47 protein-coding genes and 1 tRNA gene are annotated in these 50,645 nt (G+C 41.1%); 22 read left to right on the top strand and 26 right to left on the bottom strand.

Going from position 1 to position 50,645, the window contains the following annotated elements:
* On the top strand, window positions 1-184 hold a 184-nt coding region (locus tag VB693_RS23565), incomplete at its 5' end, for a tetratricopeptide repeat protein (protein WP_323268376.1).
* 44 nt (window positions 185-228) lie between these two features.
* Here VB693_RS23565 and VB693_RS23560 read toward each other — a convergent pair.
* Window positions 229-420, bottom strand: a complete 192-nt coding sequence (locus tag VB693_RS23560; protein ID WP_323268375.1) for a hypothetical protein — start codon at window positions 418-420, stop codon at window positions 229-231.
* A gap of 260 nt (window positions 421-680) precedes the next feature.
* Window positions 681-1,520, bottom strand: a complete 840-nt coding sequence (gene dapF / locus VB693_RS23555) for a diaminopimelate epimerase (RefSeq protein WP_323268374.1) — start codon at window positions 1,518-1,520, stop codon at window positions 681-683.
* Window positions 1,521-1,642: 122 nt separating this feature from the next.
* Here dapF and VB693_RS23550 point away from each other — a divergent pair, with 122 nt between their 5' ends.
* Window positions 1,643-1,864 (top strand): Hfq-related RNA-binding protein, encoded by a 222-nt coding sequence (locus VB693_RS23550; RefSeq protein ID WP_190705833.1) that lies wholly within the window; start codon window positions 1,643-1,645, stop codon window positions 1,862-1,864.
* 73 nt (window positions 1,865-1,937) lie between these two features.
* On the opposite strand, the gene VB693_RS23545 is transcribed toward VB693_RS23550, so the two are convergent.
* On the bottom strand, window positions 1,938-4,202 hold the full coding sequence (locus VB693_RS23545) for a cation:proton antiporter (RefSeq protein ID WP_323268373.1): 2,265 nt from the start codon (window positions 4,200-4,202) through the stop codon (window positions 1,938-1,940).
* A gap of 612 nt (window positions 4,203-4,814) precedes the next feature.
* Between VB693_RS23545 and VB693_RS23540 the strand changes: the two genes are divergently transcribed.
* The 3 genes from VB693_RS23540 to namA all read left to right on the top strand — a co-directional run bounded on the left by VB693_RS23540 (window position 4,815) and on the right by namA (window position 6,682).
* A complete protein-coding gene (locus VB693_RS23540; protein ID WP_323268377.1) occupies window positions 4,815-5,099 on the top strand; it encodes a DUF2808 domain-containing protein in 285 nt (94 codons plus the stop codon).
* A gap of 244 nt (window positions 5,100-5,343) precedes the next feature.
* Entirely contained in the window at window positions 5,344-5,541 is a 198-nt protein-coding gene (locus VB693_RS23535; RefSeq protein WP_323268372.1) for a hypothetical protein, read from the top strand.
* Between the two features lie 76 nt (window positions 5,542-5,617).
* Window positions 5,618-6,682 (top strand): NADPH dehydrogenase NamA, encoded by a 1,065-nt coding sequence (namA, locus tag VB693_RS23530; protein WP_323268371.1) that lies wholly within the window; start codon window positions 5,618-5,620, stop codon window positions 6,680-6,682.
* 60 nt (window positions 6,683-6,742) lie between these two features.
* Here the strand turns inward: namA and VB693_RS23525 are convergent, their stop codons facing one another.
* Complete coding sequence (locus VB693_RS23525; RefSeq protein WP_323268370.1) at window positions 6,743-7,672, bottom strand: calcium-binding protein; 930 nt, start codon at window positions 7,670-7,672, stop codon at window positions 6,743-6,745.
* Window positions 7,673-7,951: 279 nt separating this feature from the next.
* The gene (locus VB693_RS23520; protein ID WP_323268369.1) at window positions 7,952-10,054 is read right to left on the bottom strand and encodes a TonB-dependent receptor; all 2,103 of its coding nucleotides are present in this window, start codon (window positions 10,052-10,054) and stop codon (window positions 7,952-7,954) included.
* Between the two features lie 741 nt (window positions 10,055-10,795).
* Between VB693_RS23520 and psb35 the strand changes: the two genes are divergently transcribed.
* Window positions 10,796-11,023: a photosystem II assembly protein Psb35 gene (gene psb35 / locus VB693_RS23515; RefSeq protein WP_323268368.1), complete on the top strand. Its 228-nt coding sequence runs from the start codon at window positions 10,796-10,798 to the stop codon at window positions 11,021-11,023.
* Between the two features lie 60 nt (window positions 11,024-11,083).
* On the opposite strand, the gene VB693_RS23510 is transcribed toward psb35, so the two are convergent.
* The 3 genes from VB693_RS23510 to VB693_RS23500 form a co-directional block, all read right to left on the bottom strand.
* Window positions 11,084-11,506, bottom strand: a complete 423-nt coding sequence (locus tag VB693_RS23510) for a TerB family tellurite resistance protein (protein ID WP_190705791.1) — start codon at window positions 11,504-11,506, stop codon at window positions 11,084-11,086.
* A 57-nt stretch (window positions 11,507-11,563) separates the two neighbouring features.
* Entirely contained in the window at window positions 11,564-12,913 is a 1,350-nt protein-coding gene (locus VB693_RS23505) for a 16S rRNA (cytosine(967)-C(5))-methyltransferase (RefSeq protein WP_323268367.1), read from the bottom strand.
* Window positions 12,914-13,486: 573 nt separating this feature from the next.
* Complete coding sequence (locus tag VB693_RS23500; RefSeq protein ID WP_323268366.1) at window positions 13,487-14,932, bottom strand: glycoside hydrolase 100 family protein; 1,446 nt, start codon at window positions 14,930-14,932, stop codon at window positions 13,487-13,489.
* An 875-nt stretch (window positions 14,933-15,807) separates the two neighbouring features.
* Between VB693_RS23500 and VB693_RS23495 the strand changes: the two genes are divergently transcribed.
* A complete protein-coding gene (locus VB693_RS23495) occupies window positions 15,808-17,007 on the top strand; it encodes a Coenzyme F420 hydrogenase/dehydrogenase, beta subunit C-terminal domain (RefSeq protein ID WP_323268365.1) in 1,200 nt (399 codons plus the stop codon).
* A gap of 31 nt (window positions 17,008-17,038) precedes the next feature.
* Here VB693_RS23495 and VB693_RS23490 read toward each other — a convergent pair whose 3' ends face one another.
* Window positions 17,039-17,416, bottom strand: a complete 378-nt coding sequence (locus VB693_RS23490; RefSeq protein WP_323268364.1) for a GxxExxY protein — start codon at window positions 17,414-17,416, stop codon at window positions 17,039-17,041.
* A gap of 78 nt (window positions 17,417-17,494) precedes the next feature.
* Entirely contained in the window at window positions 17,495-18,724 is a 1,230-nt protein-coding gene (locus VB693_RS23485; protein ID WP_323268363.1) for a methionine gamma-lyase family protein, read from the bottom strand.
* Between the two features lie 86 nt (window positions 18,725-18,810).
* Here VB693_RS23485 and VB693_RS23480 point away from each other — a divergent pair, with 86 nt between their 5' ends.
* From VB693_RS23480 to VB693_RS23465, 4 genes are all read left to right on the top strand, one after another.
* Window positions 18,811-19,629, top strand: coding sequence for an acyl-CoA desaturase (locus tag VB693_RS23480; RefSeq protein ID WP_190705777.1), 819 nt, complete (start codon window positions 18,811-18,813; stop codon window positions 19,627-19,629).
* 221 nt (window positions 19,630-19,850) lie between these two features.
* Window positions 19,851-20,921, top strand: coding sequence for a fatty acid desaturase (locus VB693_RS23475; protein ID WP_190705775.1), 1,071 nt, complete (start codon window positions 19,851-19,853; stop codon window positions 20,919-20,921).
* Between the two features lie 184 nt (window positions 20,922-21,105).
* The gene (locus VB693_RS23470; protein WP_323268362.1) at window positions 21,106-22,173 is read left to right on the top strand and encodes a fatty acid desaturase; all 1,068 of its coding nucleotides are present in this window, start codon (window positions 21,106-21,108) and stop codon (window positions 22,171-22,173) included.
* A gap of 177 nt (window positions 22,174-22,350) precedes the next feature.
* Entirely contained in the window at window positions 22,351-22,905 is a 555-nt protein-coding gene (locus VB693_RS23465) for a Uma2 family endonuclease (RefSeq protein WP_323268361.1), read from the top strand.
* Window positions 22,906-22,981: 76 nt separating this feature from the next.
* On the opposite strand, the gene VB693_RS23460 is transcribed toward VB693_RS23465, so the two are convergent.
* The 8 genes from VB693_RS23460 to psbZ form a co-directional block, all read right to left on the bottom strand.
* Entirely contained in the window at window positions 22,982-23,536 is a 555-nt protein-coding gene (locus tag VB693_RS23460; RefSeq protein ID WP_323268360.1) for a hypothetical protein, read from the bottom strand.
* Window positions 23,526-24,113 carry a hypothetical protein gene (locus VB693_RS23455; RefSeq protein ID WP_323268359.1) on the bottom strand — a complete coding sequence of 196 codons (588 nt, stop codon included), beginning with the start codon at window positions 24,111-24,113 and terminating at the stop codon, window positions 23,526-23,528. The genes VB693_RS23460 and VB693_RS23455 overlap by 11 nt, the downstream gene beginning before the upstream one ends.
* 17 nt (window positions 24,114-24,130) lie before the next feature.
* Entirely contained in the window at window positions 24,131-25,300 is a 1,170-nt protein-coding gene (locus VB693_RS23450; RefSeq protein ID WP_323268358.1) for a hypothetical protein, read from the bottom strand.
* 144 nt (window positions 25,301-25,444) lie between these two features.
* Complete coding sequence (locus VB693_RS23445) at window positions 25,445-26,710, bottom strand: glutamate-5-semialdehyde dehydrogenase (protein ID WP_323268357.1); 1,266 nt, start codon at window positions 26,708-26,710, stop codon at window positions 25,445-25,447.
* Between the two features lie 4 nt (window positions 26,711-26,714).
* Window positions 26,715-27,122, bottom strand: a complete 408-nt coding sequence (locus VB693_RS23440) for a hypothetical protein (RefSeq protein ID WP_190710362.1) — start codon at window positions 27,120-27,122, stop codon at window positions 26,715-26,717.
* Window positions 27,123-27,840: 718 nt separating this feature from the next.
* A tRNA-Gly gene (locus VB693_RS23435) sits at window positions 27,841-27,912 on the bottom strand.
* 267 nt (window positions 27,913-28,179) lie between these two features.
* Entirely contained in the window at window positions 28,180-28,758 is a 579-nt protein-coding gene (gene ribH, locus VB693_RS23430) for a 6,7-dimethyl-8-ribityllumazine synthase (protein ID WP_323268356.1), read from the bottom strand.
* A gap of 180 nt (window positions 28,759-28,938) precedes the next feature.
* Complete coding sequence (gene psbZ, locus VB693_RS23425; RefSeq protein ID WP_190710358.1) at window positions 28,939-29,127, bottom strand: photosystem II reaction center protein PsbZ; 189 nt, start codon at window positions 29,125-29,127, stop codon at window positions 28,939-28,941.
* A gap of 177 nt (window positions 29,128-29,304) precedes the next feature.
* Between psbZ and VB693_RS23420 the strand changes: the two genes are divergently transcribed.
* On the top strand, window positions 29,305-32,034 hold the full coding sequence (locus VB693_RS23420) for a CBS domain-containing protein (protein ID WP_323268355.1): 2,730 nt from the start codon (window positions 29,305-29,307) through the stop codon (window positions 32,032-32,034).
* 23 nt (window positions 32,035-32,057) lie between these two features.
* Window positions 32,058-32,645, top strand: a complete 588-nt coding sequence (locus VB693_RS23415; RefSeq protein ID WP_323268354.1) for a Uma2 family endonuclease — start codon at window positions 32,058-32,060, stop codon at window positions 32,643-32,645.
* A gap of 78 nt (window positions 32,646-32,723) precedes the next feature.
* Here VB693_RS23415 and VB693_RS23410 read toward each other — a convergent pair whose 3' ends face one another.
* The 3 genes from VB693_RS23410 to VB693_RS23405 form a co-directional block, all read right to left on the bottom strand.
* Window positions 32,724-33,446, bottom strand: a complete 723-nt coding sequence (locus tag VB693_RS23410; RefSeq protein WP_323268353.1) for a Uma2 family endonuclease — start codon at window positions 33,444-33,446, stop codon at window positions 32,724-32,726.
* A gap of 147 nt (window positions 33,447-33,593) precedes the next feature.
* Window positions 33,594-33,704, bottom strand: a complete 111-nt coding sequence (locus VB693_RS29085; RefSeq protein WP_414578018.1) for a hypothetical protein — start codon at window positions 33,702-33,704, stop codon at window positions 33,594-33,596.
* A gap of 216 nt (window positions 33,705-33,920) precedes the next feature.
* Entirely contained in the window at window positions 33,921-34,457 is a 537-nt protein-coding gene (locus VB693_RS23405) for a hypothetical protein (protein ID WP_323268352.1), read from the bottom strand.
* A gap of 247 nt (window positions 34,458-34,704) precedes the next feature.
* Here VB693_RS23405 and VB693_RS23400 point away from each other — a divergent pair, with 247 nt between their 5' ends.
* The 4 genes from VB693_RS23400 (at window position 34,705) to VB693_RS23385 (ending at window position 38,584) form a co-directional block, all read left to right on the top strand.
* Window positions 34,705-35,031: a DUF6825 family protein gene (locus tag VB693_RS23400; protein WP_323268351.1), complete on the top strand. Its 327-nt coding sequence runs from the start codon at window positions 34,705-34,707 to the stop codon at window positions 35,029-35,031.
* A gap of 122 nt (window positions 35,032-35,153) precedes the next feature.
* Window positions 35,154-36,839 (top strand): AarF/ABC1/UbiB kinase family protein, encoded by a 1,686-nt coding sequence (locus VB693_RS23395; protein WP_323268350.1) that lies wholly within the window; start codon window positions 35,154-35,156, stop codon window positions 36,837-36,839.
* Between the two features lie 18 nt (window positions 36,840-36,857).
* Complete coding sequence (locus VB693_RS23390) at window positions 36,858-37,577, top strand: Stp1/IreP family PP2C-type Ser/Thr phosphatase (protein ID WP_323268349.1); 720 nt, start codon at window positions 36,858-36,860, stop codon at window positions 37,575-37,577.
* An 809-nt stretch (window positions 37,578-38,386) separates the two neighbouring features.
* The gene (locus tag VB693_RS23385) at window positions 38,387-38,584 is read left to right on the top strand and encodes an NblA/ycf18 family protein (RefSeq protein WP_190706559.1); all 198 of its coding nucleotides are present in this window, start codon (window positions 38,387-38,389) and stop codon (window positions 38,582-38,584) included.
* A 451-nt stretch (window positions 38,585-39,035) separates the two neighbouring features.
* Here VB693_RS23385 and VB693_RS23380 read toward each other — a convergent pair whose 3' ends face one another.
* From VB693_RS23380 to mnmG, 4 genes are all read right to left on the bottom strand, one after another.
* Window positions 39,036-40,595, bottom strand: coding sequence for a serine/threonine-protein kinase (locus VB693_RS23380; RefSeq protein WP_323268348.1), 1,560 nt, complete (start codon window positions 40,593-40,595; stop codon window positions 39,036-39,038).
* 360 nt (window positions 40,596-40,955) lie between these two features.
* The gene (locus tag VB693_RS23375) at window positions 40,956-41,408 is read right to left on the bottom strand and encodes a hypothetical protein (RefSeq protein WP_190706554.1); all 453 of its coding nucleotides are present in this window, start codon (window positions 41,406-41,408) and stop codon (window positions 40,956-40,958) included.
* Window positions 41,409-41,614: 206 nt separating this feature from the next.
* Window positions 41,615-42,937: a hypothetical protein gene (locus VB693_RS23370; RefSeq protein WP_323268347.1), complete on the bottom strand. Its 1,323-nt coding sequence runs from the start codon at window positions 42,935-42,937 to the stop codon at window positions 41,615-41,617.
* A gap of 227 nt (window positions 42,938-43,164) precedes the next feature.
* Entirely contained in the window at window positions 43,165-45,099 is a 1,935-nt protein-coding gene (gene mnmG, locus VB693_RS23365) for a tRNA uridine-5-carboxymethylaminomethyl(34) synthesis enzyme MnmG (RefSeq protein WP_323268346.1), read from the bottom strand.
* Window positions 45,100-45,405: 306 nt separating this feature from the next.
* Here mnmG and VB693_RS23360 point away from each other — a divergent pair, with 306 nt between their 5' ends.
* The 4 genes from VB693_RS23360 to VB693_RS23345 all read left to right on the top strand — a co-directional run bounded on the left by VB693_RS23360 (window position 45,406) and on the right by VB693_RS23345 (window position 48,890).
* On the top strand, window positions 45,406-46,248 hold the full coding sequence (locus VB693_RS23360) for a D-alanyl-D-alanine carboxypeptidase family protein (RefSeq protein ID WP_323268345.1): 843 nt from the start codon (window positions 45,406-45,408) through the stop codon (window positions 46,246-46,248).
* 155 nt (window positions 46,249-46,403) lie between these two features.
* Window positions 46,404-46,979 (top strand): TIGR04376 family protein, encoded by a 576-nt coding sequence (locus tag VB693_RS23355; protein WP_190706540.1) that lies wholly within the window; start codon window positions 46,404-46,406, stop codon window positions 46,977-46,979.
* Between the two features lie 96 nt (window positions 46,980-47,075).
* Window positions 47,076-47,906, top strand: coding sequence for a dienelactone hydrolase family protein (locus VB693_RS23350; protein ID WP_323268344.1), 831 nt, complete (start codon window positions 47,076-47,078; stop codon window positions 47,904-47,906).
* Between the two features lie 411 nt (window positions 47,907-48,317).
* Complete coding sequence (locus tag VB693_RS23345; protein WP_323268343.1) at window positions 48,318-48,890, top strand: nitrate transporter; 573 nt, start codon at window positions 48,318-48,320, stop codon at window positions 48,888-48,890.
* Between the two features lie 21 nt (window positions 48,891-48,911).
* Here VB693_RS23345 and VB693_RS23340 read toward each other — a convergent pair whose 3' ends face one another.
* Window positions 48,912-50,003: a saccharopine dehydrogenase family protein gene (locus VB693_RS23340; protein ID WP_323268342.1), complete on the bottom strand. Its 1,092-nt coding sequence runs from the start codon at window positions 50,001-50,003 to the stop codon at window positions 48,912-48,914.
* 457 nt (window positions 50,004-50,460) lie between these two features.
* On the opposite strand from VB693_RS23340, the gene VB693_RS23335 reads away from it, so the two are divergent.
* A partial coding sequence (locus VB693_RS23335) for a hypothetical protein (protein WP_323268341.1) occupies window positions 50,461-50,645 on the top strand: 185 nt, incomplete at its 3' end.

The raw sequence follows: 50,645 nt of genomic DNA, 5'->3' as shown, positions 1-50,645 counted from the left end.
CCATCCCCATGTCGCCACCAGCCTTATCTACTTGGCATTACTCTACGATTCCCAAGGACTCTACCAGCGAGCCGAATTTCTGTATTCCCAAGCTTTGAATATTTTTGAGCGAAGTTTAGGATCAAATCATCCTAATACTGTGAGAGTGCGTGAGAATTTAGCAAATTTACGCGATTCTCTCTAATGAGAAAACGAAAATTTACCTTCCCAACCTCATCACTCTAGCTTTTATCTCCAAGTTTCGTGCTTTGAACACAAAGTTTCATGTTCAGAACCCGAACTTTCGTGTTGCAAACGAGAATGTTCCTGTTTGCAACTAAAGTATTCTTGTTTCCAGTGAGAACGTTCTTGTTCTAAACGAGAATGTTTCTGTTTCAAACGAGAACCTTCCTGTTTCCAGTGAGAATGTTCTTGCTGCAAAGGAGAATCTTCTATTTCTGAGGTTGAATGATGGGGTTTTGAATATAGAACTTCTCGTTTGTATGCAATACACTCTAACCTCTCTCCTACAAGGCTACGGTGTACACACAAGTCTGATCACCTTGTCCCACATCGTTTTGATCCCCCCTAACCCCCCTTTTTAAGGGGGGAACAAGAATCAAAGTCCCCCTTTTTAAGGGGGATTTAGGGGGATAAAACCACATAACGTGAAAAGTCAGGTCTGAGTCCCCCAATAAGAGTTAAACTTTGCCAGTAAACACCCTCTCAGCCGGGCCTGTCATGTAAATCCGTTGGTCTAGTTCTGACCATTCAATTTGCAGAGAACCACCAGGTAATTCTACAATAGCGACGCGATCGCACTTTTCGGTCAAGACACCAGCCACCAAGGAAGCACACGCCCCAGTCCCACAAGCCAGGGTAATTCCTGCACCCCTTTCCCAGACGCGCATTTTTAAGTAATCACGACTGACAACTTCGATAAATTCAGTATTGGTGCGTTGGGGAAAAGCTGGGTGATGTTCAAATTTAGGGCCGATGGTTTCCAAGGGAATCGTAGCCACATCTTCCACAAAGGTAATGCAGTGAGGATTACCCATACTCACACAGGTGACATCCCAAGTTTGCCCCTCTACTTCTAGGGGTTGGTTAATGACTTTAGCTTCAGCCGCACCCAAGGTAGTAGGTATTTCACTCGCTAGTAATCGTGGTACACCCATATCTACCCTGACTTCACCATCGGGCATGAGTTGGGGTGTAATCACACCAGCTAAGGTTTGAATGCGATAGGTGTCTTGATTGCGGGATATGCCTTCTAAGTCTGCCAGAAACCCTGCTAAACAGCGAATCCCGTTACCACACATTTCCGGTTCTGAGCCATCGGAGTTAAAAATCCGCATAGTGTAATCAGTGCCGGTTTTCCCCGGTAGGGCAAAAATCACACCATCAGCACCGATACCAAAATGGCGATCGCATAATTTAATAGCTTGCTCAGGAGTCAGCACCGGCGAGCTTGACGCGCGATTATCAATCAGAATAAAGTCGTTGCCTAAACCGTGATACTTAGTAAATTCGATTGCCATTTTCCTGATGATGAATTATCAATGATTAAGTATTGGGGATTGGGTACTGGGTATTGGGAAAACTCTTCCCCAGTCCCTAGTCCCTAATCCCCAGTCCCTCAATTATTCCATCATTACCAAAAATGACTATCACTGATTTTGACACTTCACTGCCTAGCATTCGCCAAGTCCAAACCCTGATTAAACAAACCGGAACAGTTGAATTTAAGCTGGTTACAGGCGATTTACTCACGGGTAGAATCTTATGGCAAGACCCCAACTGTATTTGCATTATGGATGAAAATGGTCAGCAAATTACTATTTGGAAATTAGCGATCGCCTACCTGAAATCAGGTGACAGGTGATAGGAAACAGGGGACAGGTGATAGGTGACAGGTGACAGAGAAAGTTATTCAAAACCTCTACACCCCTACACCTCTACACCCCTACACCTGTAGCGTAAATAAATAGTTGTTGGATTTGATTTAAACTGTTCAAACTACCGCACAGCAGCACTTGGTCGCTAGTTCGTAAATCCATACTGCTATCAGGAGAACGGATAAATTTGCCATCCCGTCGTATGGCTTGGATTTGCACTCCAGATTCGGAATGTAAAGTTAACTCTGCGATGGTTTTACCTAAAATTGGGGCATGATCATCGACTTGAATCCATTGACAGGCACTGTTTTCTCCAGGAACAGCTACCTTACCTTGCGCTAATTCAGATAAAGCTGCTAGTTCTTCTGATGCTCCCACAACTAACAGGCGATCGCCTGTCTCTAATTTGGTTTGTTGATTGGGATAATCAATTTCTTCACCGTTGGCGCGACGAATTGCCACTAAACTCACACCCGTTAAGTAGCGCACATCTGCTTCTTCCAAACTCATACCTATTAGGGGTGAATCTGATGGGAGAGCATACCAACGCCGATTTAAATCTTGAGTTATTTGTTTTAAATGGCGGGAAACTTCATCGGCAGTTCTTTCTGGACGAAAATCTAAATAATGATCGCTGCGGATTTGCTGCATTTCTTGCTGTAATACACCAGGGGTCAAGCCTAAACCTGTTAATAGATAAGTTGCCATTTCGATACTAGCTTCAAATTCTGGCTGAACTACTTCCCTCGCCCCCAATTGATACAGCAACTCAATATTTTTATCTTGGGTAGCCCGGACAACTAAATCTAATTCGGGACACAATTCCAAAGCCCGTTTCAAGGACAGACGGATACTCATGGGGTCAGGAAGTGCGATCGCCATTCCTTTGGCATGATTTACCCCAGCCGTTTCTAAAACGTGTAAACTCACACAATTACCGTAGACGTAAGGTATTTTCGCTTCTCGTAACTGCTGAATTCTGCTTTCAGATTGGTCAATGACCACTACAGGTAGGTGATGTTGCTGTAACAGCTTGACTAAATTCCTCCCCACTCGCCCATAGCCACACACTACTATATGGTCTTTAAAAGGTAGTTCTTCTGAGACATCTTTGGCTTGACTTTCATCTAAATAAGGTTTTAGCCAAGGCATTGATTCCATTAAGTTAAATAAGAATGGCACTAACCGCAGCACAAAGGGAGTGAGCATCAGTGTAACGGCGGTAGTTCCTAAAATGAGTGAATATATCGGCCGAGACACCAACCCCAATGCTTGTCCTTCACTGGCTAACACAAAGGAAAATTCTCCAATTTGCGCCAGTCCCAACCCCACAATTAAGGCTGTTTTTAACGGGTAGCGGAACAGTTTAACTAAGGGGGTGATAATCAAGAACTTCCCGACAAACACTAAGGCTACTAACCCTAAAATTAATTCTAAGTTGTTCCACAAAAACACCGGATCGATTAACATCCCAATGGCGGCGAAGAACAAACTCGCAAAAATATCTCGCAGTGGTTCTACATAGGTTAGGGTTTGGTCGGCGTACTCCACTTCAGAAATCATTAACCCAGCGACAAACGCCCCCATCTCAATGGAGAGTCCTAAATATTCTGTCAGCAGGGCAATTCCCAAACACAACGCCACTACCCCTAATAAAAATAGTTCTCGGCTTTCGGTACGGGCTAACAGTCTCAGCAACGGTGGAATGAGCCAAATTCCCGCCACCACCGCCCCAGCCGCAAATAAACCAATCCGCACCAAGGCTGTGATGACAGCAATACCAAGGACTTCCCCCGGTTCATTCAGTGCAGGTAACACCGCCAGCATCAACCCTAGGGCTAAGTCCTGGACTACCAAAATCCCCAGCATTACCTGACCGTGGGGTGTTTCGGTTTCGTTGCGCTCCATTAAGCATTTAAGCACAACAGCCGTAGAAGATAAGGAGAGAATTGAACCTAGGAATACACCCTTAGCGGGTAAAGTTCCCCATGCTCCCGTGACTCCACACACCAACACCGTAACCAGAATTGTCAAAGCGATTTGTAGCCCACCACCACCAAGGGCGATCGCTTTCACTTTTTTGAGTTCCGCAAAGGAAAACTCTACACCCAAGGCAAATAATAGGAAGGCGACCCCAAACTGCGCCAGCGTTTCTACTTGCACAACTTCTTTAATCAGCCCCAACCCAGCAGGCCCCACAACCATCCCGCCGATGAGATACCCCAGCAGCACAGGTTGTCTTAGCATAGATGCTAATAATCCGCCACAGGCCGCAACGGCCAAAACAGATACTAAATCAACAATTAATCTAAAATCTTCTTGCACCAGTTTCTCTAAGAACTATTAAGACCTATTAACTTTAGAATACAAATTTTTATCTATCTGAGGGGAGGGTAACTTAAACCAATTCGCAATTCGCAATGGACTAACGTCCCGCTCCGCTAACGCAATTCGCAATTACGTGTTGTAACGGGGATTTAGAAAGAGCCACAACACTTGCGGCTTGATAGAAGCTGGGGATTTAAACCCCTACATTTTGTTAAATTCAAAATCCCAACTTTAAGAGAGTCAATAAGTAGGGTGCGTTGCTACGCTTTGACACACCGTTGATCTAGTTTGCTGTGTGTACAACGTAATTGATAAGTTTTGCTTAATCTTTTGTTCACACAACATAAGCATTTACTACAGATGCAACTTGCTTAATTGGTCACGAATGCGATCGCTAATCATAAACAACCAGGACTTACACAAGTGTCACAATTGGTGGTTGGTGCGTGACGCTATAAGTCTCATGACTATGTTCAAATATTCTCGCTGTGTCACGCAACGGCAATAAAGCGGGAGGAAAATCCACACCGCTTTTTGCCTCCCCTACAGAAAAAATATGCTGGTTGCGTAAGTCCTAAGAACCAAAAATGACATTAATCTAAGTGGAATATTCGCAATTATGACTATCATGGGGTATATTTATTTGATGTGACAGCTTTTCCTTCTGGAGAGCAAACTGCCGATGAATTCATCGGTATTGGTCGTTGCTCATTTTATGCCAGCACGACCACGCAATTTTTATATCATCAGGCGCATTTTACTGTATTCGACACACCATTTGCTATTTTGATCATCAAGGACAAGAGTATAATTCTTGTCCTTTATTTTTTGGTTAAAGTTTTGGCTCTTACGCCTACGCTATCACTCAAGCGAATTTACGGTTTTCTCAACTAAACTGTATTGCTTTATGAATAAATGTTGAAAATTGTGATTCTTCTTAATGCTATCAAACCTAGAATAAGGTTGTAATATAAAGGATAAATCATCAAAATTTTGGTTTTTATGTTTAGATTGTAATGCTGTTTAAATAACATTATTTAACTCAATTATATATTAATTGAATATTAAAAAAGTGTTGTAATTTCTAGCAAAATCTTCAGAAAAAATTAAGCATCGTTTAGTAAGGGAGATTGTATGTATGTTTTTTGGACAAATTGAAAGGGAGATGTTGTCAGCAGAAATATATTCAATTGGTCAAAATACTCAATTGCCAGAAAATCTACACTTACTAATCAATAGAGAACAAGGAAACCATGATATTTGGGAATCTCACAGCAAGACTACCGTGCTTCCAGTACAAGAAATAGGGAAACAGGGGACAAAAACTAATCACTAATTAAATCCGATCGCCTGTGGTGTAACACCAATTCCATTCCTAATTTTTCACCGAACCAGAGAAGAAATTAGTATCAATGGCACACCTATTTGAACCACTCAAGCTTCGTGAAGTCACCTTCCGCAACCGCATTGCTATGTCGCCCATGTGTCAATATTCCAGCACCAATGGATTTGCTAACGACTGGCATTTGGTTCATTTAGCATCTCGTGCAGTAGGTGGTGCAGGTTTAATTATTACAGAAGCGGCGGCTGTAGAACCTCGCGGCCGGATTAGTCCCCAAGACTTGGGAATTTGGTCAGATGATCACATAGAATATTTAGCTAAGATTGCGGGATTGATCCATAACTTTGGGGCTGTAGCTGGTATTCAATTAGCCCACGCAGGGAGAAAAGCCAGCACAGCTAAACCCAGTCGCGGGGGAAAAGTGTTAGATGAATCCCAAGAAGGTTGGCGGCCATTAGTTTCGAGTAGTGCGATCGCTTTTAGTAAAGATAGTCCAGTCCCCGAAGCCCTCAGTTTAGAAGGAATCCAGCAAGTTACTCAAGCCTTTGTCCAAGCTACCCAACGTTCTCTACAAGCTGGTTTTAAAGTCATAGAAATCCATGCAGCCCACGGCTACTTATTACATCAGTTTCTTTCACCTTTAGTCAACCAACGCCAAGATAATTACGGTGGTAGCTTTGAAAACCGTACCCGCCTACTGCGAGAAGTCGTTACAGCCGTCCGAGAGATATGGCCGCAAACATACCCTCTGTTTGTCCGCATTTCGGCGACAGATTGGGTAGATAAAGGTTGGGACATTGAACAAAGTATTACCTTAAGTAAAGAACTTAAATCTCTTGGTGTAGACCTCATCGATTGTTCTTCAGGGGCAATCATACCCGGTATCAACATTCCAGTAAAACCCGGATATCAAACCCAATTTGCTCAACGCATCCGTCAAGAAACTAATATCGCCACAGGTGCAGTTGGCTTAATCACTTCCCCCGAACAAGCAGACCAAATTATTCGCGATGGCGTAGCCGACATGGTACTTTTAGGGCGGGAATTACTCCGCAATCCCTACTGGCCTCACTTAGCTGCTAAAGAACTAGGATATGAGAAACATTGGCCGGTTCAATATGATCGAGCCTGGTGATAGTTTTCTACCTACTTGTAGAGACACAATTCATCGTCTCTCCCAAAGAATTACTACAAATTAAAAGATACTGTCGAAAGCCAAAGAAAAATTAGTCGTATCAGATAAAACAGCTATCAAATCACCTTGATAATAAATAGCCGTATCTAAAGCTGAACTGCCATGATAATTTCTAGTGCGGTCTAAAGTATAGTTACCAATACTTCCACCAAAACGGATTTTATCACCGTCCGACCAACTAAAGTCGGTAATTATTGCATATCCTGCATTACCATCAGCGTAGTAAGCAATTTCAACTACACCAAAAGAAGAATTATTATAACCGAGAGCAAAGGTATCAGCACCAGCACCACCAGTTAGGGTATCTCGTTCACCATAGCTATAACCTAGATCATTATCTAGATAACCTTTCAGAAAATCGTTACCAGTCCCACCATCAAGTAAATCATTACCACTTTCGCCAAAAAGGAAATCGTGATCATTTCCACCATAGAGAGAATCATCACCATCCCCACCAAAGAGGTAATCATTTCCATCCCCACCAAAAAGGAAGTCTTTCCCACCCCGACCATCAAGAACATCACTTCCTCCCCAACCGGCTAGGGAGTTGTCGCTGTTATTTCCGTCAATTCTATTATCTAGCTCGTTTCCCCAACCAATACGGACAGATCCTTGTAGAGTTAAATTTTCTACATTTGCAGGTAAAGTGGTGAGATTTACTGAGGTGTAAATCCTATCAGTTCCTTCTCCGCTATATTCTACGACCGTATCATAAATAGAATTCACATAGTATTTATCATCACCAGTTCCGCCAACCATTCTGTCTCTACCGATTCCACCATTCAGAATGTCATCACCACTTCCGCCGTATAAATTGTCATCACCATCGTAACCATAAATTATGTCATTATCCCCATAGCCAAATATAGAATCAGCAGCATAAGTACCGTAGAGATTGTTTTTTCCAGAATTACCATAAATAAATGCCATATTGATTTCTCCTCGTTGTCAAAAATTTTCTGTCAACAGGCTCGGATGAACCTCTAACTAGAGATATGTTTGACTTGAGAGAATTATGCAGCTACTCAACCCGGATTGACGTAAGGAAACCCAACACAGAGATATAGTTTAAGCTTTCAAAATCCATGTTGGGTTGTGCTGCGCTTAACCCAACCTTGTATCTACTGCTTGTGAGAAATGCGCGTCAGGACATCTGTGCATAGATAGAAGCCTAAGCCTAAGCCAAGGAGTCATCCCCCTGTCTTGGTATTAAATACTTGAACTTAAACCAACCCGGAAAGTAAACCCAGGACTATAAATTCTGTTCACTCGTTCGTATTGTTCGCCAAGTAAATTTTCTAAATAAAACGTCAGCCCCAAACCTTTACTTAAAGGGATGCGCCCACTCAAGTCAAAATTTACGTAAGATGGCGCAAAGTCTGTATTTTTATCATTAGGATTATTAAACAAAGCCCTTCTAGCACCACTATTATATGTAGCGTATAGATTGGCTTGCCATCCATTTTGTTGATAGCCAATTCCAGCTTGCAAATTAGAGTAAGGAATCAAACCTAATTGCAAACCTCGCTCTGTTCCTGTTTTAATTTGAGCATCGGTGTAAGTGTAGTTAACAAACGTTGACCAATTCCTAGTAAATCGCCAACGCAATGCAGCTTCTAAGCCATTGGTGTCAACTAGCCCAATATTTTGCCATTGCCCTTGAATAATTCCCAGACGATTATCTAAACTACTACCAAAGTAGGTAAATTGTCCTGTTAAATCCTGCGAAAATTTAACATCTAGCCCCGCAGTCCATGATGAACCCGTTTCTGGTTTTAAATCAGGATTAGACAACCAACCATGCACCGTATCATAAAGATATAACTGGTCTAATCCTGGGTTACGTTGTCCGCCAGCCCAGCTTCCTCGCACAGCCAGATTTGGAGACATCGCATAACGCAAACCCACACTGGGATTGAGATAATTGCCAAATTGAGAATCAAAGCTTTGTCTTAAACCTAAATCTACCTGAAAAGTGTCGCTCAAATCCCAAGTATTAACCGCAAACAATGCTGTATTCAATACACTGCGATTTTCTTCCTCATTCAAAGCGATTCGATTGGGGCTGGTACTGTTAGTAATCCCATCTAAATTGGTATTTTTTAAATCTAAACCCCAACGTAGACGATTATTGTTGGTGAGTCGCCATTCATGGTCTACTCTGGCTGTTAAGTTTTGTGTGTCTAATGTACCAGTGCGGTAAAATGTGTTGCCTTGAAAAACCGTAGGGCCGTAAGTATTAAAGTAGTCTTGGTTATAACCTAGTGTAGTGGTAAGGTTAGAGTCTTTCGCAAGTTGCGATCGCCAAGATAAACCAATATTTAATCCATCATGGTCTAACCTATCTCTTTGCAAAGGGAAGCCAAAATAAATCAAACCCCGACGACTACTGAGTTTTTTCACATCAAAACTCAAGGTATTTTTGGGGTTCAAATCAACAGCAAAGTTGCCAAAATAGGTACTAGTCGCTGTATCTGCATTGAATAAATTACCGCTAGCATCACGGTTAGCTGCACCTTGAGGTACTTTATAACGATTATCAATAAAAAATCGTTCAAAGCTCAAATTATATCTAAAGTTTTTACCGCCACTACTAAAACTAGTTTGCTGATTATTTAAATTCAACGAACCAAATTCTACTGTAGCGTTAAACTTTGGCGTGCTGCTCCCTTGTTTAGTAATAATATTAATTACTCCGCCAAAAGCCGAAGAACCATACAAAGCTGTGGATGCACCGCTAGATACTTCTATTCTCTCAATCGCTTCTACAGGAATACTATTTAAATCCGTAGCACCATGATAGGTGTTCACATCATTATTAATCGGTCTACCATTAATTAAAAAGACAGACTGGTTAATTGAATGTCCGCGATAATATGTACCTGTGTGAATGTCTGCACCGTGTCCAACATCATTAATAGCAAACCCCGGCATTCTTTTTAAAACATCAGCAACGCTTGTTGCTCCTTGTTTTTGAATTTCCTCTTTTTCAATAATGTAAGTTGGTGTAGATTGAGGTAGTGAATCTTGTTCGCCTATGGCTTCTAAACTGATATCTGCATCATCTTCTAACGGGACTTCAGCTTGTGCTAATTTCTCAGATTTAACTACTTGTAACTCCGATGGCTGCATCAATAATATTGCATCGGTAGAGTGTTGGATTACTTCACTCACTTGCAAAATATCTGGATTAAAATTTTGATATTTTTGATTAATATCTGATTCTTCAACCGCAATCTCTGATGCTAATGATGGTGAACCAACGAATGCACCTAATAAACTTAATGGCAGCATCCATAACTTTTGCCTCATTGAGTTCTCCAAAATTAAAATGATTATTGTATTTATTAACTAAACAAAACACTATCGATAAATACGAATATCTGTCAAGCACTTTTATTGGATTATTTTACTTTGACAGCCTGTCTTATTTGCTAGGCTCACTTATTTTTTAAGTTTGACAGCGTGTCATATATAAATATCTTGACAATTTATGATAAGTTGCTGTTTTTGTTATGATGCAAGCTGTCTTTTAATGTGAGTTCGATGAACCTCTCTGCAATCCCTCTCGGACGGGGAAAGGGGCTTAAATTTATTTGCTTTTCAACAGACAATAAATATTTTGAAGACTCTTAAATTACAGGGGAGAGCTTTGGAGAGGTGGTTTTCAATCCTTTAAACAGACGTTATTTTAAGTCTGTAAACAGTATTTTTTCTATGACTAAAAAATAGAATTTTTATCACTAATTTTGAATAAAAAGGAAAAAATAACTTGTTGTAATAAGTGCTTTTTAAGGAAATCTCTAAGGGCAAAAAACACACTTAGTCAAAAAATATACTATCAAGGATGCAAGGTTTTGCATCCCTACAGATGATTAATATGTTGCAAATATTCTGAAAACTGGTATTAGATACAACCACGACTGATCTCATACTTGGGAAATATCTGATCTCTCTCATGTAATATCAGATATTTCCCACTGATAGTAGATGTAAATGATACTCTGTTTCTATACTGTATTAAGAAGTGTTGCGTAACTTAGGAGCATATATATGCCATTATTGATGCAAACAGTAGATTCTGTCGCCACAAGTGGCTCTCATTTTCCTCTAGCTTTTACATTAGTGTATGTAGTAGGCTTTATTGCTGCTGTCAGCATTGGTTCTATTGCTTGGTACAATTCTAAACGTCCTGCTGGTTGGGAAAGCAAGGAGCGTCCTGATTTTGTGCCTAAAATCGAAAAAGAAGAAACTCCGGGTCTGGGTGAACCGAAGTCATAATTAGTCATTAGTCATTAGTCATTAGTCAATCAAGTCTAAGCTAAAGACTTTTGACTATAGTTAGTTCTGAACTTCAACCCAACGACGGTAAAGCTTTTGAATTTTTTTGAGCAGTGCAGTATGCGCTGACTGATTGGATTCATTCATTTGGGTTAACTCTTGCAATTTTGTCAAGAGTCTTGCTTCTTCGATCGCTACCTCACCATCACTGTAAATTAAACCACTGATGGCCTCAATCAGATTTTCGCAGTCTTCACTGCTGGGGCGATCGCCTAAGTATTCTTTTACCCATGCGTAACATTCATTGGGTTGTACCGGAACTAATTCATACAGCCACGGTTTAATCTCTGGATCTGTAGCCAAACCTTTGGCCTGAGCTATTTCACGTAGATATTGCCGTTCTTCTGGTTGAATTCTGCCGTCGATCCATGCAGCTCCAATCAGAATTTTAACTAAATTTTTGACATTGGCATCAGTTATCATTGCTGCCTCCTCTGGGAGATTCAGGCTTTCATCAAATCGTACAATCCTTGATCGTATTCACCCCGAATCATTGGTTTTTCTTAAGCGCACCATGAAAAACCCATCCATGTCCTGACGATGAGGCCAAAGTTTTAACCAACCTTGGGGTGTGCCATAGGTAGAATAAGGCGAATCAACGCTCAAAGGTTCAATTTGCCAATCGGAATGCTCTCTTAAAAATTCTGTAATCACACCTTCATTTTCGGCTGGGTGTAGGGTACAAGTAGCGTAAACTAGCACCCCACCGGGTTTGACAAATTTTGATGTTTGTGATGTTAGTTCCTTTTGCAGTGTCGAAAGTTCTACCACAGAGGCGGGTGTTTGTCGCCAACGCGCATCAGCATGACGGTGGAGAGTACCTAAACCAGAACAAGGCGCATCTAATAAAACTCGGTCGGCGGTATGATCAAACTGTGGTGAATTTCGGCTGTCGCCAGTGTAAATTTCAATTGAGTGTAAACCCAGGCGTTGGGCATTGTCTTTAAGTTTACGCAACCGGGAGGCAGTGCGATCGCAAGCAAAGATTTTTCCCTCATCCTGCATTAACTCAGCCATGTGGGTTGTCTTCCCCCCTGGCGCAGCACAAGCATCAATTATCACTTCCCCAGATTGGGGGTCAAGTATATGGCTCACCAACTGTGCGCTAGCATCCTGGACAACCCACCAACCTTCATTAAATCCAGGGAGATTTTGAATCGCTCCACTATTCCCAATCAATCGTAAAGCTTGGGGTAAATGAGGTATTCGTCTAGCTAAAATCCCCACCGATGTTAACGCTGTTTCTACTTCCTCAATCGAAGTCCGCAGAGGATTAATTCTTAAGTCAATGGTGGGTGTTTGATTCATCCACTCACAGAGTTTTTCCGTCTCCTCTACACCCAATTGTTCTAACCAAACTTGGATGATCCAATCAGGAAAACTGTGTAAAATTCCTAACCGTTCTACTGGATTTTCTGGTAACTCTAAAGGGTCTGGTAATTTTTCTGCTAAACGAACGTACTGACGTAACAAACCGTTCACAAAACCTGTAAGTCCAGCCAGACCATTATCTTTAGCCAGTTGGACTGTAGTATTGACAGCCGCAGATACAGGGATACGTTCTTGATAACGCAGTTGATAAAAGCCTAAGTGTAAAATACTGCGGAGTTCGCTCGGCTGTTGATGAGATTTCTTTTTGGCGAGTTGGTCAATTAGAGAGTCAAGAGTACGTTGTCTTCTAACGCTGCCATATACTAATTCTGTCACCAAACGGCGGTCAATATCAGATAGGTTAACTTTTCGTAGCACCCTATCTAATGCAACATCAGCGTAAGCCCCTTTATGAACATCTCGTAGGGTTAAAAAAGCTATTTGACGGGGATTTGTCACATCGCTGCACTCCGAATTCAAAATTAACAATCCCTATATAGCGTTTCCTAATTATATGAGGTAAATCATAGTCCTCTCTTCGCGGCGGTTTCCGCCGAACAGAACTTCGGCGGAGTAGGGTGGTTTCATACAAGCAGAGAAAAACTAAACTTGGGTTTCAAAGCCTCTCCCCCAGTGGGGGAGAGGTTTGGAGAGGGGTAAAAGCCACACCACAAAACAAGAAATCAAGACTTATATATTTTCCTTTTTTCGTATGAAACCACCCTCCAAACAGAACTTCGGCGGAGGGGTTTGAGGGCGGAGTGCTATCTCACTCGACCAAGAAACGCTATAAATTTAGGAGCTTGTTAATCATAGGACTTACGCAAAATATCACAAAATTAGTAGTCTACGGCTACATGAATTACCACTAAGCAAAAATTAGGTTTTCGTTCACATCTGCCGTAAATACTGAATTATTCTTTTTTTTGCTGATTTATAAATAAGAATACAAAACCCCAGTTTCTTAAAGAAAACGGGGTTATTGGCTTTCAGGAATGATTTAGTCTAATAGACCAAAATACACTATTACTATTATCGATATGGTTCTACGCTACTGATTTCAAATTCACAGGCGCGCGAAACTAATTCTGATGGCAATTTATCAAAACTGACTAACGATAAATAAGAGGGGTCTTTAATTAATTCTTTTGCTAATAAGAAACCAGCAATCGTCCAGGTTTGATATTTTCTAGATTGCTTCCCAATCAATCGTCCTTTTTTGCCATCATAATATTCTGGCCATTCATCTTCAAACAGTCGTGTTTGGGCAATTTCAATCGCCTTAGTTGCCAAATAAGGTTTATTAGTTTTTATAGATGCTGCTGTTAACATCCACATCAAAACAGGCCAACTACCTGCATTATGATATGACCAAGGTATATTCTTAGGGTCGCATCCTGTAACAGTTCTGTACTCTTCATTTTCTAAAGCTGGATAGCAGATTTTCATGGGCATATCTCCCACTAAATCTTCCCATCTTTCTTCCACAAGATTCATAATTGCTTGAGCTTGTTCTTCTGTCGCCAAGTCTGAAATAATTGCCATCAAGTTACCCAGTGCAAAGAACCGAGTATCTAACTGTGATGGACCAACATTACCTGCTAAATAACCACCTTTTTTTGGTAGCCATTTATCTAATTCATAATAGGGAATAGAGTCTACATAGATGTTAAAAAGATTGACTGCTGTTTTACCGTATTCTTCACTTTTGAAGCGATAAATAGCATTGAGACGATTCAGATCAATCCAATAATGCTCACGAATATGGGCGCACAAAAGCGGTAAACGATTATCAATTGCTTCTACAACATCTTGATTACCTTTACAAATTAGCATCTCCCGTGCCGCACGCAACGCCGAATAAAATAGGACTTGCAGTTCTAGAGGGTGTCCATAGATACCCATGCGGCGGTCAATCATGCAAGCACCATCGGGAACTAACAGCGTGGGATACATATCAAAGCGATTAGCCAGACAGATTTCCATGATTAACCTAATACCTGTTTGGAATTCAGGTTTATAGGCTAAAGAAAAATCTTTTGTTGCTACTACATAAGAGTGCAATAAAATGATCCACCATAAACAAGAATCTACTGGTGTGACTCTAGCGATCGCGTGTTCACCAAAATCTGCTTCTAAATACTCTTCACCATGATCTAATACTACTTTAAAACTCGCTGGTATCAAACCCCTACCCGGCTTATACGCATCTAACTGTCTTTCTTTAGGTTGTAACTTTAAAGTTTCTTCTAAAAAGTTGCGGACAATCTCTGTTCTACCTTTGATCAGAAAAAGCAAAGCTGACGAAACAAAATCCCGAATAAAACATTGGTCGTAATTCAAAGCCTCTACAGAAACATCATAGGCTGCTACTGTCCCCACAGGGCGACCTTTATAATATAAAATTGATTTTTCTAGTGCTTCCCAAGCAGATGCTTCTATATTTTCATCTGTTAGTAATTCGTTGATTTTCTGCATCGCCAGACTAACTCCATTGTGGGTATAAATTTTTGGTAGATGCGCTTTCTTCGCGATAATTTGTACTCTTGTTCAGCATAACAGAGAGAATTTTTGCTAGGGCAAAAATTCTCCAACATCAACAGCCCAAACTGATTATCTCAAGCTGTTACTATTTTGTATAATGCGTAATGAACAATTAATTCACTTTATAATCAGTTATTCTTGTGGTAATCTACAGCTAGCTGTGATTTCATACCCAAGTAATAAAAAGATTAATAAAGACAGTCAGATAAGATATATTTTTAGCTTATCCATAGCTCTTTTGTGTGAGCAGAGCTTGCCTTTACCAAACAAAAACATATCTCTCAAACTGTTTAAGGTTTAGATGAAGTGAAGTCTCAATGACTTCTAGTTATCTTTACTTAATTAGGATCTAGTGATCAAGATTATTTTTCCCCTACAAATTAATAATTTATAACTTTTTTTAAAAATTTGCAATACGAATAATTACAAAGTTGAAGTTTGTCAATACCTTTAAAGGATTATATATCTTACACTACAGAAATATAAACTAGTGTGATTACTGGACTGATATCACAAATAAATCATCAACCATCAAGCAATCATGGGGTTATAGAACAGGAGAGAGTTGTTTGCGATCGCGTCTGTAACATCACCATATTTCAGCTTATCTGCTAGCACACACCAAGCTCAAACTTTAACTCTGATTTATAAATTATTCTCTACTCTCTCCATAAGTCAGCACACCGGGAAAATTAATGATTTCAGATATCAAAGTCTTCCTAGCATTGCTTTTTCAATCTCCACCGTCCAGTTCATAACGTCTGAAGGTATTGTAATAAAAGCGATGCCTTGATAAAACAAACATTTATATGACTTCTGTTGAATCTAACCAGCATAGAAAAGCTAAAGCCCTAAAACCTACCAGTCGTCGCCCTGCGAAAGAACTATGCAGCGAGTGCGGACTGTGCGACACATACTATATCCACTATGTCAAGGAAGCCTGTGCGTTTATCACCCAACAGATAGACACCCTAGAAGCACAAACACACACCCGTTCTCGGAATCTCGATAACCCCGATGAACTTTACTTTGGTGTGCATCAAGACATGATGGCAGCGCGGAAACAGCAGCCCATCGAAGGCGCACAATGGACGGGGATAGTTAGCAGCATAGCTATCGAAATGCTGAATCGCGGCTTAGTGGAAGGCGTTGTCTGTGTCCAGAACACCAAAGAAGACCGCTTTCAACCCATGCCCGTAATTGCCCGCACACCAGAAGAAATCCTAGCGGCGCGGGTAAATAAACCTACGCTTTCCCCCAACCTTTCCATATTGGAACAGGTAGAACAATCAGGGATGAAACGATTATTAGTAATTGGGGTTGGTTGCCAAATTCAAGCGTTACGTGCTGTAGAAAAAAAATTAGGACTAGAAAAGCTGTATGTCCTAGGTACACCTTGCGTAGATAACGTTACCCGCGCCGGACTGCAAAAATTCTTAGAAACTACCAGCCGATCGCCTGAGACAGTAGTACATTACGAATTCATGCAAGACTTCCGCATCCACTTTAAGCATGAAGATGGCTCAATTGAGAAAGTCCCCTTCTTTGGCTTAAAGACTAACCAACTCAAAGATATCTTTGCTCCCTCCTGCATGAGTTGCTTTGATTACGTCAACTCCCTAGCGGATTTAGTTGTGGGTTATATGGGCGCACCCTTCGGCTGGCAGTGGATTTTAGTGAGAAATGATACAGGGAAAGAAATGCTGGACTTAGTGCAAGACCAGTTAGACACTCAGCCTGTGATGTCGGAGGGGAATCGAAAAGAGGCTGTACAGCAGGGGATTCCTGCTTATGACAAGGGTGTAACGTTACCGATGTGGGTAGCAAAACTGATGGGTGTGGTGATTGATAAAATCGGCCCCAAAGGTTTGGAGTATGCCCGGTTCTCGATGGATTCGCACTTTACACGGAATTATTTGTTTGTGAAGCGGAATTATCCTGAGAAGTTGGAACATCATGTGCCGGAGTTTGCCAAGCGGATCGTTGGGCAGTATAAGTTACCGGATTGATCACGCAGAGGCGCAGAGGCGCAGAGAGTTTTTAGAGGTTATTCACTACGCGGGAGATCCCGTCTTTGATGAGTGTAACGTTGAAGTTGATGAGTAATCCAACTCGTTTATCAGCAAGGCGTAGATAGGTTAGTAATTGCTTTTTGTGTACTGGATGAACGGCTTCTACTGATTTTAATTCGACAATCACCTGATCTGCGACTATTAAATCAGCACGAAAGCCTTCATCCAAACGCACACCTTCATAAAACACTGGAATCACTACCTGTCTATTAACCGTTAACTTCCGTCTCCGCAACTCAAAATCCATAACCGACTCATAAACCGACTCCAGCAAACCAGGCCCCAAAGTCGTGTGAACCTTATAAGCAGCATCCACTACCATACCCGAAATCTCATTCTCAATCATTCCTCTCTGCACCTCACTTTCTGCGTCTTTGCGCCTCTGCGTGAGACAATCATAACTCATGTAGCCTGTGTAACAATCCTAAACCTTCCCCACAGCCTCAATCGCCGCCTCAAGAGCGATCGCCACATGAGTCCAATGAGTCCCCCCTTGGCAATACACTACATAAGGCTCACGCAAAGGCCCATCCGCCGAAAACTCCAACGTACTCCCCTCAATAAACGTCCCCCCAGCCATCACTACCTGGCTCTCATACCCCGGCATAGCATCAGGAATAGGGTCTAGATAAGAACCAATAGGAGAATTCTGTTGTATCGCCTTACAGAAGGCAATCAGCTTTTTCGCCGAACCCAATTTAATCGCCTGAATCACATCCCCACGGGGCGCAAGGGGTGCGGGATGGACTGGATAACCGAGCTTGTCAAATACATAACCAGTGAGATAAGTCCCTTTCATCGCCTCCCCTACCATCTGCGGCGATAAAAATAACCCCTGGAACAACAGCCGATTTTGGTCAAAGGTCGCCCCCCCATAACTACCAATCCCAGGGGCAGTCAGCCGACAGGCAGATGCTTCTACTAAATCAGCCCGACCAGCTACATAACCGCCAGCCGTGACGATAGTACCACCGGGATTTTTAATTAATGACCCCGCCATTAAATCAGCCCCGACGTGGGTGGGTTCTTGGATGTCGATAAATTCCCCATAACAGTTATCGACAAAGCAAACTGTGTGAGGATTTTGTTGTTTAACTAGATGTACTATTTTCTCTATATCGCTAATTAATAAGCTTGGTCGCCAAGAATAACCACAAGAACGCTGAATTAACACTAAACGCGTGTTATCAGTAATGTTAGTGCTTAAAGCTTCCCAGTCTATAGTTCCTTGGGAAGTTAACTCCAATTGGCGATATTTTATGCCAAACTCAATAAGAGAGCCTTGGCCTTGACCCCGTAAACCAATGACTTCTTCGAGCGTATCGTAGGGAGAACCGACCACTGCTAGCATTTCATCCCCAGGACGGAGTACACCAAATAGGGCGCAAGCGATCGCGTGAGTCCCCGAAACAAACTGCACTCGCACAGCCGCAGCCTCAGCACCCATTACTTCCGCAAAAACTTTGTCTAAAGTTTCTCGTCCCAAATCATCGTGGCCATAGCCACTTACACCTGCAAAATGGTGCGCTCCTACACGGTGATTACGAAAGGCATCCAGCACTCTTTTTAGATTATGCTTGACCTGAGCGTCAATTCCAGAAAAAATCTCTAACAGTGCCTGTTCTGCTTGCCGCAGCTGTTCCAAGCTGTTCATTACTTCCTCGTTAACAAAAAAACTATAAATATGCGGATTTTGGGTTCGCGCAGATTAGGCTGAACAATTTCAATACAGGTTACTGCATGACAATTGCTACTTCAACAAAACCTCAAATCAATTGGGTTAACACCCTGTTTTTTCTTGGTCTACACATCGGCGCGTTGTTTGCCTTTGTTCCTGGTAACTTTAGCTGGGCAGCAGTTGGTGTAGGTTTATTCCTTTACTGGGTAACAGGTGGCTTGGGCATTACCCTAGGCTTTCACCGCCTTGTCACCCACCGCAGCTTCCAGACTCCCAAATGGCTAGAGTATTTCTTGGTATTTTGCGGAACTCTCGCTTGTCAAGGAGGGCCAATTGAGTGGATCGGTACACACCGCATTCATCATTTACATTCCGATACCGAACCCGATCCACATGATTCCAATAAAGGTTTTTGGTGGAGTCATATGGGTTGGCTGATTTATCATTCTCCTTCTCACGCTGATGTTCCTCGGTTTACCAAAGATATTGCCGAAGACCCAGTTTATCAGTTTTTACAGAAATATTTTATTTTTGTGCAGATTGCTCTGGGTTTATTGCTCCTCTATTTGGGCGGCTGGTCTTTCGTAGTCTGGGGAGTTTTCGCTCGCATTGTTTGGGTTTATCACTGCACCTGGTTGGTGAATAGTGCTACCCATAAATTTGGCTATCGCAGCCATGACGCTGGTGATAACTCTACCAATTGCTGGTGGGTAGCTGTCCTAGTATTTGGCGAAGGTTGGCACAATAACCACCACGCTTTCCAATATTCGGCTCGTCACGGTTTGGAATGGTGGGAAATTGACTTAACTTGGATGACAGTTCAATTTTTGCAAGTGCTTGGTCTAGCTACTAACGTAAAAGTTGCAGACAAAAAACAATAAGTAATTTATGATTAGTCATTAGTTTTTCACCAACAACTAATGACTAAAGATTTTTTTTGGCAAATATTCTAGTCGATTCGGAAATAGTATGCAAAATCTAATTACATCTGTGTTTGTGTAACTTAGATTGCTATAATCCATAACGACCAATGTAAAGAAACTTTGCGGCAAGTTACTAAGATGTAACTTGGCGGATGATTTTGTTCGTTTTTCAGGTTTTCATGACTACATCAATCATCAAGACAGAAGAAATTAGTAATAACCTTGGTAGTTCCGAACTAAGGCTGAAAGATATTATCAAAACTTTGCCAAAGGAATGTTTTCAGTTAAGTCGTCGTAAAGCTTGGACTCAAGTAATCATAAATGTTTTGCTGGTGGGTTTAGGTTATTACAGTTTGACAATTTCTCCCTGGTTTCTGTTACCAATTGCTTGGATTTTTACAGGAACTGCTTTAACAGGTTTTTTTGTTATCAGTCATGATTGTGGACATCGTTCATTTGCCAAACGTCGTTGGGTAAATGATTTGGTGGGACATATATTCTTGATGCCGTTAATATATCCCTTTCATAGTTGGCGGATTAAACATAATCATCATCACAAACACACCAACAAGTTAGATGAAGATAATGCTTGGCATCCCATCAGACCAGAGGTTTTTAACAGTTGGGATGAAACTCGCCAATCTGCCTTTGAGTTTTTTATGCGTAGACGCTTTTGGTGGGTAGGTTCAATTGGACATTGGGCTGTTGTACATTTTGACTGGCGGAAATTCAAAGCTCAAGAGCGAGCAGATGTTAAACTATCCGTTGCGGTAGTTGTCATATTTGCAGCAGCTTTTTTCCCAGTTCTCATAGCTACCACTGGTATTTGGGGATTCGTCAAATTCTGGTTTGTGCCTTGGCTGGTTTATCATTTTTGGATGAGTACCTTCACCATTGTTCACCACACTTATGCTGATGTACCTTTCACAGCAGCCCATAAGTGGAACGAGGCGATCGCACAATTATTTGGTACTATTCATTGTGATTATCCCCGTTGGGTAGAATACTTCTGCCATGATATTAACGTCCATGTCCCCCATCATATTTCTACGGCAATTCCTTCTTATAATTTGCGTCTAGCTTACAGCAGCATCAAAGAAAACTGGGGTTCTTATTTACATGATGAATTGAAGTTTTCTTGGCCGTTAATGAAGCAAATTACTAATCAGTGTCAATTGTATGTAACCGATGTTGGTTATCAAACTTTTGATGAATACTACGCAGAAAATAAACATTCTGTTAATAGATAACTCTAGTTTATAGAGTGCTGATTATTCCGAAAACTAATAGATATTCTGGCAATTTTCTATCTTAGTTATTGCTAAATAAATTGCCAGAATCATTTTTTGTTTGCAATGTGAATGCAAACAACACGAGGCGAATTTGAATCTAGCCTCAAACATAGTCCGCTTTACATAAAAAACCAAGAATCCAGTGCAATCAACGAGCATTAACTTCGATAATTCGCATCTCAGTGAACCCTCTCAGGATACAACTTCACTTCCTTTTACTCTTCAGGATTTGAAAGCTGCCATTCCCGCAGAATGCTTTCAACCCAATGTCAGTAAATCACTGTTTTACTTCTTCCGTGATATTCTGATTATTGGTGTGCTTTATGCAGTAGCTAATTACCTTGATTCTTGGTTTTTCTGGCCTATATTTTGGCTAATGCAAGGAACAATGTTTTGGGCTTTGTTTGTAGTCGGACATGACTGCGGACACCAATCTTTTTCTAAGCATAAATGGTTGAATGATTTGATTGGTCATTTGTCTCATACACCAATCTTAGTTCCTTATCATGGTTGGCGTATTAGTCACAGAACCCATCATAAAAATACTGGCAATATTGATAATGATGAAAGCTGGTATCCTGTGACAGAATCGCAGTATAAGGAAATGCCGTTATTGCAAAAAATAGGCCGATATTATGTATTTTTATTGGCTTATCCAATCTATATATTTAAGCGTTCTCCTAATAAAGAAGGCTCTCATTTTTTGCCTAGTAGCTCACTTTTCAAGCCCTCAGAAAAATGGGATGTTATTACTAGCACCGTACTCTGGATTGGGATGGTAGCCTTATTAGGCTTCCTCACCTATCAATGGGGTTGGATGTGGTTGCTAAAATATTATGCTGCACCCTACATTGTGTTTGTAATTTGGTTAGACTTGGTGACATTTCTGCATCACACCGAGGCTGATATTCCTTGGTATCGTGGCGATGATTGGACTTTTCTTAAAGGTGCAATTTCCAGCATTGACCGCAATTATGGTTTATTCAACCACATTCACCACGATATCGGTACTCATGTGGCACACCACATCTTCTTGAATATGCCACACTACAACTTATTGAAAGCGACTGAAGCGATTAAACCGATTATGGGTGAGTATTATCGCAAGTCTGAAGAACCAATTTGGCAGTCTTTGTGGCGTTCTTCCGTTAGCTGTCATTTTGTACCAGATACCGGCGGGAAGGTTTACTATACATCCAACCCTAAATAAATTTCTCTTCAGATTAGAAATCTGAAACTATACAAAAGTTCGCACAGCTTTACTTCTGGAAGTCCGGCTACGCGAACTTTTTTTTGACTCACAATACAATTTGCAGCTTCTCAGCTTATTCCCTGTCGAGAACTTAGGTTAACATAACTGTAAAGTTAAATTTATCTAAAAAGTTGTATGACTCTCACTATTGAAGATGTAGAAAGACTACAACAAAAGCTACAAGAAGAACAGCAGGACTATCAAATAGAACTGCAAGAGGGAAATATTCTAGTCATGGGGCCATCAGATATCGAGTCTAGTGAAATCGGCGCACAGTTGATTTATTTATTAAAACTTTGGATTAATCCTCGTAAACTTGGGCGAATATTTGACTCAAGTGGTGGGTTTATTATGCCAAACACTGATTTACGCGCTCCTGATGTTTCTTTTGTAGCGGCCGAAAGATTAAAACGAACTGTCAGAGATTTTGCTCAGTTAGTACCTGATTTAGTTGTAGAAATTAAATCAAAAAAAGATAGAGTTTCTAAGTTAGAAGATAAAGTTAAGTTATTTTTAGAGTTAGGTGCAAGGATAGGAATATTAATTAATCCTGATGAATTATCTGTACGTGTATATCGTCCCAATGGTGATGTTGCAGTTTTAACGGGTGAGGATAAGTTATCTATTAATGAGTTATTTCCGGGTTGGGAAATTGCTGTTTCTGAATTATGGCCACCTGTATTTGAGTAATAATTAAATTTTTTCAGCACATACAATTTACGCAGGAAGAATACTAAATTCAGTATTTTTGTATAGTCTAGGTTGATTAATTACGAGGATTTTCAGGAATATCTAAACCGTACAAAAATAAGTGAAGAATTTCGAGAGGTGACATTGGTGCGCTATGAATCATCAAGTCGTCACTACCTGGATGTAGATGGAATCGCATTCCCTGTTCTTGATTATCGTGTCCAGAAAGATTAAGGTCAAATCGCAAAAATTTAATAGGATTATTGTCTAAAAATCTGATTTCAAAGTTGAATCCGATCATTTCAGCAGGTTTATAATTTTCGTTAACGAAAATTGCAAAATCAAACCAGCAACCATCAAATCGTTCAAAGTGGGGAACTTCTCTAATTCGCTTGAAGTTACGCTGTCCTCCAGTAATTTCAATAATCCCTTTAGATGCTGGAGTCATTTTGAGCAGTGCATGAATTTGATGAAGTTTTGTTCCTAAACGTCCATCATCAGATGCTGTTGTCAAGCACTTTAAAATCTCACTCCTCAATACCTTAGAACTTTCTACAGTCAAAGGAGCATTTTTTAATAAGCGTTCTTGCACCTGATCACAAATTTGCTCCCAATTACTATTACTGTTCAATTAAATCCCCCCGTTCAAGAAGGATGAGCCACTCTGCATATTCAGGATCAAGCGGTAGAGTTTTCGCTTCTGCCATTTCAATTACTTGTGAGTCAGTTAAGCCTGACCATTCTCGAAGTTTTTCTAGTCTCACATGGCATTCTTCTATACTGAGTAATTCTCTGTCTTTTAAAAGATTATATACTCTAGAACCTAGCCAACTAACAATATTCGGTGCATAAGAAAACATAGTTTTTGCTGATTCTGGAGATAAAATCAGAACTACTCCGCGTTTTCTTATGAGCGCACTTCTCATACAATCCAACCGATACCAGTGATTTCTGTCCCATTTTTCAAAATCCCAAATAATTATATAATCTTGATCTGCATGAATAATTTTTTTTACTAGATGACTCGGTTCACTATTTCCAGAAAGACATTCCACTTCGCATTCTGCAAAAATGCCCAGTGTCTCTTTTAAATCATCCACTAATTGCTGATGACTTGAATTAGATACAATCAGCACTGACCAAATATTTCCTTCTGGATGTGAACCAATTCTCTGCAAAAACTCATCAATTGAAATAGGGCGATTCATTTAAATATATATTAATATTAAATATGTTCAACTAAAGATTTAATAGCAGGATGAACGGCATAGCGTCTTGTAGGATAGCTATATTCAAGAATCAGTCTTCTTATTATTAACCGTATATCTTCTTCTGTTCTAGGAACAAAGTTGCCTGTGTTTAGAGTGACTTTGAGAGTTTTTAGATCATTATCTGAAAGCCCAAGCAATTGGCTTCTGCTAAAAGAATCAATAGCCCTTAAGACGTGTTTCTCTTGTAATTTATCTTCCCCTGAAAGGTATGTTTCCTCTATTGAGGCTTGTGTTAAGCTGATAAAATCTCTTAAAACTCCTCCAGAAAAGTAAATAAGGGAATGAGTTGCAAATTCTTGTATAAAATTTTCAGATGAGCGGTATAGAAGTATTTTTTTAAAGAAATTATAGGCTTCCGGATCATTTTCTACATCAAAAAATGGCTGATAGTAAAAGTAATCTAAACGGTCATCAACCATATCACGATATTCACTGTAAAGAGACACTAAAGGCCCTACTAAGACTAGACCAATGCCAGCAGATGAGATAGCTTTTGCATCTGAAGATACAATCTGCATAAAAGTTTCAGCATTATCTAGCCTATCCAATCCATCAAATAAAAAAACTATATGACCATATTCTTTTGAAGCAGCTTCAGCTAGTTCTGTAACTACTTCCACTAACTTCGATTTTATACCATATTTATCTGATATATTGGGAATTATACCTTCATATTTTGTTTTCCATGATCCGAGAGTGGACAAAGCTGCAATCTGAGATATTGAACTACTTATATCTGTCTCTTTTGTATAACCGAATGCAAGATCAAAAATAAGCTCGATACATTGCTTTACTTGTTCACTATCAGTCTGTGCCATTAATTCAGCAAGTTGTACACCAGCGATCGCAGTTAGAACACCATTTGATATTTTAGAAATATCCGTATGCAAACTAACATCTACATATATAGCGTGTGTGTCTTCTATCTCATTAATTTGCTGACGAGCAACTAAAAGTTGAGTGGTTTTACCAGAACCGATACCTCCTATTAGGAGATGTGAAGAGAATGGACGCAAAGCAACGCGCCCAGATATTTGATCTACAAGTAATTTTCCTGGAGCATTTACATAGTACCCACTTTCAATTGCTTCTAAAGGATCTGCCGTTCCCTCAAAAGCCGACATTCTTTCCCTAAAAAGCTGTAGCCGACTAGACATATTACTTACGCTCTACTTTTAAGCAATCCTGTTGCCAGAAATATGCTGAATATTTGTAATGATAGTAGGAAACTGTTGTTAGCTCTAGCTTTAACTCCTCACACCAAACTTTTAAAACCGTCCATTCCCCTGAATGATATGCTTGGCAGTGGTCAGGGTTTCCAAGCTAATAAATCCCCGACGGTGGCCTTTTTGGTTAGACATACCTAGAAATACTGAGTCTCCCCGTGAAGGATTACGAGAGAAACGCGGTGAAGTATTAATGTACGTGGCAGCACTGTTAACCCCTAGAGCAAACTGGCGACTTTCTTGATAAGATTCAGTGGCAATCGAGTCAGCATGACCGCTACTGTATTGATTAATCCAGGCGATCGCTCCCTCTAGACTATCCACTAATTTAAATGCTACTGTCTTGGTTAAATAGGCGTATCCCCATTCATCGTCTTTCGCTAGCTGCAACTGCGGGAAGGCTTCTACTAGTTCTGCGTCGCCTTTGAGTTCAAAGCCTTTTTCTCTCAAACTATTCCACAGCACCGCCAAGGATGACGGCATGGCTTGGCGATGAATCAGCACTTTTTCAATGGCATTAACGGGGTCTGGTTCGCTTTCATGGCTATCAATAATCATCCAACGCACCATCTCTAGATTGCCATTCAGCGACCAGTAAAGATAACAGTTACCCATTGCTGACTTTAATACTGGACAGGTGGCTTGCCGCATGACTTGCTGTACCAAGCTAGAACGTCCGTAAGGAATGGCTAAATTTACATATTGGTCTTGGGTGACTAAATCGCGAATTGAAGCCCCGTGTTCTGTTGTAATTAGTTCTATACAACCTGCTGGTAAACCAACTTCTGCTAGTGCGTGTTGTAACACTTCCGAAATAGCAGCGTTAGAGTGACTAGCTTCTGTACTGCCTTTGAGGATGATACTATTACCAGTTTTAATACACAAAGCTGCCGCGATCGCGCCTAAATCGGGAAATGCTTCATAAATAAATCCTATGACTCCCAAAGGCATTAACTGGGAGTAACTTTGAGAGTCTTCCGGTTGATAGTCGGCGTTTCTCACCCGCCGTAACGGGTCTGATAGCTCTCCCAAGCGTTGGAGAATTTCTACTGTTGTCTCTAATCTTGTGGGAGTTAGTTTCAGCCAATCTAAAATCAATTCTGGCACTGCCATTTCCCGACTAGCTTCTAAATCCAACGTGTTGGCTTCTAAAATGTCGTCGAATGAGTTTTCTATCGCCTGTGCCATTGCCAATACAGCGCGACTGCGGTCTGTTCCCTTGGTAGTGCTTAACTTTAGGGAAGCTTGATAAGCGCGTTTCGCGCTGTTTATGGGTTCGGGGAATTCGTCCACAGCTACAACGGTCATTGAATTATCGTCTGTAAGTAAGCCAGACCATGAGTGCTGGCAAAATTGCCAACAATACTGCCACCATAGCCCATGCAATCATGCTAGAACGATTGGCCAATTGCAGTGCTAATGGTAGCCATATAATCACTAGCACGAAAATAATCCCAAATGCTATAGGTAAATAACTTTCTCCTAATTTGGGGTGAACAACTCGCCAACTATTCCCTGTCCACTGCCAAGCACGCTTGTAGGGGTAGGTGGTAGAAAGCTGTTCTAGTACATGGCCATTATCTTCGACAACAAAGATTTGTTGACAGCGATCGCAACCAAATGCTTCTGTGAGTGTAATCGGAATTAACCTTCCCTTGCGGCGACAGGGACAGGGGTATTCTGTGTTAAAGTCGATTTTTTGTGGTTTTTGGGATTGCACAAGCTTTCTAAGCAATTCAAAATTCAAAATTCAAAAACCCAGTATCTATCAGTATCCTGGCTATACAGTGTATGCAAATTCAAAAATTAAATGTGTAACAGCTTAATAACTTGAGCATATTTGTACAACTTTTGAAAACCTTAGAGTTCTCTCTTTATTAAAGTTTTATAAAAATAGCAAGGTTCGCTGTATCATGGCACTATGACTAACTCAGGTTGCTTTTGTGCTGGGGTAGTCATCTTGGGGAAGAATTGCTGCATCTGTATTGTTAAACATCGATGGTAGTGGCGTGTTTGGTACTTTTTTTTAGCTTACGTGGCGAACACTCTTAAGACAACCCATTTACTAAAGCTGCACCCAAGAATAAACTATAACTATTTATTCAACATTTAGCTGTATTCTCAGTAGCTCTGGCTGAGTTTCAACTGAAGTCGCGTTGATTTCTACTCGAATTAGGAATAGTGCCTTTATCAAGTGGGAACTTTTGAAACACTCTTCAGCTTCCTTGACCTTACTCAGCACTCTTCATTAGTTGCCTCAAAGCTTTTTTGTCAAATTCACTGAAAATAGATAGAGTACAACTTTCTACCTGTGAGGGTAGCTCTTCGATCAGCTTGATTCCAGTCTAGTACATACCTTGGTTTGATGTGTTGTGGCTCAAAGAATAAATCTTTTTGCCATCTAAACTCAACATTGACTATGATCTTGTTGCCTTAAAAGCGGGTAACGCGATTCGAACGCGCGACATTCACCTTGGCAAGGTGACGCTCTACCACTGAGCTATACCCGCAAAACTTACTTTATTAATATGACAGATATATTTTGATTTGTCAACTATTTTAAAGTCTAATTTTTGATTGGGGACTGGGGACTGGGGACTGGGGACTGGGGACTGGGGACTGGGGACTGGGGACTGGGGACTGGGGACTGGGGACTGGGAATTTTAGATTTTGGATTGAATAATTTAAAATCCACTCATTGCAAATCCACTCATTGCAAGACTGGGGACAGGTGACAGGAAAGTTTTTCTTCCCCTGCCTCCCCTGCCTGTCTTTTGTCAGCCTACTTCTTCTGACTCAGTGGTGAAGTTGCCGATGTTGTGACCAGAAATAGATGCTGGTAAGGATTGGGGATTGTGAGCGTAGGCATCCTTCAAATTAGAACGTAACTGCCGCATGAGGCTGGCCATTTCGAGAGCGTTCATAGCATAATCCCAGCCATGATTAGCCTTAATACCTGCCCTTTCTAGGGCTTGCTGCATGGTGTCTACTGTCAAGATGCCAAAAATTACTGGTACTCCAGTCTGAAAGCTAGCGGCTGCAATTCCCTTAGCTACTTCTGAGGATACATAGTCAAAATGGGGTGTTTGCCCACGAATGACTGCACCCAGACAAATTACTGCATCATAACGGTGAGAAAGGGCTAATTGACGCGCCACAAGCGGCACTTCAAAACTGCCAGGAACCCACACATAATCCACCTGATCGCCTTCAGGATTAGGATCGACACCGTGGCGTTTTAAGCAATCTTGACATCCTGCTACCAGTTTTGTGGTTACAAGGTCATTGAATCGACCAATCACCACTGCTAAACGCAAAGGTTCTGTTTGGGTGAAAGTTCCCTCAAAAACTGCCATGACTGCCTCTTATCATTAACTATACTTTTGTCAATATACATTTCTTCTTTAAATGTAGAAGAGCAGGAAAGCACAATTAGGTGCAGAGAACAAATAAACTTTGCTCTTTCACCTTGTTTGGTAGCTCTCCTGCCCCCTTCGTCTTGTTGCTATTTATCTGTACTATGGTGCAGTGCTGGCTTAGACTACAAAAAAGTTTAATAGCCCAACTAGAAGCACTAAAGCGATCCAAACCCCAGAACCAAGCCAGAGTAACTTTTTAGATTCAACCCAACTTTGGGGGGTAGCATAGGCTACAGGTACGCCTACAACTAATACAAAAGACATCAGAACCAGAGCTACTAAAGCAAATTGGAATATTATGGTCATTTTTACTTCTCCCAAGACAGCAAAATACTTAAGGAAATACTAAAAATAGAATATCCTAAAGGGCGACACTGACACTTCTCCTTATTTGTAAGCTAGCAGAAATTGCGTCACTATAGTCATTAGTTATTAGTCGCATTAGTTCTTTGTCTAAATACCAATGACTAATGACCCTTAAATATGGACTTAATTCTTTGTCACACTACAGCCGATTTTGATGCCTTGGGCGCAGCAGTAGGGCTAACTTGCCTATTACCGGGTAGTAAAATTGTGTTGACGGGCGGCGCACATCCACCTGTACGAGATTTTTTGGCACTGCATCGAGATGAGTATGCGCTGATTGAAAGGCGTTCGGTAAATCCAGAGAAAATTCGCTCTTTAACTGTAGTCGATACTCAACAGCGCGATCGCTTGGGTAAGGCGGCTGAGTGGTTAAATTTACCACAACTTGACAATATCACTGTCTATGATCACCACCTCGGTCAAGTATCAAATATTCCGGCTACTCAATCTCATATTGCCCCAGTGGGTGCTACCACCACTTTAATTGTGGAGCAATTACAACAACAGCAAATCTCTTTAACTCCAGCCCAAGCTACAGCGATGGCTTTAGGGATTCATGTAGATACTGGTTCTCTAACCTATGACCAGTCTACACCACGGGATGCCCTGGCGTTGGCTTGGTTGATGCAGCAAGGAGCTAGTCTAGCAGTAATTTCTAATTACCGCGAGCCGGGTTTATCTCCTCAATTACAACGCTTACTCAAGGAAGCTTTAGAACAATTAGAATATCTTTGTTACCGAGGATATACTATTGCTTGGGTAACTTTAAAGACAGATGGCTTTGTGCCAGGGTTATCTAGTTTAGCGTCACAACTGATGGAGTTGACAGAAATCGACGCTTTGCTATTAGCTGGTGAGTACCCTTTGAGTAAAGATGAATCCCGGTTGACGATCATTGGGCGATCGCAAATTCCCGGTGTTCATCTTGACCAATTATTTCAAAACTTCGGCGGCGGCGGTCATTCTCAAGCATCATCTCTGAATTTACGTGGTGTAGATGCCCAAGAGATCCTGCAACAAATCCTCAACGGGATAAAAACCTCGATTCCTCATCCTCCCACCGCCAGAGATTTAATGTCCTCCCCAGTCCGCACCATTCGCCCAGAAACGACAATTGGCGAAGCACAGCGCATTTTATTACGCTACGGACACTCCGGTTTATCTGTGGTGGATACCCAAGGGCAATTGGTAGGAATTATTTCCCGACGCGATTTAGATATTGCCTTTCATCACGGATTTAGTCATGCGCCAGTTAAGGGCTACATGACCATTAATTTAAAGACTATTACCCCAGATACGACACTCCCACAAATTGAATCACTGATGGTGACGTATGATATTGGTCGCTTGCCTGTATTAGAGAATGGGCAATTAGTTGGGATTGTCACCCGTACCGATGTTCTCAGGGAACTGCATCAAGCCCAGGGACAGAGTAGAGGGGAAGGACAGAGGAGATCAGAACATAGTGTTCAGCTTCCTAGTTTAGAACAATTACGCGATGGGCTACTCCCCGCCTTTGGCGATCGCTTGACTCCCCAACTTTGGCAATTACTCACCACCGCCTCCCAAGCCGCAGAACAACGGGGTTGGCATCTTTATTTAGTCGGTGGTGCAGTGCGGGACTTACTATTGGCTGAAGCCGCATCTGGGACTCTCTTTATTACAGATATTGACCTAGTAGTTGATGGTTTTCATCAAGCCGCAGATGTGGGTGCAGGGGTGGAACTAGCCAAAGCACTCCAAGAAATTTATCCCGCCGCCCGGTTAGAGATTCACGGGGCTTTTCAAACTGCGGCTTTGTTATGGCACAAAGACCCCGAATTAGATTCTTTATGGGTGGATATTGCTACCGCTAGAACAGAATTTTATCCTTACCCAGCCGCGAATCCCGAAGTTGAAGCGAGTTCTATTCGTCAAGATTTATACCGCCGTGACTTCACTGTCAACGCCCTGGCTTTGCGTTTAACTCCCCCTCGTGCTGGGAAATTACTTGATTTCTTCGGTGGATTACTAGATTTACAAGCCAAACAAATTCGAGTTTTACACGCCAACAGCTTTATTGAAGACCCCACCCGCATTTATCGCGGTGTCCGGTTTGCGGTGCGTTTTGGATTTGACATTGAATCACGCACGGAAGAATATATCCGCTACGCCATTAATAGTGGTGTTTACGATCGCACTGCCCAAACTAACACTAAAACCCCAGCCCTACAAACTAGACTCAAAGCCGAACTGAAACATATCCTCGAAGCCCCCTACTGGGAATTGGCTTTAAAGCTACTTGACGATTTAGGTGCATTACAGTGCATCCATCCCACCCTCAAATTAGATCCTGAACTTTTACGACAATTACGGTTATTAGAACGCTGTTGGCGAAGATTTGATGCTCAAAAAAAATTAATTCTTTGGCAAATGCGCCTAGAAGTGTTAATTGCCCACCTAGCACCACAATATCGCCACAAAGTAGCGAAAAATCTGCAACTACCAGAAGATAGCATTGCGCGATCGCATAAATTAGCTGCTGCCAAATCTGACGTTACAGATTTTTTAGTGATATCTAAACAACCTAGTCAAATAGTGCAAGTGTTACGCAAGTATGATGTGGAAATGTTAATTTTGATTGCCATATCTAGTTCAAGAATAATTAGGCGGCAGATATGGCATTACTTGACAGTTTTATCTCATATCCAACCAATGTTAAATGGTAATGACTTAAAGAAATTAGGATACAAACCTAGTCCACAGTTTCGCCAAATGCTCGATGATATACTGGCAGCAACTTTGGATGGAGTGGTTCACAATCAAGTAGAAGCAGAAGATTTTTTAGCTAAATATTATCCTGTGTAATTGATATTCAACAAGGTGTGATTATGCAAACTCAAGCAGTAAGTAAATACTACACAACCGAAGAATATTTACAACTAGAGGAAACATCAGAATGCAGAAATGAATATCGAGATGGAGAAATTGTCCCAATGGCTGGTGGAACAACTAATCACAATGAAATTTCTTTAAATTTTTGTACGAATTTTAAATTGCAGATGCGAGGTAAAGATTACAAAATATACATGGGGGATGTTAAATTATGGATACCTCGTTATCGCATATACACTTATCCTGATATCATGGTGATTCAGGGAAAACCAATATATGAAGGAAAAGGTACTACTACAGTTACCAATCCCTTAATGATTGTAGAAGTATTATCACAATCGACAGAAAATTACGATAGAACTAATAAATTTAGATATTACCGTTCTCTTCCGACACTAAAAGAATACGTGACGATTGACCAATATGAACACCTTGTAGAGCAGTTTCATAGAAATACTGATGGTCAATGGGTATTCACAGAATATGAATCGTATGAGGCTATTCTATCACTCCAATCAATAGAATTTAAAATTGCTTTGAGTGATATTTATGCAGGTGTAGATTTGGCGATAGAGGAAGAATAATGATATTGGAGAGAAGAGGCGATCGCCTGTTTGTACCTTCATAAGAAATCAACAGTCAAAACAGGCAAATACAGTCTTCTAAATTGTATCTGGATCGATATTTAACTCCCGCAGTTTCGCCGCCAAACGTGCTACTTGCAGTTGCGCTTGTTCTGCTTGCAGTTGTGCTTGTTCTGCTTGCAGTTGTGACTGTTCCGCCATTTCTTCAGGTGTTGGGACTAGTTGTTCATCTCGTGTAAAAAACCGCAATAGTCCTTGATAAACACCCAAATATAACCCTAGCTGATGACTCCACAAATGACCTTGTTCATTTGCTTGTAGAGGTTGATATTCTCCATCTACTAAATGAAATCCGGCAAATTCTTGCGTGTAAGGATCGAACCAAAAATAATCCGGTGTACGAAAAGTATCTTGATAAATCTCTTTTTTTAAACCTTTATCTGTCTTCGCTGTTGAATCCGAGAGAATTTCTAGAATTACATTAGGATATTTGCCATTTTCTTCCCACACTACCCAACTTTTGCGAGTTTTTCGTTCCGTTCCTAGCACTACAAAAAAGTCTGGACCCCGGAAATATTCTGATTTGAGTTGACGTGGACTGTAGTATATAGTCAAATTTCCCGCCGCATAAAAATCATTTCTATCTCGCCACAGCCATTCTAGGCATTGCAAAAGTAAGATTATTTGTCGTAGATGTAGTTCTGTTTCCAAGGGAGGCTCATCACTATATAAATCACCAGGAGGAAATATCACATCTTTCGAGATGTCTGCTTGAGATTCTAATTCTTGGGCAATGGTCATAGAATCAATCCGGCATCAATTATTTCTGTGTTTATTTTAGCAGTGTTGAGTAGTCAACGAAAGAAACACAACATTATTAAAGTTGTTGCTTGGTTGTGCTGTCGCTTAATAAAACATACATTACTGATTTAGACATCATTCATTAGCTTATTTCAGAATACTCTCATAGAGTTGCTCACCAACGCTAAAAGTTGTTTGAGTAATTAAATCATCCATCACTGATTTCACATTACTAATTAATCCTATTTTTTTAGCAATTAAAAGATATTAGCTAATGATGTGATAGGCTGATGGGCGATCGCTTCTAACTCAATACCATTCAGTTAAGGAACGTAGGCGCAGCCTTATCGGAAAGTAGCCTAATCTTCTCAAGACTTTGTTGGGTTTCGCGATAGCGAAACCCAAGCTAGCTTTCCTCTTAACCCAATACCATTCAGGTTTTTTTGCTACTCACAATACTGAAGAAACATCTTCTTACTGACATTTATTGGCAGGGTAAACATAGCCTTCAACCCTAGCAAAATAATAGCCTGCGGCTCTAGCGTCCTGTTCACCTTGTCTAGTAGCTGTGGTGAAGTTGTCCTCACGTTGAGGACTCCAATATAGCTTTAATGGTACTGTCCCAGGTCTTTGTGTGCTAAAAACATAACCTTCTACTCGCGCAAACGAATAACCAGCCTCAAGAGCTGATGTTTCGCCCTCACGTGTCCCTGTGGTAAAGTTGTCCCCACGCTGAGAACTCCAATATAATTTCAAAGGCACTGTTCCACGTTGCTGATTAGACAATGCACATCCTTCAACACGCACATATTTGTATCTTGCTTCAATAGCAGAATTTCCACCTACTGATGTTCCTGTTGTGAAGTTGTCTCCACGTTGAGAACTCCAGTACAGTTCTAGCGGAACTAATCCTTCTTGAGCAAGGACGGAACTGATACCACAGGCTATCGATGCACCTAGTATAGTAATGACCGTAGCAATTCTGATTCTTGTCTTTCTGAATGTGTTCACGTTAATAATCACTAATTATTTACAACTTGGACTTCCGTATCTATTGACTTATAGATTTTAAATAAGTCATTTATGCACTTCATAGATCAAGATTTCATTTTTTAACATCAAATACAATTAGTGATGGATTCAGATAACCCTAAACAACGTGAGCCGTAAATAACACTAAATCTCTCACTTCACAGCAGAAGCCGTAAAGCATACGGGCAAGTTATAATCTTCTTGCGGACGAACGTAACAAAAATTTATGAGTAACCCCCTTTTACAAGCCTTTTTTGTAGGCAGAGCCTTGGCTGAAGTAGCGAATGAACGTTTAGAGGTCGTTTTGACCGATGCTTTGAGCGAAATAGGTAAATTTGATGCTGAGGCTAGAGAGCAACTACGCCAATTTACAGAAGAAGTCATAGAACGGGCAAACCGCGCAGCGACTGCGGCCCAAGCGGGTCAAACTACTACAGGTAGTAGCCAAGCTGGTGCTGATGGGGTTGACTTGCAAGCCACAATTGATGAACTACGTGCAGAAATTGCCCTCTTGCGAAATGAATTACAACGTTATCGCAGCAGTTCTGTATAAATGTGTTCATTCGTCATTAGTCAATAATTCTTGACAAATGGCGTTTTGTGAAAAATAGTTTAAGGATCAGAGTGTCTTTTCTTCCAGGTTATTCAGTGAAAACCCAACGGTAAATTGTAGATATGGAAACTAGTTATTCAGATAAGGCATACCGTTGGAATCGGGAAAACTACTCCAGTAAGCGACGCTTCGTGGACATTTGGTCTTTTGTCTTGACCTTAATGTTCAAACTTTGGCGGTATAACAAATCTTGGAGTTATCCTGGCGGTGTCACTGAAGCGAAACAGGCGGCAAGGCGAAAAGCTCAAGCTGTCTGGATTCGCAATACCCTGCTAGACTTGGGTCCAACTTTTATCAAAGTCGGGCAGTTATTCTCTACCCGTGCGGATATATTCCCTAGTGAATATGTAGAAGAGTTGGCAAAGCTTCAAGACAAAGTACCTGCTTTTAGCTATGAGCAAGTAGAAAAGATTGTTGAGAAAGAATTAGGTAAAAAAATTCCCGAACTCTTTCAAAGTTTTGAACCCATTCCTTTGGCAGCTGCTAGCTTGGGTCAAGTACACAAAGCTGTACTGCATAGCGGGGAATCAGTTGTAGTCAAGGCGCAACGTCCCGGATTAAAAAAGTTATTTGAGATAGACTTACAAATTCTTAAAGGAATTGCTCGCTATTTTCAAAACCATCCTAAATGGGGCAAGGGGCGAGATTGGATGGGTATTTACGAAGAGTGCTGCCGCATTCTGTGGGAAGAAATTGATTATCTCAATGAAGGTAGGAACGCTGATGCTTTTCGCCGTAACTTTCGCGGTTACGATTGGGTGCAAGTCCCGAAAGTGTATTGGCGTTACGCCTCGCCACAGGTGCTGACTTTGGAATATTTGCCGGGGATTAAAATTAGTCAATATGAGGCGTTGGAAGCCGCAGGTATAGACCGCAAGGCAGTTGCTCGTCAAGGAGCGCAAGCATACTTAATTCAATTGCTCAATGATGGCTTTTTCCATGCTGATCCCCATCCAGGTAATATAGCGGTTAGTGCTGATGGCTCATTGATTTTCTATGACTTTGGCATGATGGGGCGGATTAAATCGAATGTCCGGGAAGGATTGATGCAGACACTGTTTGGCGTTGCCCAAAAAGATGGCACTCGCGTAGTCCAGTCTCTCATAGATTTAGGTGCGATCGCTCCCGTAGATGACATGGGGCCAGTGCGGCGTTCTGTCCAGTATATGCTGGACAATTTCATGGATAAGCCCTTTGAAGCCCAATCTGTGGCCGCGATCAGTGATGATTTATACGAAATAGCTTATAATCAGCCATTTAGATTCCCCGCAACTTTTACTTTTGTGATGCGGGCTTTTTCCACCCTCGAAGGCGTGGGTAAAGGCTTAGATCCAGAGTTTAACTTTATGGAAGTTGCCCAACCATACGCAATGCAGCTTATGACCAATATGAATGGTGCAGATAGCAATAGCTTCCTCAATGAATTAAGTCGCCAAGCCGTACAAGTCAGTACCACCGCTTTCGGATTACCACGTAGATTAGAAGATACATTAGAAAAACTAGAGCGGGGAGATATGCGTGTGCGAGTACGCTCTATAGAAACAGAGCGGCTTTTACGGCGACAGAGTAATATTCAGATAGGCATGAGCTATGCTGTGATAATCAGTGGATTTACCCTTTCAGCCACAATTTTATTAGTTAATCATTATCTATGGTTAGCACTGCTGGCTGGTTTAATTGCCGCAGCAGTCTCAGTAATACTGATTCGACTGCTTCTCCGCCTCGAACGTTATGACCGTATGTATTAATTGTTGCACTAAAAAGCTATGAAACTTAACTTCACGGGTCTTAGCGATCCGGGACTTGTTCGTTCTAATAATCAGGATCATTACTACATCGACCCGGAAGGACGATTTTTCATTGTTGCTGATGGGATGGGTGGTCATGCGGGAGGAGAAGAAGCAAGTCGCATCGCCACGACAGTAATTCAAGAATATTTATTAGCTCATTGGGATAAACCTGATTCATCCGAAAAATTGTTAGAGCAGGCTTTATGGCAAGCCAATCAAGCCATTTTAGAGGATCAGCAAAGTCATCCTGAACGTGCTGATATGGGTACAACTGTCGTAGTCGTGATTTTGCGTGACTCGACCTGGTGCGCTCATGTCGGTGACTCTAGACTGTACCGTTTGCGGGAGTCACAACTAGAACAAGTGACGGAAGACCATACCTGGGTAGCTAGAGCCATCAAAATTGGCGACATCACCCCAGAAGAAGCACGGACTCATCCATTTCGTCATGTATTATCTCGATGTTTAGGTCGAGAAGACTTATCCCAAGTTGAAGTACAGGCGTTGGATGTTAAAGATGGCGATCGCTTACTATTATGCAGTGATGGTCTAACTGAAGAACTGGTCGATGAAAAGATAGCTGATTCTCTCCATGACATCCCCATATTGGAGCAGGCTGCTGTATCTCTAGTAGAAGCCGCTAAAGATCAAGGTGGACACGATAATATCACTATTGTTATTGTGGCGATCGCATAACACAACACTTAAAGACTTCCAAATTAAAAAATATCCCTTATGTAGGGTGCGTCAGTCAAAATAATTTCTTGGTGCTTCTAAATTTTTTCTCACTGACATACCCTAATAAGAGCCAATTTGGGATAATTTATTTTTTGAAAGTCCTTTACTCTTTGCTGAGTCAATACATTTCGGTTAGGGCTAAAAAATTAAAATGTGTAGTTTGATTTGAGAAACGTAGCTTGCTTTACAACGTAATGTTACTCAAACCCGCACGCACTCATTACTCATCACTCAGCACTCAGCACTTTTCCCTGTTTTTTGATAGCTTCAGGACTTTTGTAGTAAATATACTCAGCATTTTGTTCAACCTGAGCATTTTTCCTATTTACAACTTGATACAAATATTTTTAGCCACCAAAATTCCCAACTGGCGGCTGAAATTACACAATTTAGTTGATTGACATGTTGCACATCATAATGTAAGCAGAATATAATGCGATCTTAATACCCTTCACGTTCACTCTTCTATGAAAATCTCCCTCTAGGGAAAGTTTCCAGATAAAGGACGGAACTGAAGGTAAAGAAGGATATCCCACCTACCTAAAATTTACTCCAAACCTGCCCAGGCAGACTTGGGTTATATGTCAGTAGGTTCTATTGCAGCACATCCCAACAAAAATCTCCCCTCTGAGGATATGGGCAATCTGTCAAAATAGTTGTTATCTTTCTTAATACAGAGAATTGGTAGCAAATCCCAAACAAGCCCTATTTTTATAGGACTTGTGTTACCCAAATCAACTTTACGCGTTGTCTTTTAGGAGTATACTATGAACCAACCAATCCAACTTTCCTTGGAACAGCAGTTTAGCATCCGCTCATTTTCCACTCAAGTACAGAATATGAGTCATGACCAAGCCAAAGACTTTTTAGTCAAGCTCTATGAGCAAATGGTGGTGCGCGAAGCAACTTACCAAGAGTTACTTAAGCATCAGTGGGGCTTAGATTCTGGTTCCACTTTGGCATAGAGCAAGTTATGTGTCGCAGTGGGCGACCTCCTTCTCTTGCTCACTTCCACGGAGGAAAGGAGCTGGTGATGCTGGGGCGTCAACTTCAAGATCAAGCTAAATCACTTCTAGGATGTCATCCATCAAAACTCGATAATACAGTTGTTTGACCGTTAGCTCTGCGCTTACATAACTTAGTTTTGGTTTATTTATCAAACCATTAGCCAGCAATTTTGTAAATATGCTTACTACTGAGTGAATGAATAATTTCACTTTGCTTACTAACACTTACATTCCTACGTGTAAAAAGCAGAATGAAAATTTACTTGTATTTGACTAAGCACTGGCTTTTTCAGCCTGCACTGATGACTATTATATTTATTCCCAATACTACTTACAAGTAGATATATATATTCTTGATAAAAGTTTACATTTTTTGATATAAGTTACATATAACCTGTAAAAATATTTACTAACCAGAGATATCAAATGCAGACTCCGTGTCAATTGCATCTAACTTGGCCAAAATTTGCGGTTTAATTTTTTCATATTCCCTTTTGAGCAAATTCTTACTAATTTGGGGATCAGCCCCAGACACAAAGGTTTTGGCAGCCATCATCCACTGTTGCAGTCGTTGACATTGAGCAGAGGCAATACTAGCAACTAGGACATGAGAACAAGTATTTGGTGATTCCCGCGCAAACAATAGCAAACGATAGTAACCTGTTTTGAACATTAATTGCACCATCTCTTGACCGAGACTAGTTTTGAGATCCAGGTAATAAGGTAAGCATTTAGCTCCATGTTTACGATTGTAGAGAACAGTAATCCACAGCATCATGGGGTGGGGAGCAGTTATAAACAAAAATTGATTGTAACGGCTACAGACCAGACGTTGAATAATTTCTCGTTGTGGTAGCATCACCCATAAGGCTGGTATAACGTCACCATTGATTTGGATAGGTTGAGGAAACACAATGTCAGCTATTGGCTTATTTTTCGGCCAAGAAGTTGTCACAGTAATTTCATTTTTGGCTGGAGCTAAGTTTAATGCCCTATTACCGTTTATCTTCTTTTCAGATTCAGCTTTAACCGTGACATTATCAGTAGATTGATGATTTTCGTGTTGAATGGGGCGTTTTTGATGTTGCTGTTCGATAGATTCTAAAGCTTGGAGTATTTCACTAATACTTTGGGGGCGATCCTTTACTATTTTCGCTAAACAACTCATCACTAAATTTTCGACATCTTTAGGAATAAGCAAGCTAGGACTGACTTCAGTAAAAGTACGTGGTGCTTGATGGTGATGAGCTTTATACCATGCGCCAAAAGAATGGGTTGAGGCCATGAGTGGCATTTTGCCTGTCAACATTTCAAACATCATCACACCCAAACTATAAATATCTGAGCGATTATCTAGTTCTTTGCCTTCCATTTGTTCAGGAGAAGAATAGGCCAGTGTCCCCAAATAGTATTTTGTGTGATCGCCGTTGGCCTGGAGTAATTTAGCAATACCAAAATCTAAAATCTTGAGCAATTCCCCAAAACTGGGGTCTTGAATCACTAGCATATTGCTGGGTTTAATATCACGATGAATAATTGGGCAGACTGAGCCATCAACTGGAATACCGTCATGAGCGCATTTTAAACCCAGGCAGATTTGACGTGTCATACTCACAAACCGGGTTAAAGATAGATGTTGCTGCCGGATTATCTGGTTGAGGCTTTGTCCTTGTAGATATTCCATAACGTAGTAGGGGGTATTATTTTCATCTACGCCATAGTCCATGACTCTCACAATATGAATACTTTTTTGTCCTAGTAAGGCACAAGTTTTTGCTTCTCGCTCAAACCTGTCTTGCAGTCGCATCTTTTCATTGTGTATTGACAATGCAAGAAACTTGATAGCAACAGGTACACCTCCCAATAAAATATCTTTGGCACGGTATACTCTACCCATTGCACCCGTACCAATTAATTCCTGTAATTGGTAGCGTTTACTAAGAAAACGGCCAATGTTGGGGTCTGACATAGAAACTTCGACTCCAATGTTTAACAAATGTGAATTACACCTACCTATGAGGTAGGTGTTAAGTGTTGGGGTGGAAAAGTGCAATTAAATAATGGGGTAGATGTATCCTGATGCTTTGCACTTGGGTTTTGATGTAGTGTTAGTTTGCCCAGTTTTTATAACCCAGATAACTTCAGCCAGTAAAACTCACACATAAATATGTCATTCATGGCTCAATATGCTGGGTAAAAATGTGTTTTATTATACAAATACCTTAAAACAACTAATAATACGTAAGTTACGTTCAGACACGCTCTTAATCCCTACTCCCAGCCCAAGTTACTGTCTTTGAAGCTAACTCAGTCTAAATTTAACTTCTAACTAATTATTGGTCGGCTGAAGCTTTAATCTGGCTTCCATTGTACTGATTAAAGAATGACCAGCCATGATACCACTACTGAGGTAATATGTATCGTCCGCAATTCGGTGCATCGTTTCAAAGCCGCTACGACGTTGCCGATCGCTCATTACCCAATAACGTTGTATGATTGCTTCTAAACCCATCCAACCTTCGCCTTCAACCTGACCTAACAGACTATGTTGGAGTAAAAAAGTATATTGACGTTCCCCTTCATGCAATCGCCCCTTGTATTGTAAAGAGATATCAGGGCGATCGCTACCAGGAAAGATGAGTTTTGTTGCCATAGTAAACCAGTTATCTCGATTCCAAGCCACCAAGGTCATGCCCTTAATGCTGATTGGCATTCCATTACGTTCTAGCCAATTGCCTTGAATTAACCAGCGTCCTGGCTCTAATAAAAAAGTGTGCGCCACCTTGTATATTCCTTGCCTTAATCGAGTAGTCCTCAGACTACAAAGATATATTTGGAATTACAAAAATGTCAGGTGGAAAATAGGGAGAAATGAATCAATTCAAAATTCTTGCATTAAAGACAGCCACCCACATTCGCGCAGCGTCCCGCAGGGAGGGGTGGTTTTTCTACCTAGGGCTTGCAGAATAAACAAAAAACCTAGATAAATTACAACTTCTGTCCTGCAAAAATAGACCGCACTTCACCATTCCGCCGGACTATAGCTTCACCGTTATTGACATCTACTAATGTCCAACCGCTAGAGCCAATACTTTCACCGATGTTAATGCGACGACTGACACCGTTAGTTTGAAATAGTGCCACAGACTTATTACCCAACTCTAGCAGTCCTTCTAGAATATGGGTGGGAGTAGGGGAAGTAACGGTAAGGGATGCAACCTGTACTGCTTCCCCGTTATTCGATGGTCTTGGTAAGCTAGCACCGAAGGGAACAACAGGTAAATTAGGCAGAGAATTGGGTGACTGTTGAACTTTTATAGGTGCATTTCGCACAGCCACAGGTTTCATGTCTGAGCGCACAGCCGCAGTTAACATATTGACTGTGCTGGGTTTAGCAGCTGGTTGCACTTTATTTAAGGTGTTATTAACTACATTTGGTTGGCTGGCAACTGGGGCTGGTGGTAAAGGTGAACCAATACCGGGAATTGGTGGCAGTGCAGAGCGCATTGGTGAGGGTGGTTGGAAAACTGGAATATAGATGCGCTCAACAACGTTTGTAGTTCGGCTAGATGCTGGTGGTGTATTGTTAGCTGTTAGGGGTGATGGTAGATTACCGATAGGCTGATTGTTAGATAAAGCTACAGATGTTGGGTGAGAAATCACTCGATTGGCTAGTTGGGAACGAACGGCACGTTGAGTAGTGCCATCGTTTTTGTCGATGATGGCTAATGCTCCCATCATGTAATTGACTAACTCAGCCTGGACATCTGGTTTTGTAGGTAATTGTGACTGGGGTACATAAATAGTTGGTTGGGTGAGTTTAGATGTTAGGAGAACTAACACCCCAGATTGCACTATATATAGTACGCCTGCGATCGCCACACCGATAGTTGTACCCCCAATCAGTAGTTTCCCCAAGGTCAGTTTCGCTGTTTGGGTAATTTTACTGGTTGATTTGATCTGAGGTTGATCAACTACAACAGTGCTGACTTTTTTGTTGCTGATAGCTGTAACAGTCTGGACAGGTCGATTAACTGTATTTGGTAGGACAATCTGCGGTACTTCAACGGTTTGCAGATGGTCATACTCTAAAGTTGTTTGCTGGGATGTATACGACCAGCTACTGGCAGATGCAGCAGCTTGGCGTAGTGGTTGCCTATTGTGGAAATTGACCTCCAGTATGTCGTCAATACTGGCAAAAAGCTCATCCATCAAGCCATCAGCATAGAATTCTATTGACCAAGGCTCGTTAACAATCAAGTCTTCTGATAGTTCGGGGACAATGAGATGGGTGCTAACTTCTCGTAACATAAGCAAGTTGTAGGTGGTAGTTGCCAGGATGGGGCAACACCGCCCCTTTTACCTGGGTATCAGGATTTTCAAAATATTCAATCTCCCGTCCAAACTAGACGAGTTGATTGTTGAGTGTATGAAATTCAACTCCAAATTGGGGATCGTAGATGATGCCAGGGTTGAACTCTTGTCATCTATCTTACCCATCTCCCCCTCCACTATACTCACCCTTCATAAAGACGAAGTTAAGATAAAGCCGCAAACCCTGATTGGTTCTTAGATTGACGCAATTCTAAAAAAATTAATAAGGCGTTAACATCAGCAGGATTTACACCCCCAATTCGGGCTGCTTGACCAATGGTAAGGGGTTGTACCTGATTGAGTTTTTCCCGTGCTTCTTTAGAAAGAGTTTCAATTTTTGTGTAGTCTAAATCCGCAGGTAGCTGGCGGTTGGATTGACGGGCAATCTGTTCGATTTGGCTTTGTTGTCTAGCCAAATAACCAGAGTATTTGATGTCAATTTCTGCCCCTTCTCTTTCCGCTTGGCTGAGGCTGGGGTTGCCAAGTCCATATTTATCAAGGTCTACATAATGAAATCCGGGGCGACGTAGCAAGTCGGCTAGGGTAATCGAACCTCTGATGGTTTGTTGAGTATCAGAGGCGATCGCTTTCCCTATTTCATCATGTTCTTTGACTCTGGTAGCGTACAGCCGTTCTTTTTCAGCCGTAATCTGTGCTTGTTTGTTGCTGAACATTTCCCAACGGCGATCGTCAATTAAACCAATTTCCCGTCCCAAAGGTGTCAACCGTTGGTCAGCGTTATCAGAACGCAGCAACAAGCGATACTCTGACCGACTAGTTAACATTCGGTAGGGTTCGCGTAAATCCTTGGTACACAAGTCATCCAGCAAAGTACCGAGGTAACTTTGCTCACGGGGGAAAATAATCATTTCCTGACCGCGCACAAACCGCGCTGCGTTAATTCCGGCGACAATTCCTTGGGCTGCGGCTTCTTCATAGCCTGTTGTGCCGTTAATCTGTCCTGCACAGAATAACCCAGCAATTTTTTTCGTCATCATTGTGGGATAACACTGGGTAGCAGGCAGATAATCATATTCTACTGCGTAGGCTGGACGTAACATTACGCAGTTTTCTAATCCGGGGAGACTCCGTAACATTTGCAGTTGCAAATTTTCGGGCAACCCTGTGGAAAACCCTTGGATGTATAGTTCGGGAATATCTCGTCCTTCCGGTTCAATAAAGATTTGGTGGCTTTCCTTATCGGCAAAGCGGACAATCTTATCTTCAATACTGGGGCAGTAACGCGGCCCTTTGGCTTCCACCCAACCGCCGTAAACTGGCGATAGGTGCAAGTTTTCCCTAATTAACCGATGGGTTTCAGCTGTGGTGCGGGTCATATAGCAAGGCATTTGTTCCCGTTCTACCCACACGTCGGGGTCAAAACTAAACCACCGAACTTCCTCATCTCCTGGCTGGTGTTCCATTTTGGTATAGTCCACCGATCGCCTGTCTACTCGTGCAGGTGTACCAGTCTTGAGTCTCCCGGTTTCAAATCCCAAACGATTTAGGGTTTGGGTTAGTCCCTCTGCCGCAAATTCTCCGGCGCGTCCAGCCGCCATTGACTTGTTCCCCACCCAAATCTTGCCACCGAGAAATGTACCCGTAGTTAAAATTACGGCTTTACACTCAAAAGTCACGCCAAAGTAAGTTTCTACCCCAATAACTTCATTGTTAGCACCCAAAACCAAGTCTGTGACCATCCCTTCCCGAATGCTCAAGTTCTCTTGGTTTTCCACAATATTTTTCATCACAGCCGCATATTCCCGCTTGTCAGTTTGGGCGCGTAATGCCCATACCGCCGGCCCCCGTGAAGAGTTGAGGATGCGTTTTTGTAGGTAGGTACGGTCTGCCATTTTGCCAATTTCCCCACCTAAAGCATCTATTTCATGGGTTAATTGGGATTTGGCAGGGCCACCCACAGCCGGATTGCAGGGTTGCCAAGCGATTTTATCTAAATTTAATGTCAAAAGCAGGGTACGACAACCGAGGCGGGCAGTAGCAAGGGCTGCTTCGCAACCGGAGTGACCTGCACCGACAACGATGACATCAAAGGCATCTTGCCCGAAAGCGTTTTTGGTAACGGAATTGTGCATGGTCATAAGCAATTCAGAATTTAAAATTTAAAATGAAGGATAACAGCTATGGTGAGAAGTCGTCAGCAGGAAACACTGCTTTGCTCTGGTTTTTAGAGCTTTTTCTTGATACCTTCTTACTTAGTCGAGTGGGGTTTATTTACAATTTTAGCTGATTCCGTGATTTTATGGATGTTACTGTCTTTTGAAGTAGTGGTAAAAAGTTATTTCTGAACAAGTTTTTGGAGGATTTTTGATTAATTAAAATATTGGAAAGATAAATTAATAATTGTAAGAACTTCAATTGATTGCTTATACATTTAATGATAACCAATGAGAAGAATATTAAAAAAAATCAAGTTTACTGTTATTACTATCTTGATGATTTTTAGCTTAGTTGCCAGCAATGCAGTAAATCATCACCAAGTAGATGCAAATGCTCAATGGATAAATGAATGTTTAATGGTAGATGAAAAAGACTGTGATGCTCTTGCCACAGCACCTAGAATACCAACGATCAGTCCCGATATTGGGCAGTCAGATAAAGAAAAATTTTTGGCTGCGATCGCCAATAATTTAGCTACCATTCCCCAGCCTGGTAGTTATGAATATATTTTGCTCAAAGCATATGGTACTGCGTTTATAAATAGAGATAAATTAGTTACATTACCATCAACAGTTCTGCTAAATAATGAGGAAGAAACACAGACATTTCAAAATAGTTTAACAATGGTTAAAGTTAATGGTACAAATGACTGTTACTTACAAGCATCAGCCACCGCAGCATTAAATCAGGCGCGTTCTTTAGAAAATATTCCCTTAAAATCAGGCTATGGTTCTGGTGATTGTACTCGCAGTTTTGCTACTAATTTCAGATTTTGGAATAAATATGCTAACCAAAATACTTTGAATCAAGTGAAAGAAGGAAGAGAAACAGCAATTCTCGGTGTTGTTGCACCACCAGGAACATCACAACATCTTTGGGGATTAGCAATTGATTTGCGGGTATCTCATCTAAAACAAAGACAAATTCTCAATCAAAATGGTTGGTTTCAAACCGTCGCTAAAGATGTACCACACTGGACTTATTTAGGTTTAAATGAGCAAGATTTACTAAATTTCGGGTTAAGAAAGCAAGTAGAAAATGGGATTAGCTATTGGGTGACACCACTTTGAATAATTCGTAATTTTTAGTTCGTAATTCGTAATTATGAGCTAAGGATCTAGGGTTAAAAACTGATGGCAATTTTGCTAAATTACAATTTGCTGTTGTAATAGGATAAGAATTACTACAATGAAATAGTTACACACCTAAATCTGGAGTTCTAATAGTGGGCTTATTTGATGATTTTAGTCGGTTTCTGGAAAACCGTTTAGAGGAATTCTTGCGTAATAATCCGCATCTGGAATTAGAGGCGTTGTTAGAACAGCTGCGACAGCAAGAGGAAGATACATTGAAATTGATTGCAGATTTACAATTGCAAGAGAAGCGATCGCAAGAAGATATTCTCTCCACTGCACAAGAGATTCAGCGTTGGCATATCCGTGTGCAGAAAGCTAAAGATTCAGGTAGACAAGATTTAGCGGCGGCGGCACAAGAGAGAGAAGCAACTCTATTGCGTGAAGGAAATCAGCTTTGGGGACAAATGCAAGGGCTGAAAGAACGTATCGCCCAATCTCAAGAACTGTTGCATAAAATTCAAGTGCGGCGACAGGAAGTACAAACCAAAGCAGCAGAAGCACAAACAACACGCGCTAAAGCCCAGACTCAACAGCGCATAGAAACTAACGGTTGGTGGAATACAGCTAGCACCTCTAGCAGTGGATTGGATGACTTAGAAGAAAAGTTTCGTCGCTGGGAAACTGAAGATGAATTAGAACAGATGAAGCGCAATTTAGGAAAATAATCTGTATAGTCCAAAACTTAAGAATGAAGGACATTTCCGAAATTTGCTCCTTCATTTACAAATAAGACTAAACCTAAATAATTTAAGGAAAAGACGATGAAAGAGATCACCCGGCGCAAATTTATTGCTACTGCTACCTTAGCAACTGGTTTTGCTTTGGCTGTACAACCCATTTCTGCCCAAGTCATTACTACTGATGCCAAAGAGTTAGTTGCAGGTACAGTGAAAATTCCTGTTCAAGATGGTGAAATTCCAGCTTACAGAGCGTTACCTGCCACTGGTGGAAATTTTCCGATTGTGCTGGTGATTCAGGAAATTTTCGGCGTACATGAACATATTCAGGATGTCTGCCGTCGCTTTGCTAAGTTAGGTTATTTAGCGATCGCACCAGAATTATTTGCTCGTCAGGGCGATGTCTCCAAGTTAAGCAATATCGATGAAATTCGTCAGGTGGTAGCTAAAGTACCAGATGCTCAGGTGTTATCTGACCTGGATGCCACCGTAGATTGGGCTATCAAGTCTGCTAAAGGTAATGCTGATAGATTGGGGATTACAGGCTTTTGTTGGGGTGGTCGCATGACTTGGTTGTACTCAGCATATAATCCCAAGGTTAAGGCAGGTGTAGCATGGTATGGCAGATTAGTTGGTAATTCTACGGAATTAACACCGAAGCATCCTGTCGATATTGCCTCTAATTTGAAAGTTCCCGTTCTCGGACTTTATGGAGGTCAGGATACAGGCATTCCTCTGAAGACGGTGGAACAAATGCGCGATGAGTTGAAGTCCAGCAGATGCAAATCCGAAATCATCGTTTACCCCGATGCACCCCACGCCTTTTTTGCCGATTATCGTCCTTCCTACAGGCAGAAAGAAGCGAAAGATGGCTGGCAACGCCTCCTGGCATGGTTTAAGCAGCATGGAGTTTAAGTTTCAGGAACTCTTTGACGTTCTCACCGCCCTAAAAGTGCGGTGATTCTAAAAATCACTTTTTAGGCTTTCTCTTTCATCGACACACCTTAAAATCAACTAGCCATTGCTGGCAATACTTAAACCAGTTAACCGTTCAACAGAACCAATTAACGAGCTTAACTTAGGTAAATTATTCAAAACCCTTGCGTATCGCTAAGGCGACAGCTGCGCTACGTTCGCAATGGCATACCTAAAAATTTTACCACCTACCTACTTAATACAAATATTGAAATATTTATTTAGTTTTTATATCAAAATTCAATTTTCTGATAAAGTTAAATTAACCAGAGTGACAGGCTTGCTTTTTATTAGCTTTTGATTTTTGTGATTGCCGCAGTGTTTTTTGTCGTTCCAGATTAGAACTGAGGCATGGATAGAAGTATATTTTTAGATTTGTTATATAGTCTACAAAGATTATTTGTTGGTTACATTCCTGCTGCTGTTGTAGGTAGTTTTTTTGGATATTTAATCGGAGTCAATGGCGCAATTTATGAAATATTTAGACGAATAGTTCAGATACCCCATAGCATCCCCCCTGTAGCTTGGCTACCTATCATGTTGGTTATATTTCCAGAGAAAGAATCAGCAGTTGCGGTAGTAATTTTTGTCGCTACCTTCTGGACAATTTTAATCAACACAGCCATCGGTATGCGACATTTTCGCAGACAAGATAATAACTTTCGAGTAGCTATATTTCATATATTTCATGCTCTGAAAGTTGGGGTTTGGGTAGCATGGTTTACAGTAATTGCTGTAGAAATGCTAATAGATCAAAAAGGACTGGGTTCTCTGGCTTGGAATGGATATAAATCTGTCAACATCAATTATATATTGGAGGCAATAATTTATATAGGTGTCATTGGCTTTTTGCTGGATCAGTTACTCGACTTAACAGGATATATGCTGGCTCAGATTGTGAGTAATGGTAAAAAATCTGACTGAATATTCCTGAATTTTTCAGCGTTAACTGATTAGTTGATGCTCAATGTTAATGTGACGACTTTCCATAGCTTGCTGAAACAAATCTGTTGGTAGTGCGGCTTCTACTGGCCAAACTCCTGGTTTTTTGAGTTTACCTGCCAATAATAATTGGGCAATACTACCTGTGCCGCAACCAGCCGCAACTGCGGTATTTTCATAGACTAAATTAGAGCAATAAACGGCATCCTTACCATTTATTTTTCCCGTAACTTCCGATCGCACTGCTACGCCAATACCACTAAAAATATTGGTGACATCTGTCATCAAATGACTGACGTGAGATAAAAACTCAATTGTGCTGTGACGCTGCATCCACCACTTAGGAAAAATATGAGCGGCAATCCACGTCAGATGATTATAAAAATCTGGGACTGAACCAAACTTCGTAATCACGGTGTTTATATTCGGAAAAGCATGGGGAATTGTGAAAGTTTCTGGCATATCAAACCAGTAAACACCACTGCGTTGATAAGGAGAGGGAAAATTGATAATTTCTCTCTCACTATATGGCTTAATTAATTGCCATTGTCCATCTATCCAAGCCTGAAAAGGATGTTGCAATCCTAAAAATGTGGTTCGCATAACGGTAATACCAGCACCGCCAGAACCAGCAACTAAATAACTTAAATGTACTTTTTTTGGCTCATGTAATTGCTCGATACCTTGGCGTACCATGCTATTAGAAATGCCGGGGAAAATACCAGTATTAACAATAGCTGTCACCCCAGCAGCTACAGCTTGTTCGTGATAATTTAAAGCCTTGCTGGTAAAAGAACGGTGGTCACTAACATCTAAATAGTTAACGCCTTGTTCAATGCAGAGTTTGAGAACGTTAGCATCACGGTAATGAAACGGCCCCGCACAATGGATAACTATATCTGAATTTGCGATCGCCTCCCGTAACTTGTCAACCTCCGTCAAGTCCAACACCAGCAAAGGAAAATCAACCCCCTTACTCATCTCTGGGGAACGCCCCGTGATCGTAATTTTTGCTTGGGTGTGGGTAGCTATATCCTGGGCAACACTGCTACCAATGCGCCCCCTTCCTCCCAGAATTAAAACGCGGTCTGTCATTACTCCCTGTTGGCAACGATACCTCTATTTGACCAGTTTTTTGTCCTGTTGGCATCGGTTACAAGTATGACTTCCTAATTTTGAGGTTAAGCAAGCAAGTCAATAATTGTCATTATCTAACAACTGATTAATTTTTTTAAGTTACTTCAAGTTTCAGCTTCATTGATTCATTTACAAATATTTGTAAATACTGCATAGCTTAAAAATAATTTGGCGTATAATATTAAACTTTCATTTTATTGTGTAAAAAAAACTGTACAACTCGAAAAAGCTTTCTTACTAATCCCTACATAAGTAAGTTTAAAAATCCAAGCCGATTACTAGCTAGAAGTGTTTTAATGTTATGAATAAAAATTTAGCCTTTATAAATAAAATATCTGTAAAATTCAGTAATCATCGCAGATGCTCATGTTAAATATAATGTTAGCCTTACAGAAAAAATTAGGTGGTAGGAATCATGTCATTACGCAGTTTAGAAAAAATTGGGACAAACATCGCATTATTAACTGTTATTGCATATCCAATCCTAGGTTTTAATAATATCCAACCAGCCGCCGCCCAAAGAAGAGATAACTATGGAGCGATCGCCTATTCTAAAGGAACTCGTGCTAACGGTACTGCTTGGAACTTTGCTACCAGAGC

The organism is Anabaena sp. UHCC 0399 (assembly GCF_034931465.1).
Taxonomy (GTDB): Bacteria; Cyanobacteriota; Cyanobacteriia; order Cyanobacteriales; family Nostocaceae; genus Trichormus; species Trichormus minutissimus.
The sequence above is the reverse complement of the archived record's forward strand: the minus strand, read 5'-3'. Positions and strand labels throughout refer to the sequence as shown.

Excerpts from the sequence above, each read along its gene's own strand:
- VB693_RS23420 (WP_323268355.1), top strand. The coding sequence starts at position 29,305 with ATGGACTTAATTCTTTGTCACACTACAGCCGATTTTGATGCCTTGGGC.
- VB693_RS23510 (WP_190705791.1), bottom strand. The coding sequence starts at position 11,506 with ATGATAACTGATGCCAATGTCAAAAATTTAGTTAAAATTCTGATTGGA.
- VB693_RS23455 (WP_323268359.1), bottom strand. The coding sequence starts at position 24,113 with ATGAATCGCCCTATTTCAATTGATGAGTTTTTGCAGAGAATTGGTTCA.
- psbZ (WP_190710358.1), bottom strand. The coding sequence starts at position 29,127 with ATGACCATAATATTCCAATTTGCTTTAGTAGCTCTGGTTCTGATGTCT.
- VB693_RS23535 (WP_323268372.1), top strand. The coding sequence starts at position 5,344 with ATGTTTTTTGGACAAATTGAAAGGGAGATGTTGTCAGCAGAAATATAT.
- VB693_RS23485 (WP_323268363.1), bottom strand. The coding sequence starts at position 18,724 with ATGAACAGCTTGGAACAGCTGCGGCAAGCAGAACAGGCACTGTTAGAG.
- VB693_RS23390 (WP_323268349.1), top strand. The coding sequence starts at position 36,858 with ATGAAACTTAACTTCACGGGTCTTAGCGATCCGGGACTTGTTCGTTCT.
- ribH (WP_323268356.1), bottom strand. The coding sequence starts at position 28,758 with ATGGCAGTTTTTGAGGGAACTTTCACCCAAACAGAACCTTTGCGTTTA.
- VB693_RS23445 (WP_323268357.1), bottom strand. The coding sequence starts at position 26,710 with ATGACCGTTGTAGCTGTGGACGAATTCCCCGAACCCATAAACAGCGCG.
- VB693_RS23490 (WP_323268364.1), bottom strand. The coding sequence starts at position 17,416 with ATGATTGAGAATGAGATTTCGGGTATGGTAGTGGATGCTGCTTATAAG.
- VB693_RS23475 (WP_190705775.1), top strand. The coding sequence starts at position 19,851 with ATGACTACATCAATCATCAAGACAGAAGAAATTAGTAATAACCTTGGT.
- VB693_RS23395 (WP_323268350.1), top strand. The coding sequence starts at position 35,154 with ATGGAAACTAGTTATTCAGATAAGGCATACCGTTGGAATCGGGAAAAC.
- VB693_RS23380 (WP_323268348.1), bottom strand. The coding sequence starts at position 40,595 with ATGTCAGACCCCAACATTGGCCGTTTTCTTAGTAAACGCTACCAATTA.
- VB693_RS23480 (WP_190705777.1), top strand. The coding sequence starts at position 18,811 with ATGACAATTGCTACTTCAACAAAACCTCAAATCAATTGGGTTAACACC.
- VB693_RS23410 (WP_323268353.1), bottom strand. The coding sequence starts at position 33,446 with ATGACCATTGCCCAAGAATTAGAATCTCAAGCAGACATCTCGAAAGAT.
- VB693_RS23415 (WP_323268354.1), top strand. The coding sequence starts at position 32,058 with ATGCAAACTCAAGCAGTAAGTAAATACTACACAACCGAAGAATATTTA.
- VB693_RS23350 (WP_323268344.1), top strand. The coding sequence starts at position 47,076 with ATGAAAGAGATCACCCGGCGCAAATTTATTGCTACTGCTACCTTAGCA.
- VB693_RS23385 (WP_190706559.1), top strand. The coding sequence starts at position 38,387 with ATGAACCAACCAATCCAACTTTCCTTGGAACAGCAGTTTAGCATCCGC.
- VB693_RS23400 (WP_323268351.1), top strand. The coding sequence starts at position 34,705 with ATGAGTAACCCCCTTTTACAAGCCTTTTTTGTAGGCAGAGCCTTGGCT.
- VB693_RS23370 (WP_323268347.1), bottom strand. The coding sequence starts at position 42,937 with ATGTTACGAGAAGTTAGCACCCATCTCATTGTCCCCGAACTATCAGAA.
- dapF (WP_323268374.1), bottom strand. The coding sequence starts at position 1,520 with ATGGCAATCGAATTTACTAAGTATCACGGTTTAGGCAACGACTTTATT.
- VB693_RS23495 (WP_323268365.1), top strand. The coding sequence starts at position 15,808 with ATGACTTCTGTTGAATCTAACCAGCATAGAAAAGCTAAAGCCCTAAAA.
- VB693_RS23340 (WP_323268342.1), bottom strand. The coding sequence starts at position 50,003 with ATGACAGACCGCGTTTTAATTCTGGGAGGAAGGGGGCGCATTGGTAGC.
- psb35 (WP_323268368.1), top strand. The coding sequence starts at position 10,796 with ATGCCATTATTGATGCAAACAGTAGATTCTGTCGCCACAAGTGGCTCT.
- VB693_RS23525 (WP_323268370.1), bottom strand. The coding sequence starts at position 7,672 with ATGGCATTTATTTATGGTAATTCTGGAAAAAACAATCTCTACGGTACT.
- VB693_RS23520 (WP_323268369.1), bottom strand. The coding sequence starts at position 10,054 with ATGAGGCAAAAGTTATGGATGCTGCCATTAAGTTTATTAGGTGCATTC.
- VB693_RS23500 (WP_323268366.1), bottom strand. The coding sequence starts at position 14,932 with ATGCAGAAAATCAACGAATTACTAACAGATGAAAATATAGAAGCATCT.
- VB693_RS23465 (WP_323268361.1), top strand. The coding sequence starts at position 22,351 with ATGACTCTCACTATTGAAGATGTAGAAAGACTACAACAAAAGCTACAA.
- namA (WP_323268371.1), top strand. The coding sequence starts at position 5,618 with ATGGCACACCTATTTGAACCACTCAAGCTTCGTGAAGTCACCTTCCGC.
- VB693_RS23450 (WP_323268358.1), bottom strand. The coding sequence starts at position 25,300 with ATGTCGGCTTTTGAGGGAACGGCAGATCCTTTAGAAGCAATTGAAAGT.
- VB693_RS23345 (WP_323268343.1), top strand. The coding sequence starts at position 48,318 with ATGGATAGAAGTATATTTTTAGATTTGTTATATAGTCTACAAAGATTA.
- VB693_RS23360 (WP_323268345.1), top strand. The coding sequence starts at position 45,406 with ATGAGAAGAATATTAAAAAAAATCAAGTTTACTGTTATTACTATCTTG.
- VB693_RS23550 (WP_190705833.1), top strand. The coding sequence starts at position 1,643 with ATGACTATCACTGATTTTGACACTTCACTGCCTAGCATTCGCCAAGTC.
- mnmG (WP_323268346.1), bottom strand. The coding sequence starts at position 45,099 with ATGACCATGCACAATTCCGTTACCAAAAACGCTTTCGGGCAAGATGCC.